Source organism: Flexivirga sp., assembly GCF_035551235.1.
In the GTDB taxonomy this organism is placed as follows: domain Bacteria; phylum Actinomycetota; class Actinomycetes; order Actinomycetales; family Dermatophilaceae; genus Flexivirga.
The window spans coordinates 1-56,603 of the sequence record NZ_DASZNO010000044.1; the positions used below are offsets into that span (position 1 = coordinate 1).

Consider the following 56,603-nt stretch of genomic DNA (forward strand, 5'->3'; position numbering starts at 1 on the left):
AGGTCGGGTCCTCCTGCGCCAGCTTCTGGATCGCGGTGCCCAGCTTCTCCTGGTCGCTCTTGGTCTTGGGCTCGATCGCCACGTGGATGACCGGCTCCGGGAAGCTCATCGACTCCAGAACGATCTGCTCGTTCGGGTCGCAGAGCGTGTCACCGGTCGTGGTGTCCTTCAGACCGATCGCCGCGTAGATGTGCCCGGCGACTGCTTCCTCGACCGGGTTCTCCTTGTTGGCGTGCATCTGGAACAGCTTGCCGACGCGCTCCTTCTTGCCCTTCGTGGAGTTGACGACGGCGCTGCCCGCGGCGATGCGGCCGGAGTAGACCCGGATGAAGGTCAGGGTGCCGAAGAACGGGTGGGCGGCGACCTTGAAGGCCAGCGCCGAGAACGGCTCGTCCTTGCTCGGTGCGCGCGTGACCTCGACGGACTCGTCACCCGGCTTGTGACCGATCATCGGGGGAACGTCCAGCGGCGACGGGAGGTAGTCGACGACCGCGTCGAGCATCGGCTGCACGCCACGGTTCTTGAACGCCGAGCCACACAGGATCGGGTAGAGCTCGGAGTTGACCGTCAGCTTGCGGATGCCGGCCTTGATCTCGTCGACCGTGAGCTCGCCACCCTCGAGGTACTTCTCCATCAGGGCGTCGTCGGCCTCGGCCACGCGCTCGACGAGTGCCTGGTGGTACTCGTCGGCCTTGGCCTTGAGGTCGTCCGGGATCTCGCGGGTCTCGTACTTCGCGCCCATGGTGACGTCACCCTTGGCGTCACCCGGCCACACCAGTGCGCGCATCTCGACCAGGTCGACGACGCCGAGGAAGTCGGCCTCGGCACCGATCGGCAGCTGCAGCACCAACGGCTCCGCGCCCAGGCGGTCCTTGACCGTCTGCACGGTGAAGTAGAAGTCGGCGCCCATCTTGTCCATCTTGTTGACGAACGCGATACGGGGGACGTCGTACTTGTCGGCCTGACGCCACACGGTCTCGGACTGGGGCTCCACGCCCTCCTTGCCGTCGAAGACAGCAACGGCGCCGTCGAGCACGCGCAGCGAACGCTCGACCTCGACGGTGAAGTCGACGTGACCCGGGGTGTCGATGATGTTGATCTGGGTGCCGTCCCAGAAGGAGGTGACGGCAGCGGAGGTGATGGTGATACCCCGCTCCTTCTCCTGCTCCATCCAGTCGGTCGTCGAGGCACCGTCGTGGGTCTCACCGATCTTGTGGTTCACACCGGTGTAGAACAGGATGCGCTCGGTCGTCGTGGTCTTCCCGGCATCGATGTGCGCCATGATGCCGATGTTGCGGACCTTTTTCAGGTCGGTCAGCACGTCGAGTGCCACGTTGTCTTCTTTCGTGAGTTCTTGAGTGGTTCAGACTCGGTTGTGATGGACGGCGTCGCCGTCCGGGTCCGTCGCCCGATGCCGTGGCATCGGGCGACGGCACGCATCACCAGCGGTAGTGCGCGAAGGCCCGGTTGGACTCGGCCATCTTGTGGGTGTCCTCGCGACGCTTGACCGCGGCACCCAGGCCGTTGCTCGCGTCGAGGATCTCGTTCATCAGGCGCTCGGTCATCGTCTTCTCACGACGCTGGCGGGCGTAGCCCACGAGCCAGCGCAGCGACAGCGTGGTCGCGCGGCCCGGCTTGACCTCGATCGGGACCTGGTAGGTCGCACCGCCGACGCGGCGGCTCTTGACCTCGAGGCTCGGCTTGATGTTGTCCAGCGCGCGCTTCAGCGTGACGACCGGGTCGGTGCCGGTCTTCTCGCGGCAGCCTTCGAGGGCGCCGTACACGATGCGCTCGGCGATGGACTTCTTGCCGTCGAGCAGGATCTTGTTGACCAGCTGGGTGACCAGCGGCGAACCGTAGACCGGGTCGACGACCAGGGGACGCTTCGGGGAGGGGCCCTTGCGAGGCATTACTTCTTCTCCTTCTTCGCGCCGTACCGGGAGCGGGACTGCTGGCGGCCCTTGACACCCTGGGTGTCGAGCGAACCGCGGATGATCTTGTACCGCACACCCGGCAGGTCCTTCACACGACCACCGCGCACCAGCACGATGGAGTGCTCCTGCAGGTTGTGGCCGACGCCCGGGATGTAGGCGGTCACCTCGATGCCCGAGGTGAGGCGAACACGCGCGACCTTGCGAAGCGCGGAGTTCGGCTTCTTCGGGGTCGTGGTGTAGACGCGGGTGCACACACCGCGTCGCTGGGGGCTGCCTTTAAGGGCCGGCGTCTTGACCTTGGCGATCTTGTCCTGCCGACCCTTGCGGACGAGCTGGTTGATTGTAGGCAACCTACTGTCTCCGTAACTGATCGAATCTTGTCTGCTGGCACGGGTTCTCACCCTGGCCAACTCCTTGGGTTTCCCGGGCCGTACGACCCCCGCGCTCGGGAGTGTCGGACCGGCGCCCTCCCCCGCACTTCCCGCAAGCGAACTGACCTGTCGAATCCGACCGGCCGACGCGCTCGATGAGCTGCCCGGCGAAAGCGTGTGGTGGTCTGGTGCCACGCCGCCCGGCATACCCTCGAAAGCAGGGCGGCGGACCAGCGGGCAGGGCAGAGCCCACGCACGGATACCAATCGTACCGTTCCGCCACATGACGGCAAAATCGGCGCATTGCCCCTCCGATTGCCCCCTGGCGCGGACATGCCCGGCCGCGATCTGGCAGATTTGCGGGTGCCACCGCCCGTCGTCCGACCTGGAAGTTGACTCACTCGTGCCGGGAACCCCGCCGCCCACACACCCCGTGCTCTCCGTCGTGGTGCCGATGTACAACGAGGAGGCGGTGCTGCCGCTGTTCGTCGAGCGGTTGCGCCCGGTCCTGGACGACCTGCCGGTGGCTTACGAGGTCGTCGCCGTGGACGACGGCTCCTCCGACAACACCGCCGTGCTGCTGCAACGCACCCTGCGCGACTGGCCGGCATTGCGGGTCGTCCGGCTGCGCGCGAACTCCGGGCACCAGGCGGCGATCTCGGCCGGCCTGCAACGCTCGCTCGGCGACTGGGTCGTGACGATCGACGCCGACCTGCAGGACCCGCCGGAGACGATCGCCCGCATGTATGACGCCGCGGTCAGCCAGCAGGTCGACGTGGTCTACGGCGTCCGCACCGACCGCACCGCCGACTCGGCCTTCAAGCGGCATACCGCCGGCGCCTTCTACCGAATGATGCGGCGACTGGCGAAGCTCGACCTCTCGCAGGACGCCGGCGACTTCCGGATGATGTCGCGGTCCACGGTCGACGCGATCACGGCCCTGCCCGAGCACAACCGGGTGCTGCGCCTGGTCGTGCCGACGCTCGGCTTCCCGTCGACCACGGTCGAATACCGACGGGACGCCCGCGCCGCAGGTGACTCGAAGTACCCCTTGTCCAAGATGATCCGCCTCACCCTCGACTCGATCACCGGCTTCTCACAGGCACCGCTGCGCTTCGCCACCTGGTTCAGCCTGCTCGGCTTCGTGGTCGCCGCGCTGGTCCTGGTCTACGTGGTGTGGAGCAAGATCTCCGGCGGCACGACCTCGGGGTGGGCCTCGACGGTCGTGATCCTGGCGATCTTCTCGGGCCTGCAGCTGCTCTGTCTGGGCATCCTCGGTGAGTATGTCGGGCGCACCTACAGCGCCCTGCAGCAACGACCCAGTTACTACGTCGCCTACGACTCGGAGCACACCGGGCCGCTGGGTTCCCCGGAGACCGACGAACCCGTCGACTGAGCAGGAACGGAAAGCCCCCGGCCACGTGGCCGGGGGCTTTCTCGTTGCTACGGAACGTCGATCAGCTGTCGAACCCGAGGGAAGCATCGTCCAGGCGGACGGCCTCTCCCGAACCCGGGCCGAAGACCGGGTAGTCGTACGGCTGGTAGTCCGGCAGCGCGTAGAGCGCAGCCTTGGCTTCCTCCGTCGGCTCGACCTTCACGTTGTTGTACCGCGGCAGGCCGGTGCCGGCCGGGATCAACTTACCGAGGATGACGTTCTCCTTGAGGCCGAGCAGCGGGTCGCTCTTGGCGTGCATGGCCGCCTCGGTGAGGACTCGCGTCGTCTCCTGGAAGCTCGCCGCCGACAGCCACGAGTCGGTCGCCAGCGACGCCTTGGTGATACCCATGAGCTCCGGGCGACCGGACGCCGGGCGTCCGCCCTCCGCAAGCGCACGACGCGACGCGTCCTCGAAGCGACCACGCTCGGCGAGCTCGCCGGGCAGCAGGTCGGTGTCGCCCGCCTCGATGATCGTCACGCGACGCAGCATCTGCCGCACGATGACCTCGATGTGCTTGTCGTGGATCGACACACCCTGCTGGCGGTAGACGTTCTGGACCTCGTCGACCAGGTGCTTCTGCACGTCGCGGGCGCCCTGGATGCGCAGCACCTGCTTCGGGTCGATCGCACCCTGCATCAGCAGTGTGCCGACCTCGACGTGGTCACCGTCCTGCACCAGGAGGCGGCCACGCTTGCTGATCGGGTAGGCGTGCTCGTCCGAGCCGTCGTCCGGGGTCAGCAGGATGCGGCGAACCTTGTCGGTCTCCTCGATCTGGATGCGACCGCTCGCCTCGGCGATCGGCGCGACACCCTTCGGGGTACGAGCCTCGAAGAGCTCGACGACGCGCGGCAGACCCTGGGTGATGTCGTCACCCGCGGCGCCACCGGTGTGGAAGGTACGCATCGTCAGCTGCGTGCCGGGCTCACCGATCGACTGGGCGGCGATGATGCCGACGGCCTCGCCGATGTCGACCAGCTTGCCGGTCGCGAGCGAACGGCCGTAGCACTTGGCGCAGGTGCCGACGCGGGACTCACAGGTGAGGACCGAGCGGACCTTGACCTCCTCGACACCCGCTGCGAGCAGCTTGTCGAGGTTGACGTCGCCGAGGTCGGCGCCGGCCTCCGCCAGCACCGAGCCATCGATCTCGACATCGGTCGCCAGCGTGCGGGCGTAGACCGAGGTCTCGACGTTCTCGTGCTCGACGAGCGCGCCGCCGTCCGCGCCACGCTGACCGATCGGCAGCGTCAGGCCGCGGTCGGTGCCACAGTCGTCCTCACGGATGATGACGTCCTGCGAGACGTCCACCAGACGTCGGGTCAGGTAACCCGAGTCGGCGGTACGCAGCGCGGTGTCGGCCAGACCCTTACGGGCACCGTGCGTGGAGATGAAGAACTCCAGCACCGACAGGCCCTCACGGAAGTTGGCCTTGATCGGGCGCGGGATGATCTCGCCCTTCGGGTTGGCCATCAGACCACGCGCACCGGCGATCTGCCGGACCTGGAACCAGTTACCGCCGGCGCCCGAGGACACCATGCGGAAGATCGGGTTCTTGCGGTCGAAGTTGTTCTGCATGTCCGTGGCGACCTCGTTGGTCGCCTGCGTCCAGATCTCCACGAGCTCCTGACGGCGCTCGTCATCGGTGATCAGACCACGGTCGAACTGCGTCTGGATCTTGGCGGCCTTCTCCTCGTAGCCGACCAGGATGCCCCACTTGTTCGACGACGTCTGCACGTCGCTGATCGCGACGGTGCAACCGGAACGCGTCGCCCAGTGGAAGCCGGCAGCCTTCAGTGCGTCCAGGGACGCGGCAACCTGCACCTTGGGGTAACGCTCGGCAAGGTCGTTGACGACGGCGGACAGCGCCTTCTTGTCGATGTCGTAGTTGAGGAAGGGGTAGTCCTCCGGCAGTGTCTCGTTGAAGAGCACGCGACCGAGGGTCGTGTCCAGCTCGAAGGACTTCAGGCGACCCAGCTCGTCGGGCTCGGCGCCCTCGGGCAGCGCGAATCCGGCCGGCGGGACCTGGTCGAAGAGTCGGATCTTGGCCAGTGCGCCCAGCTTGATCTCGCCGCGGTCGAACGCCATACGAGCCTCGGCTGCGGACGAGAACGCACGCAGGTGCTCGCCGTCCTCCAGCTTGGCCTCCCCGTCCTGGGCGGACAGGAAGTAGAGGCCGGTAATCATGTCCTGGCTGGGCATGGTGACCGGACGGCCGTCGGCCGGCTTCAGGACGTTGTTGCTCGACAGCATCAGGATGCGCGCCTCGGCCTGGGCCTCGGCGGACAGCGGCACGTGGACCGCCATCTGGTCACCATCGAAGTCGGCGTTGAACGCGGTGCAGACCAACGGGTGGATCTGGATGGCCTTGCCCTCGACCAGCTGCGGCTCGAACGCCTGGATGCCGAGCCGGTGCAGCGTGGGCGCGCGGTTCAGCAGCACCGGGTGCTCGGTGATGACCTCTTCGAGGACGTCCCACACCTCGGCGCGCTGGCGCTCGACCATGCGCTTGGCCGACTTGATGTTCTGGGCCAGGTCGAGGTCGACCAGGCGCTTCATCACGAACGGCTTGAACAGCTCCAGCGCCATCTGCTTGGGCAGGCCGCACTGGTGCAGCTTCAGCTGCGGACCGACGACGATGACCGAACGGCCGGAGTAGTCGACGCGCTTACCGAGCAGGTTCTGGCGGAAGCGGCCCTGCTTGCCCTTGAGCATGTCGGACAGCGACTTCAGCGGACGGTTGCCCGGTCCGGTGACCGGACGGCCACGACGGCCGTTGTCGAACAGCGAGTCGACAGCTTCCTGCAGCATGCGCTTCTCGTTGTTGACGATGATCTCCGGCGCACCGAGGTCGAGCAGTCGCTTCAACCGGTTGTTGCGGTTGATGACCCGGCGGTAGAGGTCGTTCAGGTCGGAGGTCGCGAAGCGGCCACCGTCCAGCTGCACCATCGGGCGCAGGTCCGGCGGGATGACCGGCACGCAGTCCAGGACCATCCCGGTGGGGTGGTTCTTGGTCTGCAGGAACGCGGTGACAACGCGCAGCCGCTTCAGGGCACGCGTCTTGCGCTGGCCCTTGCCGGTCGCGATGGTCTCGCGCAGCGACTCCGCCTCGGCCTCGAGGTCGAAGGTCTGCAGGCGCTTCTGCAGCGCCTCGGCGCCCATGCCGCCCTCGAAGTAGAGGCCGAACCGGTCGCGCATCTCGCGGTAGAGCACCTCGTCGCCCTCGAGGTCCTGGACCTTGAGGTTCTTGAAGCGGTCCCAGACCTGCTCCAGGCGCTCGATCTGCTGGTCGGAGCGCTTGCGGATCTGGTTCATCTCGCGCTCGGCCGACTCACGGACCTTGCGGCGGGCGTCCGCCTTGGCACCGTCCTTCTCCAGCTCGGCCAGGTCGGCCTCGAGCTTGGCGGCGCGGGTGTTGACGGCGTTGTCGCGAGCGTTCTCGAGTTCCTTCTTCTCGACCTCGATCTGCGCCTCGAGCGAGGGCATGTCCTTGTGACGCTGGTCGACGTCGACGGACGTGATCATGTATGCCGCGAAGTAGATGACCTTCTCCAGGTCCTTCGGGGCGAGGTCCAGCAGGTAACCGAGCCGGCTCGGAACACCCTTGAAGTACCAGATGTGCGTCACCGGAGCGGCGAGCTCGATGTGGCCCATGCGCTCACGACGGACCGCCGAACGGGTCACCTCGACGCCGCAGCGCTCACAGATGATGCCCTTGAAGCGGACTCGCTTGTACTTACCGCAGTAGCACTCCCAGTCGCGGGTCGGACCGAAGATCTTCTCGCAGAAGAGCCCGTCCTTCTCCGGCTTCAGGGTGCGGTAGTTGATGGTTTCGGGCTTCTTCACCTCACCGTGGCTCCACTGACGGATGGATTCAGCGGTGGCGAGGCCGATGCGGAGTTCGTCGAAGAAGTTGACGTCCAGCACGTTGTGCCTTCCTTCTCGTGTCTAGCGAAAGTCTGAAATAGCTGGTGTTCTAAGGGGTTTGGTGAGGTATGCCGAGCCGGGCCCGGCATACCTCGCCGGTTGTCTGTTTCAGACTTCCTCGACCGAGCTGGGCTCACGCCGGCTCAGGTCGATGCCGAGCTCCTCCGCTGCGCGGAAGACCTCTTGGTCGGAATCGCGAAGGTCGATCAGGGTGCCGTCGCTGGAGAGCACCTCGACATTGAGGCACAGCGACTGCATTTCCTTGATCAGGACCTTGAACGACTCCGGGATGCCGGGCTCGGGGATGTTCTCACCCTTGACGATGGCCTCGTAGACCTTCACGCGGCCGGTCACGTCATCCGACTTGATGGTCAGCAACTCCTGCAGGGCGTAGGCGGCGCCATACGCCTCCAGTGCCCAGACCTCCATCTCACCGAAGCGCTGGCCACCGAACTGGGCCTTACCGCCGAGCGGCTGCTGGGTGATCATCGAGTAGGGACCGGTGGAGCGTGCGTGGATCTTGTCGTCGACCAGGTGGTGGAGCTTCAGGATGTACATGTAGCCCACCGACACCGGCTCCGGGAACGGCTCGCCGGAGCGGCCGTCGAAGAGCTGGGTCTTACCGGTGTGGTCCACCAGTCGCACGCCGTCGCGCGTCGGCAACGTCGCGTCGAGCAGACCGGTGACGACGTCCTCGGACGCACCGTCGAAGACCGGCGATGCGACGCGGGAGTTCGGCGGGGCTTCCTGAGCGTCCGGTGCGATCTGCTTGGCGAACTCGGGGTCGCCCTCGATCTTCCAGCCGCGCGAGGCGGACCAGCCGAGGTGCAACTCCAGGATCTGGCCGAGGTTCATACGACGCGGCACACCGTGCGGGTTGAGCACGACGTCGACCGGGGTGCCGTCCTCCAGGAACGGCATGTCCTCGACCGGCAGGATCTTGGAGATGACGCCCTTGTTGCCGTGACGACCGGCGAGCTTGTCACCGTTGGTGATCTTGCGCTTGTTGGCGACGTAGACACGCACCAGCTGGTTGACGCCCGGAGGCAGCTCGTCGCCCTCCTCGCGGTCGAAGACCTTGACGCCGATGACCGTGCCGGTCTCGCCGTGCGGGACCTTCATGGAGGTGTCGCGCACCTCGCGCGCCTTCTCACCGAAGATCGCGCGGAGCAGGCGCTCCTCCGGGGTCAGCTCGGTCTCACCCTTCGGGGTGACCTTGCCGACCAGCAGGTCGCCGTCGCGGACCTCGGCACCGATGCGGATGATGCCGCGCTCGTCCAGGTCGGCCAGCACGTCCTCGCTGACGTTGGGGATGTCGCGAGTGATCTCCTCCGGACCCAGCTTGGTGTCGCGGGCGTCGATCTCGTGCTCTTCGATGTGGATCGAGCTGAGCGTGTCGTCCTGCACCAGACGCTGGGACAGGATGATGGCGTCCTCGAAGTTGTGACCCTCCCAGGACATGAACGCCACGAGGAGGTTCTTGCCGAGCGCCATCTCGCCGCCGTCGGTCGCGGGACCGTCGGCGATGACCGCACCGGCCTCCACGCGGGAGCCGTTCTCGACGACCACGCGGTGGTTGTAGCAGTTACCCGCGTTGGAGCGGATGAACTTGCTGATCCGGTAGGTCGTCTGCGTGCCGTCGTCGTTGAGGACGGTCACCAACTCGGCGGAGACCTCGGTCACGACGCCGGCCTTCTCGGCACGGACGACGTCACCGGAGTCGAGCGCCGCGCGGTGCTCCATGCCGGTGCCGACCAGCGGCGCCTCGGCGCGCACCAACGGCACGGCCTGACGCTGCATGTTGGCGCCCATCAGCGCACGTGAGGTGTCGTCGTGCTCCAGGAACGGGATCAACGCGGTGGCCGCGGAGACCATCTGGCGCGGCGACACGTCCATGTAGTCGACCTCGTCGGCCGGCACGTCCTCGGACTCGCCACCGCGGCGTCGGCTGAGCACCCGGTCCTCGGCGAACCGGCTGTCATCGGTCAGCGCCGCGTTGGCCTGCGCGATGACGAAGTTGTCCTCCTCGTCGGCGGACAGGTAGTGGATCTCGTCGGTCACCTTGCCGCCCTTGACCTTGCGGTAGGGGCTCTCGATGAAACCGAAGGTGTTGATCCGGCCGTAGGACGCCAGCGAACCGATCAGACCGATGTTCGGACCCTCAGGAGTTTCGATCGGGCACATGCGGCCGTAGTGGCTGGGGTGGACGTCACGGACCTCCATGCCGGCGCGGTCACGGGACAGACCACCGGGACCGAGCGCGTTCAGGCGACGCTTGTGCGTCAGCCCGGACAGCGGGTTGTTCTGGTCCATGAACTGCGACAGCTGGCTGGTGCCGAAGAACTCCTTGATGGAGGCGACGACCGGCCGGATGTTGATCAGGGTCTGCGGCGTGATCGCCTCGACGTCCTGGGTCGTCATCCGCTCACGCACCACGCGCTCCATCCGGGACAGGCCCGTGCGGACCTGGTTCTGGATGAGCTCGCCGACGTTGCGGATGCGGCGGTTGCCGAAGTGGTCGATGTCGTCGACCTCGACGCGCAGCTCGACCTCCTCGCCGTCGCGCTGACCCTTGATGGTCTCCTGGCCGGCGTGCAGTGCCACGAGGTACTTGATCGTGGCGACGATGTCGTCGACGGCCAGCGTGCTGTCGTTGATCGAGGCCTCGAGACCGAGCTTCTTGTCGATCTTGTAGCGGCCGACCTTGGCCAGGTCGTAGCGCTTGCCGTTGAAGTAGAGGTTGTCCAGGAGGTTCTGGGCGGCCTCACGGGTCGGCGGCTCGCCCGGGCGCAGCTTGCGGTAGATGTCCAGCAGCGCCTCGTCCTGCGTGGCGGTGTGGTCCTTCTCCAGCGTCTGGCGGATCGATTCGTACTCGCCGAACTCCTCGAGGATCTGCGCCTCGGTCCAGCCCAGGGCCTTCAGCAGCACGGTGACCGACTGCTTGCGCTTGCGGTCGACACGCACGCCCACCTGGTCGCGCTTGTCGATCTCGAACTCCAGCCAGGCACCGCGGCTGGGGATGATCTTGGCGGTGAAGATGTCCTTGTCGGACGTCTTGTCCAGCGCACGCTCGAAGTAGACGCCCGGGCTGCGGACGAGCTGCGAGACGACGACACGCTCGGTGCCGTTGATGATGAAGGTGCCGCGGTCGGTCATCAGCGGGAAGTCGCCCATGAAGACCGTCTGGCTCTTGATCTCACCGGTGGTGGAGTTCATGAACTCCGCGGTGACGAACAGCGGCGCGGCATACGTCATGTCGCGTTCCTTGCACTCCTCGATGGAGTACTTGACTTCCTCGAACCGGTGGTCGCGGAAGGACAGGCTCATCGAACCGGAGAAGTCCTCGATCGGGGAGATCTCCTCGAAGATGTCCTCCAGGCCGGAACGGTCGGGGACGTGCGTGTTGCCGGCGGCCTTGGCCTCGGCCACGCGGGCCTGCCAACGCTCGTTGCCGAGCAGCCAGTCGAAGCTGTCGGTCTGCAGGGCCAACAGGTCGGGAACTTCCAGGGGCTCGCGAATTTTCGCGAACGACAAGCGGCCCGAAGCCGTCTTTGCCGTAGAGAGGGATTGTGTCGCAGTGCGCGAGGCAGCCAAGGATGGATCCTTCCAAAGGCTTTCAAAGCGGGCGGTTCGAAGCGCGCATCCCCTGAACCTGCGGCACCACCGGCGACCTCGGCACACCGGCCGTGAAGCACGGCGGCATGGCCCTGGAGATTTCAACGTTTCCGATGCAAAATCGGGCACGAGGACAGAGCACGGTCAAAGGTGGGTTGGCTGGATACGGGCAGCGCAAAGCAACACACTACATGAAAAAGCCCCGCGTGTCCACACGCGGTAGCGCTCGAACCCCACAGCCCCCCAGGCTCGACATCCGATGCTGAAGAGGGTGCACCCTCTTGCGCCGTGGGTCAAGGCATCCGGGACCGAAGGGCGTGTCGCACCGGCCGTGCTCAGCTCATGCATGGCGCTCGGCGGGGCCACCGGACCGGTAGGCCGCCGGACTCACGCCATACGCCTTCTTGAAGGCTGTGCTCAGGCTGAACGCGCTGCCGTAGCCGACCTCGCGCGACACCGATGCCAGGGTCCGGTCGGTGTCGCGCAGCAGGTCGGCCGCCACGGAGAGTCGCCAGTGCGCCAGGTAGGCGATCGGCGGCATACCGACCACGGCCTGGAAACGCCGCGCGAGCACCGACCGCGAGACGCCCGCGTTCGCCGCGAGCTCGTCGACGGTCCACGGATGTGACGGTCTCGACCGGATGAGGCGCACCGCCTCGGCGACGGCCGGATCGGTGACCACGTGCAGCCCGGCCACACCGGCCGGCGTCCCGGCCACCCAGTCCCGCACCACCGAGATGAGCACGACGTCCAGGATCCGGTCGAGCACGGCTTCCTGGCCGAGCGCATCGCGTGCGGCTTCGGCCACGAGCACCGGCAGCAGGGGGCTGTCGGCGCCACTGACCAGCGCGATCTCGGGAAGCGCAGCGGCCAGCGCCGTGCCGAGTTGCACTTCGCTCGGGTAACTGGCCACGAGCATCGAGTCACGGCCCGCCGGATCGTTGCCCCACGCCCGGACACCGGCGGCCAGCTCGTCGGAGAGGTCCCGGCCGTCGCGCCCCGAGCAGGTCTGCCCCGGCCCGATGCGTATGTCGGGGGAACTCGTCGGATCGTCACCGAGGAGGTAACGCGCGGCGCCCCTGACGAGCAACACGTCGCCGCCGACGAGTCGCTGCGGGGGTTCGGCGGAGCGACGCAGCCAGAAGCCTCCGCTCAACACCGCGACCATCGTGAGCGGCGCGTCCTCGGTGATCTCCAGCGTCCACGGCGGCTCCATCAGCACCCGCAGCAGGAAAGCTCCCCGGGCACGGGGTCCGTCGAGAACGTCGGGTGCGCCGGCCAGCTCCGCCATGAAATCCGACCCTAGCGACTGGCCGTGACACCTGGCGAGCATCGCGAGGTCAGCGGGAGCCACGCACGGCCACCGGGTCCCCGAGGGACGACGGCGCGTCGACCGGGTTCGTCCGGGCGCGGGCGCCGACGACGAGACCGACGACGAGCCCGACGATGATCAGCCCGGCCGCGGCTGCGGACAGCACCGCGCGCACCGTATTGGCCGCCGTCCAGTTCTGCAGGTAGTCGCGCCACAGCTCGACCGTCGATGCCGCGTGCGGGTCCGCGGCCGCGAGCCGATTGTTGAGCGGCACGTTGTAGAGCATCGTCAGCAGCAGGCCCGCGAGGTATGCCGAACCCCCGGCCGCCAGCAACACATCCGACAGCGCCCGCTCACCGCGCAGCGCCCGGAAGACCAGGTATCCGCCGGCGAGACCGGCGCCGCAGAACGCGAGCATGAACGGTCCGTTCTCGATGGACCGGTTGATCGACTGCATCTTCGCGATGCCGGTGGCGTTCGCCATACGGCCGTACGACGGCATGATCCGCGCTGAGAAGTCGGCGTACACGCCTGCGGTGATCGCCGAGGTGATTGCGCCGAGAATCCCTGCGGCAGTGGTGATTCGAGATGTCATGGGCTGCTCCGTGGTGAGTGGCCCGCCCGATGCGGACCGTGCACCTTCAGTCCATCGCCGCCGCGGGCGCGTCACCATCGGCCAGACGCTCACGCACATGCGCATGCGTCCCGACATACGTCGAGCGCCGCCGGACCCGGGGAGAAAGCGGGTGCGGCGGCGCTCGTCATGCGTGGAACGCCGGGTGGCTCAGACGCCGGCCACGGACTTGATCCAGGAGCGGCTGGCCGTCAGGTTCGCGTAGTTGGACCCGGCGTGGATGTCGCTGCCCGGGTCGGCGACGTCGCCGGTGGAGCAGACGCCGACGACGACGCCGCCGACGAAGAGCGGGCCGCCGGAGTCACCGTGATTGGAGGCGCCGTCGACGCCCTTGACGTGGATCGCGTTGCCGCCATACGCGTCGGTGCTGGAGCCGACGACGTTGACCGTCGCCTTGTTGAGGTGGGTCGGCTGGGCGCCGCCGGCGGTGAGGCCGTAGCCCCAGATGGTGCCGGTGTCGCCGGACCGGGGCGTGTAGGACGAGGCGAGCGGGGCGTACCCGCTCAGCGACTTCGCGGACGACAGGTGGACCAGCGCGACATCGCGGTTGGCCGAGCCGGCCACCTGGTCGGCTGCGACCGGGGTGCCGGGGTTGGTCACCGAGTTGCTGTAGTAGACGTTCATCCACTGGGTGCCGTCGATGCAGTGCTGCGCGGTCAGCACCCACTGCGGCGCGATGGCCTCACCGGTGCAGCCGTAGGTGCCGCCGCTCTGCCCGAACACCAGCTGGACGATGTATGGCGAGCTGCCGCTCGTGCCGCCGATGATGTGGGGGCTGACGGTGTCGCCCGAGACGGCGGTGGCCGAGGCGGAGGTAGTGCCGGCTCCGGCGAGTGCCGCGGTGGCGACGGTCGCGAGGGCCAGGCGGGTGAGGCTGCGCATGTGTTGCCTTCTTCTGGGATCGAATCGACGGGTATGCCGCCAGGCGCGTGAAACCGCTTGCGGCCCAGCTACTTTCGCCGCCACGCCGGACGCACACAAGGGTGCGCGGACAACTCTTGCCAAAGCCGGAAGGGCGCTTGACCAAGTGTTTACATGCTCTTGGTCAAGCGCCCATCTCGCCGGATCCTGCGTTGTGTCAGGCGCCCCGGAGGACCTCCACGTGGTCGTGGCCCGCGACGTCCCGCGCCAGTGCCGCGAGGTGCCACCGGGTGTCGCCGAAGGTGTGCTCGATCGCGGTGATGCGGGCGGTGTGATGCCCGACGACATACTCGGCCGTCATCCCGATGCCGCCGTGCAGCTGGATCGCCTCCTGGCCGATGTGCCGGCCGGACTGCCCTGCGACGACCTTGGCGCGCGAGGCGCTGGCGGCGTCATACGGATCGATCGCGAGCGCCATACCCGCGTGCAGGACGCTGCTGCGTGCGAGCTCGAGCGAGACGTACATGTCCGCGGCCCGCTGGGTCAGGGTCTGGAACGCCGCGAGCGGAACACCGAACTGCTTGCGGGTCTGCAGGTATTCGACGGTCATCGGCAGCGCCGCGTCCATCGCACCGACCGCCTCGGCGGTCACCGTGAGGATGCCGAGGTTCACGCCGGCCTGTATGGCGCGGGCGGCGTCCTCGATCGTGCCGAGCGCCACCGCCGGGGTGTCGTCGAAACGCACCCGCATGCCGGACGCCTTCGCGCCGCTGACGAGGAAGAGACCGGTCCGGTCCCCCACCCGCGCGGTGACGACGAGGTGGTCGGCGGCGTCGGCGTACGGGACGGGTTCCTTGGTGCCGGTCAGCGTCACGTCGCCATCGGCACCGGACGCCGTGACGTCATACGCCTCCAGGGACCAGGCGCGACCGGGCTCGGCGAAGGCGGGCACGATCAGCGAGGTGCTCTCGAGCAGGTCGGGCAGGAACTTCGCTCGCTGCTCGTCGCTGCCGCCGAAGGCGATCAGGCCCGCGGCGGTCAGGGCTTCGGCGTATGCCGTCACGATGCGCGCCTTGCCGAGTTCCATTGCGGCGATGGCGACTTCGGCCGTGGTCGCACCGGCCCCGCCGAGGTCCTCGCCGAACGGGAGGGCGATGAGGCCCATCTCCGCGAGCGCGGACCACACGGCCGGGTCGTGCGAGCCCGGGCCGACGGGTACGTCCCCGTGTGCCTCGGCGGGCGCATGGCGCGAGGCCAACTCCCGGACCGCGCCCTGCAGTGCCTTCTGTTCGTCGTCGAAGGTGAAATCCATTGTCAGGTCAGCCTTTCAGTCCGAGGATGCCCGAGGCGATGATGCCGCGCTGCACTTCGTTCGACCCGCCGTAGATCGACGCCTTGCGGAAATTGAGATAGGTCGGGGTGGCGAGCGCCGTCCAGGCTCCGAGGTCGGTGTCGTCCGGTTGGGTCCACTGCAGGGAGGCCGGGCCGGCGATGTCGGCGCTGAACTCGAAGACGTCCTGCTGCAGTTGCGAGCCGCGCAGTTTCAGGATCGACGATGCGGGCTCCGGCTTCTCGCCGTGCGAGTTGGCCGCGACGCGCAGGACGGTCAGCTCCAGCGCCGCCAGCTGCGTCTCCAACTCCACGAATCGCAGCGCGATGAGCGGCTCGTCCAGCAGTGTGCCCTCGCCGGACCGGGTCGCGGCGGCGTGCTTCTTGGCATCGCCGAGCGCCCGCTTGATGGTGCCCACGGGTGCCACACCGACCCGCTCGTTGCCGAGCAGGAACTTGGCGATGGTCCAGCCCTTGCCGCGCTCGCCGATGAGCTGATCGGCCGGGACGCGCACGTTGTCGAAGAAGACCTCGTTGACCTCGTGGCCGCCGTCGATCAGCTGGATCGGCCGGACGGTGATGCCCGGCGTCTTCATGTCGATGACGAGGAACGAGATGCCCATCTGCTTCTTGGGCGCATCGGGTTCGGTGCGCACCAGCGCGAAGATCCAGTCGGCATACTGCCCGAGCGTGGTCCAGGTCTTCTGGCCGTTGACGACCCACTCGTCACCGTCGAGGACGGCCGAGGTGCGCAGGCTGGCCAGGTCGGAGCCGGCGTTGGGCTCGGAGAAGCCCTGGCACCACCAGATGTCGAGGTTCGCGGTGGCGGGCAGGAAGCGCTTCTTCTGCTCCTCGTTCCCGAACGTCGCGATGACCGGGCCGACCATGTTGGCGTTGAAGGCGAGCGGCGGCGGCACGCTCGCGGCCTGCATCTCCTGCAGGTAGAGGTGACGCTGCAGCTGCGTCCAGTCCTGACCGCCGGCCTCGACCGGCCAGTGCGGGACGGCGAGACCGGCCTTGTTGAGCAGGCGCTGTGACAGGCGCATGTCGTCGGGATCCGGCTCACCACCGGCGGCCCAGCGCTCGCGCACGTCGGCCGGGATCTCGGTGGTGAAGAAATCACGCATCCGCTGCTGGAAGGCAGCGTCCTCGTCGGACAGTTGCAGGCGCATGGCGAAGCGGCCCTTCCTGATCGTGGGTGTGCTACTTCACAGTAACTCAATCACTAAGCGCTTGCTTAGCAAATCCCGATCGGGTGGCTCCCCGTGCCCGAAGCGTGGCGAGCAGTAGATTTCCACCAGCACCGCCCAGGATGAAAAGCACCGACCGTCAACCGAATCGGAGACCCTGTGGAATCCATCGTGAGCACGTACGCATCCGATCCGATCCCGTCCGACCCGAGTGAGCTCGGGTTGGAGCGCCATCCGGAGGGCGGCTGGTTCCGGGAGACCTGGCGTCACCCGCAGACGGTCGAAACGCCATACGGCACACGGGCGTTGGCCACCTCGGTGCTCTTCCTGCTGCAGCCGGGAGACGTCTCCGCGTGGCACCGGGTCCGGTCCGCGGAGCTGTGGATCTGGCAGGGCGGCGGCCCGGTGCGCCTCACCGTCGGCGGCACCGCGGACACACCCGCGGAGACCGCAAGCGTCACCCTCGGACCGGGCGACCAGCATCTCGTCGAACCGGACGAGTGGCAGTCGGCGGCTCCCGCCGACCCGGAGCGGGCAACGCTCGTCGCCTGCGTCGTCTCCCCCGGTTTCGACTTCGCCGACTTCAGCCTGGCCGACTGACCGCGTCGCCGGCGTCCATCGCGGCCAGTGCGTCCGCCATACGCGACTGCCCGAACCACTGCGGTATGGCGCCACGGACTCCCGCGACTGCGTCGATGCGGACGGCCTGACTGCGCATCGCCTCGGACCAGGGGTGGTCGCCGCGCCATACCGACGTCAGCAACGGCAGCGGCACGCTGATCGTGGCGCACGGCTCCACTCCCGGATCGAAGTCACAGCAGTCCGGGACACCGTGCGTGACGACGACCCACCAGCGGCTTCGCCTGGGCTCGAGATCGGTGAAAACGACTGCGACACAGGTTGGTTCGGCCGGCCAGCGATCTACCGGCAGGGTGCGCTTGATGTCCCACATCAGCAGTTGCGGATCGAGGTCCTCACGACCGAGCTCCGTCACCCAGCGCAGCCCCCAGACCCCCAGCGACGTGACGGCGGCGTGCAGGTCGCGGCCGCACTCGGTCAGCTGATAGCCGTCCGCGGTGTGGGTGACGACGCCGTGCCGCTCGAGCGTGCGCAGCCGCTTGGCCAGCAACGCCGGGGACATCCGCGGCACGCCGCGGCGGATCTCGTTGAAGTGACTGCTGCCGAGCAGCAACTCGCGCACGACCAGGAGCGTCCAGCGCTCGTCGAGGATCTCCATCGCCTTGGCCAGCGGACAGAACTGGCCGTATGTCGCCGCCATTCCATCGCCTCCTACGCCGTCCTCCAACCATGGTGCGCCGGTGTGGTGGCCGGGACCAGTACAGATCCGTAACTGGAGACCGGCCCGGCGCCCGAGCACGCTGGATCGCAGCCGGCCGAAGCCTCGGCCACTGCTCCGAAGGAGGAACGCCATGTCCGCCATACCGTCCGCCATACCGGCCGACCTCGCCCTGAAGGAACGGCACCGCTCGATGTGGGCCAGCGGTGATTACCCGCTGATCGCAAGGGAACTCGTCGCGCCGCTCGGCCGAGAGCTGGTCGCCGCGCTCGGCATCGGTCCCGGGCAGCACGTGCTCGACGTCGCGTCCGGCACCGGCAATGCGAGTGTGCCCGCCGCCCGCGCGGGCGCCGCGGTCACGGCATCCGACCTCACGCCGGAGCTCCTGGACGCCGGGCAGCGCACCGCCCCGGATGCGGGTGTGCACTGGGAGGTCGCGGACGCCGAGGCGCTGCCGTATGCCGACCGGTCGTTCGACGTCGTCATGTCGTGCATCGGAGTGATGTTCGCGCCGCACCACCAGCGCGCCGCCGATGAGATGGCACGGGTATGCCGGCCGGGCGGGCGGGTCGGCGTGCTGTCGTGGACCCCCGACGGCACCATCGGCCGGCTCTTCGCGGCGATGCGGGACTTCATGCCGCCACCGCCGGAGGGCGCTTCACCACCTCCGTTGTGGGGCGACGAGCAGCACGTGCGGGAGTTGTTCGGCGGCACCCTGGAGTCGGTCGCCGTCGAGCGCCATACGCTTCCGGTCGCGCGGTTCGGCAGCGGCACGGAGTTCCGGGACTATTTCCGTGACAACTACGGGCCCTCCCTCGCGACCTACCGGCTGCACGCGAACGACCCGGGCAGGACCCGTGCGCTGGACGCGGCGGTCGAGGAGGTCGCCACCACACGCAACACCGCGACCGACGGCGGCTTCGCGATGGAGTGGGGATACGTCATCGTCACCGGCACCCGGGTATGACGCCGCACGACGCGAAGGAGCCCCGATCCGAAACGGATCGGGGCTCCTTCAGGAGTTCAGTGAAGCGTCAGCTCACTTGACCTCGACGGACGCACCGGCGCCCTCGAGCTGCTCCTTGGCCTTGTCGGCGGCAGCCTTGTCGACGTTCTCCAGGACGGGCTTGGGGGCGCCGTCCACGAGGTCCTTGGCTTCCTTCAGGCCGAGGGAGGTCAGCGCGCGGACCTCCTTGATGACCTGGATCTTCTTGTCGCCGGCGGCGGTGAGGATGACGTCGAACTCGGTCTTCTCCTCGGCGGCCTCGGCGGCGCCACCAGCGGCGCCACCAGCAGCGGCGACGGCGACCGGAGCGGCAGCGGTGACGTTGAAGGTGTCCTCGAACTCCTTGACGAACTCGCTGAGCTCGATCAGGGTCATCTCCTTGAACTGGTCAAGGAGCTCTGCGGTGCTGAGCTTTGCCATGGTTGGCAACCTTTCGTTGTTTCTACGACCTGAGTCGTATGCCGTGAGTGGCGTTGTCTTCTAAAAAGATTCGAGCGTGATGCGCCGTGCGGCGATCAGCTCTCGTCGCCACCCTCGGCGACGTCGGTGGCAGCCTCGGCCGGAGCCTCGGCAGTCTCTTCGGCGGCCGGGGTCTCGGCGGGGGCGTCGGTGGCAACCGGGCCCTCGGTCTCGACCTTGGCCCGCAGCGCGTCGACGACCCGAGCGGTCTGCGACAGCGGCGCGGCGAAGAGGTAGACCGCCTGGCTGAGCGACGCGTTCATGGCGCCGGCCAGCTTGGCGAGCAGGGTCTCGCGAGACTCGAGGCTCGCGAGCTTGGTGATCTCTTCCGATGACAGGGGCTTGCCGTCGAGGACGCCGCCCTTGATCACCAGCAGAGGGTTCGCCTTGGCGAAGTCACTCAGACCCTTGGCCGCCTCCACCGGGTCGCCGGTGATGAAGGCGATCGCCGACGGACCCTGCAGGTCCGCGTCGAATGCCGTCACACCAGCCGCCTCGGCGGCGCGCTTGGTCAGCGTGTTCTTCACCACGGTGTAGGTCGCGTGCTCACGGATGGAGTTGCGCAGCTCGGTGAGCTGGGCCACGGACAAGCCGCGGTACTCCGTCAGCACGGCCGCACCCGAGTCACGGAACTTGTCCGTGAGCTCGGCGATGGCTGCCGACTTGTCGGACTTGGCCATGCGGACCTCCTTCATTGGTGGATGTTCGTGCCGATGGGCCACCGCGGAGAGTCCGGCATACGAAAAAGAGCCCCGGCGCAGATGCCCGGGGCTCACAAGAGATCGTGCCGACATACAAGGGTGTATGACGTGGCGATCGTGCTGCCTGGTTCACCTGCGCTGGTCGCCCGCTCGTGTGCGGAACCTTCGGCCAGCCGCGTGAGCGACTGAACAACCGGCGGTCTTCGGTGGCTCCAGAGTACGGTTCCGGGCGACCGGCGAGCAAATCGACGGCACCGTGGCCGGCGAGGTCACGGGTCAGCAGCACCACACTCAGGCCACGACCGGCCAGCACACGACGGTCGTGTGGTCCAGCAGGTCGTCGTCGCCGCCGCGTGGCAGGTAGCGTTCGCGAACCGGTCCGTCCGCAGCGATCGCCCGGTCGATGACCGACCGGCCGAGCACGCCATACGCCTGATCGAGGTCGATGAACGGCCCGTCATACGAGATGACCGCGAGGGTGTCACCCGGCACCGGCTCGGCTCCCCGGGTGCCGGGCTCGACCGGCACGTAGGCGACCAGCTCGGCGGCACCCTCCGTGAAGAACTCGGTGGGGAAGATCACGCCGTCCGGTCCGGTGCGCGTGCCGTGGCTCAATCGCAGCTTGCGGTGCAACGCGGTGAAGGTGTCGACCCACCAGGCCATCGCCTCGTCGGCGCTCACCTGCGCGCGAACCAGCAGCGCCGAAATCTCCGGCTCCCGAACGGTTTCCACCTCGGGTGACGGCTGCTCGTCCTGCAGGATGCGCCGCAGCGAGTCGACGGTCTCCTGCGTCTGCCGCAGCTGTTCGGTCATCCGGTCCAGGTGGTCGGCGATGACCGCGTCGCGCGCGGCCGGGTCCGGTGCCGCGACGACCCGCCGGACCGCGTCGACCGGCATGTCCAGTTCGCGCAGCCGTCGGATCAGCTGCGCATCGCCCACCTGTTGCGGCCGGTAGTAGCGGTACCCCGAGTGCGGGTCGATGCGGGCCGGCTCCAGCAGGCCCACATCGTGGTAGTGCCGCAACGCCTTCACGCTGAGGAAGGTCATGCGGGAGAAGTCGCCGATGCTCAGTAGCTCTGTCATGCCCACGACGCTCAACCCTCCTCCAACAGGAGGGTCAATGTCAGCCCGTTTGGCAGCCCTTCGTCGCGCACTGTTGAGTCTCCCCCTGCGGGAGGCCGGAGAAAGGAGGCATGACAACAACGGAAAAGGCGCGACCCTCGAGTCGCCGCACACCCGAAACCCTTACGGATCAATCTCTTTCGCCGGCTGCCAGGCAATTGCCGCTGCTGGCGCTCCTCGCGGGCGTCTTCGTGGTCGTCCTCGACTTCTTCATCGTCAACGTTGCTCTCCCGGCGATGCAACAGGACCTGCGCACCGACGACACCGGCATCGAGTGGGTGATCGCCGGCTTCGGCCTGACGTATGGCGGGCTCCTGATGGCCGGCGCCCGGGCGGGCGACCGGTGGGGCAGGCGGCGTGTCTTCGCGTCCGGCGTGCTCCTCTTCACCGTCGCGTCCGCGGCGTGCGGGCTGGCGCCCTCGATCCTGACGCTGACCTGCGCCCGCATCGTGCAGGGAGTCGGCGGCGCGCTGATCACGCCCATGGTGCTCGCACTGATCGGCGATATCTACGCCGGGCCGGCGCGGGCACGCGCGATCGGCGCCTACTCCACGGCCATGGGCCTGGCCGCCGCCAGTGGCCAGCTCATCGGCGGAGCGCTGATCGAGCTGAACCTCTTCGGTCTCGGCTGGCGCTCCATCTTCCTGGTCAACGTCCCGATCGGTTGCGGCATACTCGCGCTCGTGCGGCGACTCCCGGGCACCCGCTCGGTCGACCCGCCGCGATTGGATGCTGCCGAGATCGCGCTGTCGACGGCCGCGCTCACGGCGCTCCTCCTGCCACTGCTCGAGGGCCGCCGGCTGGGCTGGCCGAGCTGGACCTGGGCGTGCCTGGGTGCGTCGGTCGTGCTCACCGCGCTGCTCGTCCTGCGTTGCCGGACGCTGCTGGCGCGCGGTGAGGAGCCGATGCTGGGCGCCGTGCTGCGCGGCTCGGCCACGTTGCGCACCGGGCTCGTCATGCAGGTCCTGCTCTTCCTGGGTATGGCGTCGTACTTCCTCGTCCTCGCGGTCTACCTGCAGGGCGGCCGCGGCCTCAGTGCCCTCGAATCCGGTGGGATGTTCACCTTCCTCGCGGTGTCCTACCTGGTCGGCACCGCGCAGGCGAAGAAGCTGACCAGCAGGCTCGGCGCACGCGCGGGAATGATCGGTGCCGGCCTGGGTCTGCTCGGCCATGTCGTGACCGCGGTCGTGGTGGTCGACGCGACGGACACCGGTGTGCCGTGGCTGGCGCCCGGACTCGTGCTCGCGGGACTCGGAATGGGGATCACGCTGACCAATCAGCTCGCCACGATCATGTCGTCCGTCGAACCGGCTCGCGCGGCGTCGTTGTCCGGCACCCTGTCGGCTGTGCAACAGGTCGGCAACACGGTCGGGGTGGCCCTCATCGGGATCGTTTTCTTCGGCGCGACATCGCACGGTCCGAGCGTGGCGTTCGAGCACGCCCTGCTCTACCTGATCGGCGTGACCGGCCTGCTGACGCTGGGCAGTGCGGTGCTGGGCGTGCGTCGCCGGGTATGACGGCGGACCGGTCGCGCCGATAGCCCACGCGCCATACGCCACCTGACTGCGAATCCGCACTAGTCTCAGGAAAGTTCACGCGCGCCGCGCACGCGTGACTTCCTGCGGCGCGCTGCCCGGCGTTAACGGTTGTCATAACGTTCACTTAGTATGTCGATAACTCCCCAGGTCCTTCGAAAGGTCGACATGTCTCGTCGTCGCGCTTCGCTCATCGCTGCCGCTGCTCTCACCGGAAGCCTCGTGCTGGCCTCCTGCAACGCCAACTCCCACGGCTCCTCGTCGACCGGCTCCACGAGTGGCGGCAACGGTGCCACCGCCGCGGCGACGAAGGGCGGCACGCTCTACGAATACTCCTCCACCAAGGAGATCCACTTCGATCCGGCCAAGAGCCAGAACCTCGGCACCAGCTCGATCCACCTGATCGTGCGCGGGCTGACAGCCTGGAAGACCTCACCCACGGGCGACACGCAGCTCGTCCCGGACCTGGCGACCACGACCGGGAAGTCGTCCGACGGCGGCAAGACCTGGACCTTCACCCTCAAGAAGGGACAGCAGTATGCCGACGGCACCACCATCACCGCGCAGGACATCAAGTTCGGCATCGAGCGCAGCTTCGACCCGCAGCTGCAGGGCGGCCTGAGCTACCACAAGGCGCTCCTCGTCGGCGGCGAGAAGTACCAGGGCCCGGCCAAGGGCAAGCACCTGGCCTCGATCGAGACGCCGAACTCCACCACGATCGTCTTCCACCTGGTGCGCCCGTTCGCCGACTGGGGCTGGGTGGCGTCGATGCCGGCGTTCGCGCCGATTCCGGTGAAGGCGGGCATGGGCATCCCGAAGTACGACCACACCCCACCCTCGTCCGGGCCCTACCAGGTCGCGTCATACAAGGTCGGCTCCAACGTCACGCTGAAGCGAAACCCGCACTGGCAGAAGGCTTCTGACGCCGTTCGCCCGGCGGCGCCGGACAAGGTCGTCTACGAGATGGGCCTGGACCCCGACACCCTCGCGCAGCGCATGGTCGACGACCAGGGCAACGACAAGAACGGCGCCGGTGTCCCGGTGACGGCGGCGATCGTGCCGAAGATCAACGCCGACCCGACCGTGAAGGCACGCACGACCGTGTCGCCGTCGGGCGCCGCCGAGTACCTCGTGCTCAACACCAGCCGGCCGGGCCTGAAGAACCTCAAGGTCCGCAAGGCGCTCGAATACGCGATCAACAAGAAGTCGCTGCAGACCATCGCCGGCGGCCCGACGTATGCCGGCTCCATCGCGAGCACGCTGATCCCACCGGGCGTCCAGGGCTACAAGAAGTACGACCTCTACAAGGCGCCCGACACCGGTGACGCCGCCCAGGCGAAGAAGCTGCTCGGCAACGCCAAGGTGCCCACCCTGAACCTCGTCTACGACTCGACCACCCCCGAGCAGGCCAAGCAGGCGGCGTCGGTCAAGGCGGACCTGAAGAAGATCGGCATCAACGTCAAGACCACCCCGCAGGACAGCGACACCTGGTACGCGACCGTCTCGCAGAGCAACAACTTCGACCTGGCCATCTCGGGCTGGCAGGCCGACTACCCCGGCGCCTACGCACAACTGCAGCCAGTCTTCGCGTCCAACCAGATCGGCGGCGGCAACTTCAACCTGTCGAAGTTCAAGGACCCGGCCGTCGACGCGGCCATCAACAAGGCCACCGCGATCACCGACCCGGCCAAGGCCGACGCCGCATGGGCCGCGCTCGACAAGCAGATCCTGCAGCAGGCACCGGTCGTGCCGCTCTACTACTCGCACCAGGCCTACCTCAACGGCAGCAACGTCACCGGCACCTACATCCCGACCTTCCCCACGTACCCCAACGTGTTGGTCCAGGGCTTGAAGAAGTGACGACGGCGGTTGCGCGCAGCCGCTCACCGATCGCCGTCGCCATCCGCCGGACCATGCGGTCCGGCGGTGGCCGGCTCGGAGCGCTCGCCCTGCTCCTGGTGATCGTCGCCGGGTTCTGCGCTCCGCTGCTGACCGCGCTCGAGGGGCAGAACCCCAGCGACTTCAACGGGGACCTGGTCGACGGCAACAACGGCGGCAACCCCTACGGCAGCTTCGGCGGGGTGAGCGGCAGCCACTGGTTCGGCGTCGAGCCGGGCACCGGCCGCGACCTGTTCGCGCTCGTCGCCTACGGGCTGCGCACGACCATCCTGATCGCGCTGGCCGCGACCATCGTCTCGGTGATCATCGGCGCCGCCGTCGGTATGGCGATGGGTTACCTCGGCGGCTGGTTCGAGGCGGTGCTGGGCAGGTTCGTCGACTTCATGTTCGGCTTCCCGAGCCTGCTCTTCCTGATCGCCCTGCAACTGATCGTGCCTGCCGACATCCCCAAACCGGTGGTGCTCGCGGTCGTGCTCGCGGCCTTCGGCTGGGTCGGCACCGCGCGGCTGATCCACACCCAGACAAAGCAATTGGCGGCCCGCGAATTCATCGACGCCGCAAAGGCTTCCGGGACTCCCCTGCGACGCGTCTTCGGCGGGGAACTGCTGCCCAACCTGGTCGGCACGCTCGCCGTCGTCGTCGCGCTCAGCTTCCCCGCAACGGTGGCGGTGTCGGCAGGGCTGAGCTTCCTCGGCGTCGGCATCGGGGCCGACACCCCGGACCTCGGCGTCCTCATCGGCTCGTCGATCACCTGGACCTACACCGGCGCCGACGCCGGTTATCTGATCTTCCCGTCGATCGTGCTGCTGCTCATCGTGCTGGGCGCCACCCTGCTCGGCGACGCGCTACGCGATGCCTTCGACGTTCGCACCGAGGAGAACGCGCGGTGACCACTACATGACCTCCTACATCGCCCGTCGTCTGGGCGTCTCCCTCCTGGTGCTGGTCGCGATCTCCTTCTGCGTCTTCATGCTCTTCTACAGCGGGCCCTCCGATCCAGCGCGTGTCATGTGCGGCAAGCCATGCCAACCCGAACGGCTCGCGCAGGTCAAGCAGTTCATGGGCACCGACCACAACGCCTTCGTGCAGTGGCTGGACTTCCTCAAGGGGCTGTTCGTCGGCCGCACCTACGGCACCGGCGCCGAGGCCGCACACTGCTCCGCGCCGTGCTTCGGCTTCTCCTTCGACCAGCGCCAGTCGGTCACCAGCCTGATCTGGTCGCGCCTGCCGGTCACCGCATCGATCGCCCTCGGTGGTGCCGCGGTCTCCCTGCTCGTCGGTATGACGCTGGGTCCGCTCGCCGCGATCTTCCGCGGCCGCTGGCCGGACGCGACGGTCCGCGGCGGGTCGTTGTTCCTGGTCGCGACCCCGGCATACCTGTTGGGACTGTTGGCGATCCTGCTCTTCGGCTTCCAGCTGAACGTCGTGCCGGTGTCCGGCTACGTCCCGCTGACCGAGAGCCCGGTGGACTGGGCGTGGCACCTGGTCCTGCCGTGGTGCGTCATCGGATTCATCAACGCCGCGGGCTACGCACGCTTCGCGCGCAACCAGATGCTCGACGAACTCGGCTCCGACCATCTGCTCGCCCAGCGCGCGACCGGTGCACCCAGGCGCACCGTGCGCCGAGCCGCGCGACGCGGGGTGTGGGTGCCGATCACGACCCTCTTCGGACTGGACCTGGCGATGTTGCTCAGCGGCTCGATCTTCACCGAACGCGTCTTCAGCATGCACGGCCTGGGCGATCTGCTGATCGGTGGCGTCTCCTCGCACGACCTCGGAATCGTCGTGGGCACAGCGCTTTTCGGCGCCGCTCTGATCATCGTCGGCAACCTCATCGTCGACGTCGTGCAGGGCTCGATCGATCCGAGGGTTCGTCGTGGTTGATCCCGCTCTCCGTCTGCGTGACCTGCGGGTCACCTTCCGCGGCACCTCCGGACCGGTCCCCGCGGTCAATGGCATCTCGCTCGACGCTCGGGCCGGAGAGGTGCTGGCCATCGTCGGCGAGTCCGGCTCGGGCAAGTCCGCGACGGCCCTCGCGTCGATCGGGCTGCTGCCCGACTCAGCGACCGTCGAGGGAAGTGTCCTGGTCAACGGGACCGACCTCAACGCCATACCCGAGAAGCAGCGGGTTCCGTTGCGCGGCAGCAGTATTGCGATGGTCTTCCAGGACGCGCTGGCCGCGCTGAACCCCTATCGCACGATCGGCCGGCAGATCATGGATGCCTACCGGCTGCACCACGACGTCGACAAGCGGGCCGCCCGCAAGCGCGCCGTCGAGGTGCTCGACCGAGTGGGCATCCGCGAGCCCGAACGCCGCGTCGACGACTACCCGCACGAGTTCAGCGGCGGCATGCGGCAACGGGCCATGATCGCCATGGCGATCGTCAACGACCCGACGATCCTCATCGCCGATGAACCCACGACCGCACTCGACGTCACCGTGCAACGGCAGGTGCTCGACCTGCTCACCGGCCTCACCGACGACCTGGGTATGGCGCTGATCCTCATCACGCACGATCTCGGCGTCGTCGCCGAGACCGCCGATCGGATCGCCGTCATGTATGCCGGCCGGATCGTCGAATCCAGTGGAGTGCTCGACGTTTTCGACCACCCATCGCATCCCTACACGCAGGCTCTCCTGCGCGCGACGCCGAACCTGGACTCCCCCGGCAGGCTCGCCGCCATACCCGGTGTTCCTGCGTCGGGCACGAACCTGCCGCCCGGCTGCCCCTTCCACCCGCGGTGCGAGTTCGCCGCACAGCTGGGAGACGTATGCCGCACGACGCGACCCGTACTCGAGCTGCGCCCCGGGTCACCGGCACATCGCGCGGCGTGCCACTTCACCGCCGACCGGGAGCTACCCGATGACTGAACCCCTGCTGAGCATGGAGCACGTCACCAAGACGTTCACCGGTCGCTCGTCACCGTTCGGATCGGCGAGCGTGACCCACGCCGTGCAGGACGTCACGCTCGACGTCGCGCCCGGTGAAACCGTCGCTCTCGTCGGCGAATCCGGCTCCGGGAAGTCCACGCTCTCCCGGCTCGCGCTGCGCCTGACCGATGTCACCTCCGGTCGTGTCATGTTCGACGGCACGGACGTGACCCGACTGCACGGCCGGGGCCTGCGCACCCTGCGGCGTGAGCTGAGCGTCGTCTTCCAGGACCCCTACACCTCGCTCAACCCACGACAGACGGTGGCGCGCATCATCAGCGGTCCGCTGCGCAACCACGGGCTGCCGCGGGACGAGAAGGTGCTGGTCGACCTGATCACGTCGGTCGGCCTGGATCCGGAGCACCTGAACCGCTACCCGCACCAGTTCTCCGGCGGGCAACGCCAGCGCATCGGCATCGCGCGGGCGCTTGCCACCCAGCCGCGGATGATCATTGCCGACGAACCGGTGTCGGCACTCGACGTGTCGATCCGGGCACAGATCCTGAACCTGCTCGGCGACCTACGCGATGAGCGCGGCCTAGCGCTGCTCGTGGTCTCGCACGACCTCACGGTGGTGCGCGGCATCGCCGACCGGGTCGCGGTCATGCAGAGCGGACGACTGGTCGAGTCGGGACCTGTGGAGCAGATCTACTCCGACCCCCAGGACCCCTACACACGTTCGCTGCTCGCGGCCGTGCCCATCCCGGACCCGCACCGCCGGACCCGCCCGTTGCCCACCACCTGACGCGCCACCCCATGCCGAATGACGGCTTCTTCGGCGAATGACGGTCGGATCGGGCCGTCATTCGCCGAAGAAGCCGTCATTCGCGGAGTTGTGCCGCCAGTCTGACGTGGGTGTTGGCGGCGCCATACCCGTCGTATCCGCCTCTGCGCTCGAGGATCTCGATGAAATGGCCGCCCTCGCGGGGCATCGTGTAGGCGTGCAACAGCTCGCCGCCCGCGTCGTCCCGGTCGTAGAGCAGCCGATGTTCACGCACCGTCCGAAGGAGGCCCGGGTCCACCTCCAGGCGCGCATCGAGGTCGTCGTAATAGTTGTCCGGCACCGGCATCAGCTCGACGCCGGCCGCGCGCAACCGGTCGACCTCGGCCACCGCGTCCCGGCACGCGAACGCGAGCTGGGTGATGCCGCTCGGCCGGTCCGTCGCGGCACCGACCTGGGAGACGTTGAGCACGACGCGGAGTCCGCCGCGCTCCGGCCGCAGGGCTCTGCTCTGCAACCGTCCATGCGGCTGGATGAACTCCTGCAGGGACCCGGGCTCCAGGCCGAGCAGCACGCGGCGGAAGGCCGTCTCCTCGTCGAGCCGGTCGGGCGTGACCGTCACACCTACGTGGTCCACCCCGAGCCAGCCGCCGCCATCGGCGTCGGCGTCGCCGGACCCGAAGTCGCCGGACCCGAAGTCGAGGTGCCAGTCGTCCGGCTCGCCGGGCGGCGCACTGATGAATACATGGATCCCGCTCGGTGCGGTGATGCCCGGCAGGGCGGTCTCGTCGGCGCCACGCGTGCGGCGTAGCTCCGGCCAGTCCAGCGCGCGAGCCCGATCCTGTATGGCGCAGACCGACGGCGCCACCAGACCCAGCGCCTGCGGCCGCCCGTGGCTCGCACCCTCCTGCTCGTTGAGCACGATCGATGCCCCGCCGTTGCGCCACCACGTGACCGGCTTGGTGCGGTGAACGCCAACCTGCCGAAAACCCAGTGCTGCCAGGGTGTTTCCGACCTGCGAATCGCCCGGTGGGGCCGCCAGCTCGACGAACGCCACATCGTGCGCGGCCACGGTGGGCAGCTCACGGGTCACCTGGTCCTGCAGGAAGAGCAGCGATCGCATCGCGTCGCGGGCGGTCACCGCGGGCGGGGCCTCGCGTACGACGTCGCTGAAGACCTCCAGCGACACCGGCCCGGCATACCCCGCCTCGAGCGTCGCCGAGACAACCCCCGCGACGTCGAGTGTGCCCTGGCCCGGGAAGCACCTGAAGTGCCGCGACCACTCCAGCACGTTCATGTCGAGCATCGGTGCGTCGGCGACCTGCAGGAACCCGATGCGATCGCCGGGTATGCCGTCGAGGGCCGCTCCGTCGTCGCGGCGCGCGAGCATGTGGAAGGTGTCCACGGCCAGCGTGATCGCCGGGTGACCGGCGTCCTGCACGGCTCGCCAGGACTGTCGGACGCGGTTGACGTGCCGGCCCCAGGCGAGTGCTTCGTACGCGACGACGATGCCGTATGCCGCGGCCAACTCGCCGATCCGGTGCAGTTGCTCGGCCCGCAGCCCCGGGTCATCGATCGCAGTCGGCGAGACGTTCGAGCAGGCCAGCACCACGGGCGCGCCGAGTTGCTGCGCGGTCTCGAACTTCCGGCGCAACCGGTGCAGCACCCTGCCGAACTCCTCCGGTCGCACGCCCTCCACGTCCCGCACCGGCTGGAACAGGTCCACGGAGAGGCCCAGGTCGGCGCATCGGGTCGCCACCTCCGCGGGATGCATCGGTGCGGCGATCAGATCGTTGTCGAAGATCTCGACGCCGTCGAATCCGGCGTCGGCGATCGCGGTCAGCTTGTCGGAGAGCACCCCGCTGAGCGAAACGGTCGCGATCCCCTTGTGGAATGCGGCGCTCATGATGCAGTCAACTCGTCGAAGTGCCGGATCATCCGATCGGCGTCCGGGGTCCGACCGGTGAAGTGCGCGAACGCGTCGGCCGCCTGGAAGACCGCCATACCCCCGCCCGGTAGCACTCGGCAACCGAGCTCACGCGCTCGTTCGATCAGTTCCGTCTCCAAGGGGAAATAGACGACGTCCGACACCCAGAGGTCCGGGCGCAGCAGGTCGGCGGCGATCGGCATACCCTCCTTGCCCAGCATCCCGATCGGCGTTGCGTTGACCAGGCCGTGCGCGTCGGCCAGCGCCGCGGCGACGTCAGTCGCGACTTCGACCCGCTCGTCACCGAACACCTTGGCCAGCCGGGTCACACAGCTGTCGGCCCGCTCGCGCTCCACGTCCACCACGCTCACGTGCGCGGCGCCCTGCTGCAGCAGCGCGTAGCCGACCGCAGACCCGGCGCCACCTGCGCCGACCAGCACGGCCCGGTCATGAACGGCCTCGGGCAGCACCCGCCGGAAGGCCTGCCCGTAGCCCGACCAGTCGGTGTTGGTGCCGATGAGCGCCCCGTCCCGCAGCAGGACGGTGTTCACGGCGCCCAGGTCGTGCGCATCGTCGGTGAGTTCGTCGAGAAGCGGTATGACGGCCTGCTTGAACGGGTGCGTGATGTTGAGCCCGTCGAAGCCGAGCCGCGCGGCCCAGTCCAGCACCTCCGGCAGGTCGACGCTGGTGAACCGCTGAATACCGGCGTCGATGCGGCGATAGGTGAGGTTCAGCCCGCACGCCGAACCCTCGCGCTCCTGCATCGCCGGTGTGAGCGAGGCACTGATGCCGGCGCCGATCAGGCCCAGCACGAAAGAGGTCTGTTGCGTCATCGTGTGCTCCTGCACCGGGTCAGTTGGCGGGTACGGCGGGCACGAGCTTGCGGCCGCACTCGCGCTTGGCGCCGAGCTCCGCGGTCGGCATCGTGTGCGTCCGGCTCGGACCACTCAGGACCGCGATCGCGGAAGCAGCACACGCGAGCAGTGCGAAGGCCGCGACCTTATACCAGTTGCCCGCGTCGCCGCCCATCAGCGCTCCGGCGATCGACGGGGTGAAGCCGGCCAGCGCGAAGCCGCACTGGGTGCCGACCGCCATGCCCGACAGCCGCACGCTCGTCGGGAAGTACTCGGCATACGTCACCGGCCACACGGAGTTGGGCATCGAGTAGACGACGCCGGCCAGCACGATCCCGGTGATCATGACCAGCGGGAGGCTGCCGGTGGAGATGGCCCAGAGGAACACGACGACCATCACGCCGGTGCCGATCAGCCCGCCGACGAAGACCGGCTTGCGGCCGATCCGGTCCGACAGCGCTGCCCAGGCCGGGATCGTGCCGAGCGCAACGACATTCGCGATGATCGCGAGCCACAGCATCGCCGTCTTGCTGATCCCGATGCCGTAAGCGTCCGAGGTGGCGAACGTCAGCGCGAAGACTGCGAACACGGTGTTGACCATGGCGACGAACGCCGCGAAGAAGACCCGGAGCACACCGCGCCAGTGCTCGCGGAACAGCACGCCGAGTGGCGCCTGCGGCACCTCGGCCTTCGCGGTCTCGGCGCGGAACTCGGGCGTCTCCTCGAGGCGGGCCCGGATGAAGTAGCTGATCACGACCACGACGGCGCTGAGCAGGAACGGGATGCGCCATCCCCAGGTCAGCAACTGGTGCTCGGGAAGCGCGGCGATCGGCAGGAACACCAGCGGCGCGAGCACCTGGCCGCCCTGTGTGCCGTTCAGCGTGAAGCTGGTGAAGAACCCACGGCGGTGCTGTGGGGCATGCTCGAAGGTCATCGAGTTGGACCCCGCCTGCTCGCCGGCCGCCGAGAGCCCCTGCAACAGCCGCAGGATGACGAGCAGGGCCGGCGCCAGCAGGCCGACCTGGTCGTATGTCGGCAGGCAGCCGACGAGGAAGGTCGACAGCCCCATCAGGATGATGGTGCCGATCAACACCCGCTTGCGGCCCAGCTTGTCGCCGATGTGGCCCATGAAGAACGAGCCGATCGGGCGGGCGACATACCCGACACCGAACGTCGCGAGGGATGCGATCGTCGCCGTCGACGCATCCGCCTCCGGGAAGAAGATCTTCGGGAACACGAGTGCTGCGGCAGTGCCGTAGATGGCCATGTCGTAGTACTCGAGCGCGCTGCCGGTCCACGCGGCGATCGCCGCGCGGCGCGGTGTGCGCTGCTGCTCGCTGGTGTGTGACATCTCTTCGTCCTCCATCGTCCTGCATCGGTGCGTGGACGAGACGCTATGAGTGACCCAGATCACCTGGCAATCGTTTGCCATAATTTGCCATACTGTTTCTCATGAGCCCCGGATCGCCTCGAAAGCGCGCCACGATCACCGATGTGGCCAGAGAGGCCGGTGTGGTGGCCTCGACGGTGTCCCGCTCGTTCACCAACCCGGGCCGGGTCAACCAGGTGACGCGTGACCACGTGCTCGAAGTCGCGAAAAGGCTTGGCTACACACCGAATCCGATGGCGCGCGCCCTCGAGAGCGGCCGCACCGAGACGCTCGCATTGCTCGTTCCCGACATCACGAATCCCTGCTTCGCAGGCATCATCAAGGGCGCCGAAGGTGCCGCCGCACGATCCGGTCGCACCCTGGTGCTCGGCGACACGCAGGAATCGGCGGCCACTGAGGCGGAGTTGCTGCGCCGGCTCGGACCCGCCGTCGACGGCTTCGTCCTGAGCGCGTCGCGCCTCCCGGACAGCGAGCTGCGCCGGGCGGCCGAGCTCAACAACCTGGTGCTGCTCAACCGCGCGATCCCCGGCATCACCGGAGTGGTCGCAGATTTCGCCTCCGGCACCAGGCAGATCATCGATCACCTGGCATCGCACGGGCACCGATCCGCGGTCTTCCTGGCCGGGCCTCCGGAGTCCTGGTCCGGCCGCCGCCGGTGGGCCGGCCTCGAGGACGCCGCACACGCCACGGGTATGACGGTCAGTCGCCTCGGCCCGTACGCGCCGACCCGGGAGGCAGGCGCCGCAGCCGCTGACGCGGTGATCACCTCTGGGACGACTGCCGCGGTGTGTCACAACGACATGCTCGCGCTGGGGGTCATCCGGCGGCTGCTCGAGCGTGGTGTGCGGGTGCCGGAGGACGTGAGCATCGTCGGCTTCGACAACATCTTCGGTGCCGACCTGTGCACTCCGACCCTCACCACCCTGGCGGAGCACACCCAGGATGCCGGAGCGCGGGCAGTGGACACGTTGATCCAGCTGGGGCTTCAGCGAACTCGCACCGAGCAGTCCTGGCAGCTGCCCACGCATCTGGTCGTGCGCGGGTCAACGGGACCGTGTCGCATACGCTGACCGTCAGAGCCGACCAGTCGAGCCCACCAAGGAGTGCCATGCCGACGACCCAGTCCGTGACCGTGATCAACGGACCCAATCTCAACCTGCTCGGCACCCGCGAGCCGGAGATCTACGGTCACGAGACCCTGGCCGACATCGAGGCCCAATGTGCAGCAACCGCAAGGGAGTTCGGACTGACCGTCGACTGCTTCCAGAGCAACAGCGAGGGCGCCATCGTCGACAAGCTGCACAGCGTCCGCGAGAGCACGGCCGGCATCGTCCTCAACGCCGGCGCCTACACCCACACCTCCGTCGCGATCCGTGATGCCCTGGCCAACGTCCGGGCGCCGTTCATCGAGGTGCACATCTCCAATGTGCACGCACGAGAGGCGTTCCGGCACCACTCCTACCTATCCGACGTCGCTGCCGCAGTCATCGTCGGATGCGGTTCTCAGGGTTACGAATTCGCCATCCGCCGATTGGCCACCCTCATCGGCGTGGGCACCGCGCAGTAGTCGCAGCACCGCTCCACGTAGGCTCCGATCGTGGAGCCGTTGATCCGTGAACTGACCGATGCCGACCGCGACGCCAACCACCGGCTCGGCGCGGACGCGTTCGGCTACGCGGCGGACCGGCAACCGAGTGCACTACCGCCGGTCGGCGGCGCCGTCCTGGGCGCGTTCGTCGGCGACGAACTCACCGCCAAGATCCGTGCACGCGACGACCGGATCCACCTGCCCGGCAACCGGACGATGGAGATGTTCGGCGTGGAGGGCGTGGCGGTGCATCCCGAAGCCCGTGGCGGCGGACTGCTGTCGCCGCTCTTCCGTGCCGGCTTCGACCGGGCACGGCGACTCGGTCAGCCGATCAGCATCCTCTTCCCGACCGCGGCCGGCATCTATCGCCGCTTCGGCTACGAACTGGTCGGCAGCCTCGAACAGCGCGAGATTGCCGTCTCGGCATTGGCGAAAGTCAAAGCACCGCAGGGCATTTCGCTGCGTCGGGCGACGAACGACGACCTCGGCGAGCTCCGCCGCCTGTATGCCGCCTGGGCCGCCGAGCGGCTGGGACCCCTCACCCGCGTTCGGCCATCGGCACCGATCCTGTCCGGCGACTACCTCGCATCGCCTGCGTCGGTGACCTTGGCGATCGACACCACCGGCGAGATCGTCGGCAGTGTGCGCTGGACGCGCGGGACCGGCTATGACCCCGCGACGTCGATCATCGAGGTCGAGGACCTGATCGGCCGCACGTCCGACGCCACCCGTGCACTGTGGCGCTTCCTGGGCACGTTCGACTCCGTGAGCGGTCGGGTGAATGTCGAACTCCCCTCCGGCGACGAGTCGCTCACCGCTCTGCCCGCCGAGCCGGCACCGGCTGTCAAGGAACACCGCTACATGCTCGCGCTGGTCGACATACCTGCTGCCCTCGCTGCTCGGCGCGGCCTGCCGGGGTTGACCGCGCAGTTGCCGTTCGGCGTCACCGGCGGGTTCGCCGAGGACGTCGACGGGCACTACGTCCTGGAGGTGTCCGGTGACGAATTGCGTTGCAGCAGGGGAAGTTCCGGCGTCGGCCCGACGTTCCACGCCCGTGGACTCGCTGCCCTGTATGGCGGAGCGCAGCGCTGCGCCGGGCTACGCGCCGGCGGCCTGCTCGACGGTCCTGCGGACCACGACGCCTTGTGGGACGCGCTGTTCAACGTGCCCGCGCAGGTCCGTGATTACTTCTGAACCGCACCGCCATACACACAAGCAAGCGGCCGCCGCCCCGTGAGGGACGACGGCCGCTTGGCTGTGGGACGACGGATCAGGCGTCGGCGTCCTCACCCAGCAGGTTGCGCGTGACGGACGCATCGAGCGGGATGCCCGGGCCCATCGTGGTCGACATCGTCGCCTTGGAGATGTAGCGACCCTTCGAAGCCGACGGCTTCAGACGCAGGATCTCGTCCAGCGCCGCACCGTAGTTCTCGACCAGGGCCTTCTCGTCGAAGGAGACCTTGCCGATGATGAAGTGCAGGTTGGAGTGCTTGTCGACGCGGAACTCGATCTTGCCGCCCTTGATGTCGGACACGGCCTTGGCAACATCCATCGTCACGGTGCCGGTCTTCGGGTTCGGCATCAGGCCGCGGGGACCCAGGACCTTACCGAGACGACCGACCTTGCCCATCAGGTCCGGGGTGGCGACAACGGCGTCGAAGTCGGTCCAGCCGCCGGCCACCTTGGCCAGCAGGTCGTCCGAACCGACGAAGTCCGCACCCGCGGCCTCAGCGGCAGCGGCCTTGTCACCGTTGGCGAAGACCAGCACGCGGGCGGTCTTACCGGTGCCGTGGGGCAGGTTGACGGTGCCGCGCACCATCTGGTCGGCCTTGCGCGGGTCGACACCGAGGCGGAAAGCAACCTCGACGGTCGAGTCGTACTTCGTCTTCGCGCCGGACTTGGCCAGCCGGACCGCCTCGAGCGGTGCGTAGAGCGTGTCCTTGTTGATCTGCTCCGCTGCTGCGCGGTAGCCCTTGCTGTGCTTCATATTGGATTCCCTTCCGGAATTGTGGTTGTGCGGGCCGAAGCAGGCCCAACCACGGTTGGTGAGGTGTTGCTCAGGCCTCGGTCTCGATACCCATCGAGCGAGCGGTGCCGGCGATGATGCGCGACGCCTGGTCCAGGTCGTTGGCGTTGAGGTCGGCCATCTTCTCGGTGGCGATCTCGCGGACCTGGTCCTTGGTCAGCTTGCCGACCTTGGTCTTGTGCGGCTCGCCGGAACCCTTGGCAACACCGGCAGCCTTCTTGATCAGTTCGGCGGCCGGCGGGGTCTTGGTGATGAAGGTGAAGGAGCGGTCCTCGTAGACCGTGATCTCCACCGGGATGACGTTGCCGCGCTTGTCCGCCGTGGCGTCGTTGTACGCCTTGACGAACTCCATGATGTTGACGCCGTGCTGACCGAGCGCGGGGCCCACGGGCGGGGCGGGGGTGGCCTGACCGGCCTGGATCTGCAGCTTGATGAAGCCGGAGACCTTCTTCTTCGGGGGCATGCTGTATTCCTCTTCGTGGGCCTACGCCGTGGGCGATGACCCGGTTGCAATTCCTGAACCGGCAGTCCCGGTCAGGGTGGCGTCCAGCTAGATCTTCGCGACCTGGTTGAACGCCAGCTCGACCGGAGTCTCCCGGCCGAAGATGGACACGAGCACCTTGAGCTTCTGGGTGTCGGTGTTGATCTCGGAGATCGAGGCGGGCAGCGTCTCGAACGGACCCTCCATGACGGTGACGGACTCGCCGACCTCGAAGTCGACATCCGTGCTGCCGGTGGTCTTCGGCTTGCTGGCCCCGGAGGACGCAGCCGCACCGGTTCCGGTCTCGCCGGCCGGCTCCTCGAAGACGGGGTTCAGCATCGTGACGACCTCGTCGATGGACAGCGGCGACGGCTGGTGGGCGTTGCCCACGAAACCGGTCACACCAGGGGTATGGCGCACCGCGCCCCAGCTCTCGTCCGTCAGGTCCATGCGCACCAGCACGTAACCGGGCATCCGCACGCGGGTGCCGGTCTTGCGCTGGGAGTTCTTGATCTCGGTGAACTCCTCCATGGGGACCTCGACCTGGAAGATGTAGTCCTCCATGTTGAGGCTCGTCATACGGGTCTCGAGGTTGGCCTTCACGCGCTTCTCGTAGCCGGCGTAGGAGTGCACGACGTACCACTCGCCGAACTGCATCTTCAGATCGGCGACGAACGCCGCGCGCTGCTCCTCCGCGCTGAGCGCGGGAGCCTCATCCTCGGATTCGTCCGCGGAGTCGTCCGCATCATTGGCAGTCTCGTCGCCCGCGACGTCCTCACCCAGGTCGGCGGCCTCACCGGCAACCTCGGCCTCCGCCTCTTCGTAGCCCTCCGCGCCGTCGACGATCTCCTCGTCGCGCTCCGCGTCGGCTTCGGCGGCGGCGTCACCATCGGCCTCGGCGATCTCGGCGTCGATCTGCGGGTCGTCGGCGACCTCGTCGGCATCGGCGTCGAAGTCGTCGCCGTCGTCCTCGATGTCGGACTCGGTCCGGTGGATCGCATCCAGCTCGGCCGGGTCGTCCGGGTCAGCGCCCTCGCCGGCCGCGGCGAGCGCCTGGTCGGTGTCACTGTCGCCGTCGGCGACATCGAGGTCGTCCTCGATCGTCTCGCGCATGTCGTCGGCGGGGGCGTCGCTGTCCGCGTCGCGCTCGATGTCGAGCGCTTCGGCGTCCTGGGAGTCCTCGGCGCGCAGGTCGGAGTTCCACGCCTCGTCCTCGGCGCGGGTTGCGTCCACCGCCGCAGCGTTCTGCGGGTCCAGCTCGCCAGTCATTGCCCTGCTTTCCTTCGTGTTCCGATGTCGTACCGGACGCCGTGTGTATGACGCCGTCGGCGTCATACCTATCCGGCGAAGACCCAGTCGACGAGGTGCACCAGCAGCTGGTCCAAGCCGACGACATACGCCATCAGGATCGCCAGGAAGACGACCAGCGCGATGGTGTAGCTGGTCAACTCGTCACGAGTCGGCCGCACCACCTTGCGCAACTCATCGATGACCTGGCGGATGAACAGCACGATCTGGCCGAAGAAACCACCCTTGGACTTCTCGTCCGCGGAGCCGCGGGTCGAGGCGGTGCTCGTGCTCACGGTGACTCCTGACTTGTCGTTACTGCTGGATCTGTCCTGCAGGGCACGAGGGACTTGAACCCCCAACCCCCGGTTTTGGAGACCGGTGCTCTGCCAATTGAGCTAGTGCCCTCCGAGCGTTCAGGCCGCGTTGCACGCCCTGTTTCGGGCATGCCACATCAGCTTGAGATTGATCGGTGGGTCAAGCATACGGGTTGTGGCCCGCTCCTCACAAAACGGCGGCCGGTCGCTTTCCGTTCCCGGCCGTCAGTGGGCCAGCGCCCCGCCGGCGGCGCGATAGGCAGTCGGCGTGAGTTCCACCTGCACATCGCATCCCAGGTTCGTGCACTCGCACGCGTAGGGGAAGTCGCCCTCCGGCGGAGCCGTGTCGCCGAGCGATGCCCGGAACGCCCCGATCTGACGGTTCGCGGCGGCGTTCTCCTCCCGTCGGATGGCGCGACGCTCCTCGCCGTCGTGTGCTCGCGGTCCGGCTTCCAGGAGGGAGCCGAACAGTTCCGCGAGCGCCCCATCGCTCTCGTCCTCGTTCTGCTTGCCGTCCATGTCCACGACGGCCAGGCCGCGCTGTTCGGCGTCGCGCCGGATCCGGTCGGTCAGCAGCGCGTCCCGCTCCAGCCTGCGGCGGCGGGCGCGGTCCTTGTCGGTCTCCCGAGCCAGCGGTGTCGGACTGTTGCGGATGCCGAGGCTGCGCGCGGTGAAGTCGGTGGTGGGCAGCAGCCAGACGCCGTGACCCGAAGTAGCCATCACCGGACCGACCAGCTCGGGAAGCAGTTGCGGGCCCTCAGCGACCACCATCGGCCCACTCCCGCGCGCGACGATGTCGTCGACGATCATCCCGAATCGCTCCGCGGCGTAGGCGACGAAGTTCGCCGCCTGCTCCTCGGGGCTCGGCTCGACATGCAACTGCTGATAACCCATCGCGTGGGTGCGAGCCATCACCGGATGCGTCGCCGGATCCGTCCGCTCGATGTGCGCGAAGGTGTAGGCGTCAACGGGATGGAGCCGCAGGTCGTGACGGTAGGCCAGTCGCCGCGCCAGAGTCGATTTCCCCGCCCCGCTGCCACCGCCGATCCACAGCACCCGGGCGAGATCCATGGTCAGCAGCCTAGCTGCCCGACAGGTTCACACAGCAGCCGATGTTGATCTTTGCTGAATCTTTTCGCTTTGAACGCTCATCTAACGTCACACGCTGGCTAGCCTCGAATTCATCGGACCGCAGTCCCCTACTGCACCCGTCCAGAGAAAGAGGTCGACCACATGCACCGGACCACCACCCTCCGCACCGTCGGCGTGACTGCCATCGCACTGGCCACCGTCGCCGCCGCACCGGGAGCGCACGCCGCCGCGACAGCGCCGTCATACACGATCGATGTCGGCGCGATCGGCACGTACCACCACCCGACCGACACGCCCGCGGCGCCGTTCATCGACGCCGACGGCACCTTCCACTTCCAGCAGTCCGCGTCGCTCTACAGCGCGGACAGCGTCCACGAGTGGGAGTTCTACACGGGCAAGGACATGGACACCGCGACCAAGGACGAGGCGCTGTCGACCGCCGCGGACCCGAAGAACCCGCAGGACCGCAACGACGACACCGTATGGCGCTGCCTCAACGGACCGACCGGACGCGAGGCGACCGCAACGCCGACGCCCACCGGCTACTCCTTCGCCAACTACTGCGACCTGGTCGGCACCTGGGTCGACCCCGACACCGGCAACTGGATCGGCCTGGTGCACAACGAATTCACCCCGAAGCCGTTCGGCGACGGCCTGCACTACGACGCGATCGACTACGCCGTGTCGACCGACCACGGCAGGACCTGGCAGATCAAGGGCCACGCGCTCACCTCGCCATACAGCACGAAGCGCGGTGACACGACGGCATTCCCGGAGCAGACCTACTACTACGGCGACGGCGACCCGCGGCTGTTCGTCGACATGGCGTCGGGCTACTTCTACGTCTATTACGGCTCGCGGATCGTCGACAAGGGCGGCAGTTGGGGCGGCTTCACCGAGCACGTCGCGCGAGCGCCGATCAGCGGGAAGATGGCGACCGGCACGTGGCAGAAGTACTACGACGGTGCGTGGCAGCAGCCCGGCGTCGGCGGCAAGGAGAGCGGCGTCGTCTCGACCGACAGCTCGCCGACCGGGTATGTCGCGCCGGACAAGGAGTACGACCCGACGAACAAGGGCACCTGGCGGCAGCAGCAGGCGGCGGGCACCTTGCCGGGGAATTCGGACCTGTTCATCCTGAACATCGCGTATGACGCCTACCTCGGCAAGTACATCGGCACTCCGGAACGTATGGCGGACAACACTCCCCAGCGCATCTACGCCACGGACGACCTGGCGCACCCGAAGTGGACGCTCGTCGGTGACACCGGCTCGGCATACGCCAACAGCAGTTGGTATCGCTGGCTGCTGGATCCGGTGAGCAAGACGCAGGGCACGACGGTCGGGAAGACGTTCGACAGCTATTGCTCGATCGCCTGCGCGAACGGCTCGGACGGCGACTTCGCGACGATCACCATCGACAGCGACCAGCCGGCGACGGCACCGGTGCAGCTCGGCAAGGACTACCTGCTGACCGCGGGCGGCGGGTTCCTGGTCCAGGACGGGTCGAAAACGTCTGTCACCCAACAGATCTCAGCATCCGCGCACTGGAGGTTCCGGTCCAACGGGGACGGCTCGTTCACCGTCGTCAACTCCGTCTCCGATCTCGCTCTCGGAGTGAACGACAGCAACAACGCCGGTCGGGCCTGGGGCGCGGCGACCGAGGTTTCCGCCGTTGCGAAGGACGGCCCATCGGCCGGACAGCAGTGGTTCATCCAGGCGACGAAGGGCAGGGGCGGCAACGCGTTCCGCCTGGTCAACCGCTACAGCGGGCTGGTGCTCGACCTCGGCGGCGGCTCCGCGGCGACCCGGCCCTACCGCAACTGGGTCGGCGGTTCGCCGGACCAGAAGCCGGCGACACAGGCGCTGCGCTTCGTGCCGTTGGGCTGACCGACAGGAGCACCAAGGCACCGAGGGGAGCACGAAATCCGCCGGATTTCGTGCTCCCCTCGGTCGGTATGTGGTCCTCTCGGTCGTCTCCAGTAGGTTCGGGACATGCCGGAACCCACGGGCGCCCGCTCGGTCGCCGCGCTTCCGAAGGCGCACCTGCACCTGCACTTCACCGGGTCGCTGCGGATCACGTCGCTGCGCGAGCTGGCCACCAAGCACGGCGTGCGACTGCCCGAGGCGTTGCTCGCGCAATGGCCGCCGAAACTGTCGGCCCGGGACGAGCGCGGCTGGTTCCGCTTCCAGCGCCTGTATGACGCAGCCCGCGCGTGCGTCAAGGACGAGTCCGACCTGCGCCGCCTGGTCCGCGAGGCCGCCGAGGACGACGTCGCGGAAGGGTCGCGCTGGCTGGAGATCCAGGTCGACCCCACGTCATACGCTGCGGGGCTGGGTGGGATCACGCCCGCGCTGGAGATCGTGCTCGACGAGGCGCGTTCCGCGAGCGCCGAGCTGCCGATCGGGGTGGGTGTGATCGTCGCGGCGTCCCGGTTGAAACACCCGATGGACGCCCGCGCACTCGCCCGGCTGGCCGCACGGTATGCCGGGGACCAGCCCGGTGACGTCGTCGGTTTCGGCTTGTCCAACGACGAACGACGCGGTGTGACAACCGATTTCGCGCATGCCTTCGCGATCGCCCGGAGGGCGGGCCTGGCGGCGATGCCGCACTCGGGCGAGTTGCTCGGACCCGACGCCGTCAACGAGACGCTCGCGTCGTTGCGACCGACTCGGCTCGGCCACGGGGTCCGCTCCGTCGAATCACGATCGGTGCTCAACCGCGTCGTGGACTCCGGCATCGCCCTCGAGGTGTGCCCGGGCTCGAACGTCGCGCTCGGCGTCTACCGGTCCTCCGACGAGGTGCCGCTGCGCACGCTGGTCGACGCCGGGGCGACGATCGCACTGGGCGCGGACGACCCGCTGCTCTTCGGCAATCGCCTTGCGGATCAATACCGTTCGGCCCGCGAGGACCACGAGTTCACCGACCAGGAGCTGGCCGGGCTGGCGCGTTCGTCGATCGATGCGTCGCTGGCTCCGGCGGACGTCCGCAAGGCGGCGTACGCCGACATCGACGCCTGGCTCGCGTCAGCGCCGGGCGATCAGCTGCAGCGCGATGTCCACGATGCGTGATCGATAGCCCATCTCGCCGGTCAGCGCGAGCGGCATCCAGCGGGCGAAGTCGGTCGATCCGTCGACCTCGGTCGTGCCGATGTCGCCACCCTCGATCGTGGCGTCGAAGAGGATCCTGACCGACTTGAAGGCACGGCCTCCGAGACGTCCATCGGCGGTGGTGAAGGAGTCCGTGGTGAGCGGCGCACCCAACGTGATGTGATAGCCGGTCTCCTCGAAAACCTCTCGTACGACGGCGTCCTCGACCGACTCGTCGTACTCGACTCCCCCGCCCGGCAGCGTCCAGCCCGCCTTGCCGTTGCCCTTGCCGTTGTACCAGGTCAGCAGGATGTGCCCGTCCCGGACGATGACGGCGTATGCCGCGAGGCGCATGTCGTAATCGGTGAAGTGCATGCGCGCGATCCTCGCATGGTGGGTCACCATCGCAGGCCCGCATCCTCGAGCGCTGCCTCCACCTCCAGGCGCTCCACCGACGACCACTCCCGTGGTGGCAAGCCCTCGCGCACCTGCAGTGCGGTGCAACAGGATTCGAGCACGTCGTCATACGCCAGGGTGGTGGCCCGCAGGCGATGCACCCGTGCCGCCGCCTGTGACGAGCGCAGGACATCGAGCTCGGCATACAGGCGGGTCAGGTCCGAGGACAGGCGGGCGATGTCGCGCGTGGCCGGGGCCGGTTCACCGGTGCACTTGGTATGCGGCTGGGTCCAGGCATGCACCGCCTTGTCGGCGGCGAGCAGCAGCCCCGCCGGTGCCACACACGCCGCCGCGTATTCGACCAGTCGCCACATCGCGACCTCCCACTTGCCACTTCCATGGTGGCACCGTCGGGCCGAAGATACGAGAGGCAATCGGCCGGCTACCTCGCCTGCGGTGCGGGCACGCTGCACGGACACGGAGGCACGTCAGCGGACGGTTCGGGCCGGCGTCCGCGGTGCACGACGGCGGACCCGACGACCGCGATACCCGCGAGCAGCGCCACCGCACAGGCATATCCGAGACTCGTCGACCGCAGCCCGAGGTGCGTCGTGATAATGCCGGCGATCACTGCCGGGATGCTGAAGGCGAGGTAGGAAGCCGTGTAGACGCTCGCGATGAGTGCCGCCCGATCAGCGGGGGGCGCCGACGCGGTCACGGTCCGGAACGCCCCCATGAAGGACAGCCCGAAGCCGACGCCCGCGATCGCCGAGCCGACCATCAGCAGCCAGACCCAGAGCTGTCCGATGGCGAGCGCCGTCACCGCCAGCCCGCCGATGAGGGTCAGGCAACCCGCCGTCATCGCGGTGCGCGCGGCCAGCCCGCGGCCCGCGACGGGAGCGGCGGCACCCGTCGCCATGAGCAGGAAGATCAGCAGGCCGCCCCAGAGGTGGTTCGCCGAGCCCGCGAGTTGTGCCGCGAGCGCCGGACCCAGCGAGAGGTAGAGGCCGCCGAGCGACCAGGTCGCGATCAGGCACGGGAGCGCCGCCAGGAAAGCACCGCGGGAACTCGCCGGCACGCTGACCGTCGGCCGCAGGGACGCGAGCGCACCCGGCGACCGTCGCCCGGGCTCCGGCATCCGGACCACCGCCGCCAGACCGATCAGGGTCGTCACCAGCATGATCCAGTAGATGAGGCGCGTGGGACTGGGCCCGTACTGCACGAGCACACTGGTCGCCAGCGCGCCCAGCGCGAGGCCGAAGGATGGCGCACAACTGTTGACCAGGGATGCAGTCGCCGCCCGGCCGGGCGGCTGCAGCTCGAGCAGCGCCGCGCTCAGCGCACTCGTCGCGGCACCGGTCGCCAGGCCCTGTATGCCGCGGGCGGCATACAACGCGGTCAGACCGTGTGCGCTGAGGAAGACCACCATCGCCAGGGCCTCCGCGACCAGGGCACCGACGATCACGGGCCGCCGCCCGATGTGGTCGGACAGCGCACCGAGGACGAGCAGTGCGACCAGCAGCGTCACGGCGTAGACGGCGAACACCGCGGTCACGGTGATCGGCGACAAGTGCCATCGGGCCGCGTAGGTCGGATAGAGCGGCGAGGGCGCGCTCGCGGCGAACATGAGCAGCGCGAGCAGCCCGGCGCTCAACCAGAACGACCCGGCCCGTCGTCGCTGCGCCGCCTGGGCGCCCGCGCTTCCCACTGCACTGATTTCGACATTCATACGAACCCTCACGAGAACTAGTTTGGATTCAAACTTTGTGCCCATGCACGTTACGCTTCCTCGATGGGACCGCCCAGCGAATTTCGCCACCCCGAAGCTGCCGACCCCATCGCCCGCGTTCTGGCGGGTTGGCGCGTCGAGCGCCCGGACCTCGACGTCGCGCCCATCGCCGTCACCGCTCGGCTGTCGCGGCTCCGTCAGGTCTTGGGCACCCGGCTTGAGGCAGTCTTCGTCGCCCACGGGCTCAGCGGCGCCGACTTCGCCGTACTCGCCACGATCGTGCGAACGGGTGGCGATCCCCTGTCGCAGCGCCGACTCGGCGAGGAGCTCAACCTGACCCCGGGCACGATCAGTGTCCGCGTCAACCGGCTCGTCCGTGACGGCCTGGTGGCGCGAGTGCCCGACCCGGCGGACGGCCGTGGCCAGCTCGTCGGACTCACCGATGCCGGTCGTCAGCGTTTCGAGACCTGCGCCCCGGAGCACCTCGCGAACGCCCGCCGGTTGACCGCCGGACTCAGCCGCAGCGAGTTCGACGAACTCGGGCGGCTGCTCGGAAAGCTGTTGACCTCACTCGATGCCCACGGAGTCGAGGACGGTGCCGTGCCGGCTGCTCCCGGCGCAGTCGCTATAAGTCGTGGCCGACGAAGATCGGCTCGTTGACGAGCGTCACCCCGAACGCGTCGCGCACGCCGTCACGGACCTCGCGCGCCAGGTCGGCGACGTCAGCGGCCTTCGCGTCACCGCGGTTGGTGATCGCCAGCGGGTGCTTGGTCGACAGCGCTGCCGGGCCCGGCATGCCGTGGCCCTTGTCGAAGCCGGCGTGCTGGATCAGCCAGGCCGCACTGGTCTTCACGCCAGTGCCGTCCGTCGGCCACTGGGGCGGAGCCGGGGCGTCCGCGCCGAAACGGTCCGCGGCGACGCGCGCCAGTTCGTCATACGCGCTGGAGCTGATGATCGGGTTGGTGAAGAACGACCCGCACGACCACGTGTCGTGGTCCTCGGCGTCGAGCACCATGCCGCGGCGCCGACGCTGCTCGAGCACCGCGGCGCGCGCGTCGTCGAGCGGCACACGGTCACCGATCGTCACATCGAGGCCCTTGGCGAGCGCCTCGTAACCGACCGGCTGCGACAGCTCGGTCGGACGCAGCGCGAAGAGCACGTCGAGGACGACGTAGCGGCCGCCACCGCGGTATGGCGAACCCTTGAAAAGCGAGTGCCGATAAGCAAACTCGCAGTCCGCGTTGGCGAAGGTCCGCACGGTCTGATCCTGCCGGTCCCAGGTCCGCACCGAGGCGATCGTCTGCGCGACCTCCTGGCCGTAGGCGCCGACGTTCTGCACCGGCGTCGCACCGGTCAGCCCCGGTATGCCGGACAGCGCCTCGACACCCGACCACCCATCGGTGCAGCACCGCGCGACGAAGTCGTCCCACTCCTCGCCGGCCGCGACCCGGACGTGCACTCCCCCGCAGTCGTCCGCCGACTCCACGTCGATGCCGGTGTTGGCGATGCGCAGCACCGTGCCCGGGAATCCGTCGTCGGCGACGACCATGTTGGACCCGCCGGACAGCACCAGCAACGGCTCGTCGGCGTCGTCGACCTCACGCACCACGTCGACGATCTCGTCGGTCGTCTCGGCCACGACCAAGCGGGCGGCGGGCCCGCCGACGCGCATCGTGGTGAGCGGTGCCAGCTCGACGCCGTTCGCTTCCTGCATCAGGCGGACTTCAGCGCGACGGTCGCCCGTGCACGCACCAGCACCTTCTGCTCACCGGAGGTGGCGGTGATGTCGAGAGTGGCAGTGTCGCCGTCCACGGACTTGACCGTCGCACCGACCTCGATGTCGGCCCCGCCGTCGTGCGGCACCGGCACCGGCGCGCTGAAGCGCACGCTGTATGACGTCACGCGACCGGCATCGCCCAGCCAGTCGACGACCGGCTGGATCGCGGCGCCCATGGTCCACATGCCGTGCGCGATCACGTCCGGCAGGCCCACGGATTTCGCGAACTGCTCGTCCCAGTGGATGGTGTTGAAGTCGCCACTCGCCCCGGCATACCGGATCAGCGTGGCGCGGTCGACGTGGATGGTGCGGCCGGGGATGGTCGTGCCGGCTTCGATCTGGCTCATGCCTCGTCCCCTCGAATGACAACCACGGAGGTCGCGCTCGTCACGACCTCGCCGTCGGCGGTCGTGATGTCGGTGGTCATGGTGACCATCGAGTGCCCGCCCGCCTGACGGACCTTGGCGATGGTGGTGGTCGCCCGGACCTCGTCGCCGGCGACCAGCGGCCGGTGGTGCTCGAAGCCCTGCTCACCGTGCACGAGGCGGCTGTAGTCGATGCCGGCGTCCGGATCGGTCATCACGTTGGCGTCGCCCTGCTGGGAGATCATCACCGCCATGGTCGGCGGCGCGATGACATCGGTGTAGCCGCGCTGCCGCGCGACCTCGGGGTCGAAGTGCGCTTCATCGGTCGCACCGACCGCCTTGGCGAACTCGGCGATCTTCGCGCGTGACACGACATACGGCGCAGACGGCGGATAACTCCGCCCGGCCACTTCGGGGTTCACAGCCATGGCGTCAGACTAGTCGGCGCGCGGTCTCTCCCCGCGACCCAGACCCCCACACCTGCCCAATGACGGCTTCCTCGACGAGTGACGACGAGATCAGGCCGTCAGTCGGCGAAGAAGCCGTCACTCGGCATAGGGGTGGTGGGGACGTAGAAATGCCCCGCACCGTTTCCGGTTCGGGGCACTTCGTGATGCGTTGGTGCGAGAGACCTCAGCCGCAGGCTGTCCGATCAAACACCGGTCGATACGAGGATGAGGAACGAATCCTCGCTATCAACGAGTCTCGCGGTGCACGGTGTGCTTCTTGTCGCGCGGGCAGTACTTCTTGAACTCCACGCGGTCGGGGTTGTTGCGACGGTTCTTCTTCGTCACGTAGTTGCGCTCTTTGCACTCAGTGCACGCCAAGGTGATCTTGGGGCGAATGTCTGCGCTCTTGCTGGCCACGGCAACCTGCTCTCGGAGTTACTTTGTCTGTGAAGCGAATATGTCTGTCGTTGTAGCGGGGGCGGGGCACGATCCCGCGACCTCACGATTATGAGTCGTGCGCTCTAACCAGCTGAGCTACCCCGCCTCGGGCGGATGGATGATGGTCCATCAGAGCCCCCAAACGGAATCGAACCGTTGACCTTCTCCTTACCATGGAGACGCTCTACCGACTGAGCTATAGGGGCCTGCCTGTCCGAGCGCGACGAGTCGTCGCTCTGCTCGGGCAGCGCAGCGAAAAGGCTACCGTAGGCCTCTTCGATCACGAAATCGGCGCAACCTCCCCGCGGGCCAGCACGGTCCCCTTGCGGTTGTTGCGCAGCGCCAGATCCCATGATTCCGCGGTTTGGTGCGCCACGAGACGCGTGGTCCCGGGGATGAGCACCGGCTTGCGGAAGGACATCCGGGCGACATACGCATCGGGCAGGCGGTTCTCGATGGCGGCGAGCATCGCCGCTTGGCTCCACATACCGTGCACGATCGTGCTCGGGAAACCCATCGCCTTGGCGGTGACGGAGTTCATGTGGATCGGGTTGACGTCGCCGCTGACGGCCGCGAAGCGGCGCCCGAGGCTGCTGGGCAGGCGCCAGATCATCCCCGCGCCGTCCGGAGCCTCCGACTCCTCCGGGCGCTCCGGCACGTCCCCGTCGATCTTCTGGCCGCGATAGAGGTATGTCGCGAGGCCCTCCCACACCAGCTCGTCACCGACGTGGGCCTGTGAGACCACGTCGACCTGCACGCCGCTCTTGTGCGGGCGGGCGTTGGTCGCCCAGGTCGACAGGTCCAACGGCTCGCCGAGTCGGATCGGCCGGCGCACCGTGAGGGTGTTGTCGAGATGCACACTCCCCATCAGTGGATAGGGGTAGCTCTTGTCCGCGAAAAGCGTTACCTGCAAAGGGAATACGAGGTTGTGCAGGTATGTCGCGGGCAGTTGCTCGCGAAGCGTGAAACCACACACGTGGTCATAGTCCGCGAGCGCGTCCGGGTCGACCTGCACCCCGCGTCGGACCACCTGGATGTCGGGCAGCCCACCCTTCCCGTTGTGCGCCTTGGAGGTCGCTACGGCGCGGGCGAAGATCTTCGGCAGGCTCGGGGCCGACTTGAGCTCGATGACTTTCGTCATACTCGCCTCAAGCGCCCAGTTGGCTCTGGCCGCAGACACGCAGCACCTGGCCGGTCACGCCGGCCGCGCCGGGCTCGGCGAAGAAGGCGATCGCCTCACCGACGTCGGTCGGGCTGCCGCCCTGCAGCAGGGAGTTGAGCCGGCGGCCCACCTCGCGGGTGGCGAACGGGATCTTGGCGGTCATCTCCGTCTCGATGAAACCGGGCGCGACCGCGTTGACGGTGATCTCCCGATCGGCGAGGTTCTGCGACAGCTGACGGACCATGCCGATGACGCCGGCCTTGGACGCCGCGTAGTTCGACTGGCCGCGGTTGCCACCGATGCCGCTGATCGAGGCGACGCCGATGATCCGGCCACCCTGGGCCAGGCCGCCCTGGACCGACGGGTCGAGGAGCGTCTTGTTGATGCGGAACTGCGAACGCAGGTTGACGTCGAGCACACTGCCCCAACGGCTTTCGTCGGTGTTGACGAAGAGCTTGTCGCGCGTGATGCCGGCGTTGTGCACCATCACGTGCAGCTTGTCGCCCTTGCGTGCGACAGCCTCGGCGATGCGGGCACCGGCATCCTCGGCGGTGACATCGAGCTGCAGCGCGGTCGCGCCAAGCTGGTTGGCCACCTTGCTGAGCGAGTCACCGGCGGCAGGGATGTCCACGAGGATCAGCGTCGCACCGGCGCGGGCGAAGACCTTGGCGATCTCGGCGCCGATGCCACGAGCGGCTCCGGTGATGACGGCGATCCGGCCGGCCAGCGGGTGCCGCCAGTCGGTCGCATCCGGGACATCGGCGGCGCGCACGCGCACTGGCTGGCCCGAGACGTATGCCGAGCGGGAGGACAGGAAGAAGCGCAGCGGCGCCGCGAGTACGGACGGGTCGTGCTGCGCGTCCTGGTCGACCCACAGCAGGTTGGCCGTGCTGCCGCGCAGCATCTCCTTGCCGATGGAGCGGGTGATGCCCTCGAGCGCCTGCTGGGTGGCGGCGGCCTCGGCGTCCTCGAGTTCGGCCGGCGGGGTGCCGATGATGACCAGGCGCGCGGACGAGCCGAGCTTCTTGATCGCCGGGGCGACGGTGGTGCGCAGCTCGTCCAGCTGGTCGAGGGTGCGCGCGGCGCTGGCGTCGAAGACGATCGCGCCGAGCTTGCTGTCGTATGACGCCTCGGGCGACGCCTCCACCACGTCGGCACCGGACGCCTTGATGATGCCGGTCGCAGCGGCGGCAACCGGCGCGTCACCGATGCCCGCGACGGCGGCGGGCCCACCGAGCAGGTCCTGGCCCTCTTCGTAGCGGCGCAGCCGCGCCGGCCGGGGCAGACCCAGCTGTCCGGCGATCTTCTTGCCGACCGGGTTGGTGTTGACGAGGTTCGAATAGGTGTCGGTCATGCTTTCTGTCGCTCCTCTTTCCTTGCCTGCTGGCCTCGCAAGCTCGTGTCCTTGGCTCGGTCGGAGCTCATCGGCAAGCCTCCAAAATTGCCACGACGCCGAGTCCACCGGCGGCGCAGATGGAAATGAGTGCACGGCCGGAGCCCTTCTCGTGCAACATCTTTGCGGCGGATGCGACGATCCGGCCGCCGGTTGCGGCGAAGGGGTGCCCCGCTGCGAGCGAGGAGCCGTTGACGTTGAGCTTGGTCCGGTCGATCGCGCCGAGGGGCGCGTCCAGACCGAGCTTCTCCTTGCAGAACTCCGGGCTCTCCATCGCGGCCAGGTGGCACAGCACGGTGGAGGCGAACGCCTCGTGGATCTCGTAGAAGTCGAAGTCCTGCAGGGTCAGATTGTTGCGCTGCAGCAGCCGGGCGATGGCGTACGGCGGGGCCATCAGCAGGCCCTCGTTGCCGGTCACGTAGTCGACACCGGCGGTCTCGCCGTCGACGAAGCGGGCCAGCGGGGTGATCCGGTGCTCGTCGGCCCACTCACGCGAACCGAGCAGCACCGCGGAGGCGCCGTCGGTGAGCGGCGTGGAGTTGCCGGCGGTCATCGTGGCACCCTCGCCCTTACCGAAGACCGGCTTCAGCTTGGCCAGCTTCTCCGGGGTGCTGTCGGGGCGCAGGTTGTTGTCCTTGGTGACGCCCAGGTAGGGCGTCAGCAGGTCGTCGAAGAAGCCGCGGTCGTAGGCGGCGGCGAGGTTCTGGTGGCTGCGCGCGGTCAGCTCGTCCTGCGCCTCACGGGTGATGCCCCACTCCTTGGCGGTGATCGCCTGGTGCTCGCCCATCGACAGGCCGGTGCGCGGCTCGCCGTTGGTCGGCTGGTCCGGCGCGAGCTGGCCGGGGCGGATCTTGGTCAGTGCCGAGATGCGCTGCTGCGGCGTCTTGGCGTAGTTGACCTTCATCAGGGTCCGGCGCAGTGAATCGTTAACTGCCAGAGGCGCATCCGAGGTCGTGTCGGAGCCGCCTGCGATGGCGGAGTCGATCTGGCCGAGTGCGATCTTGTTCGCGGTCAGGATGGTCGCCTCGAGCCCCGTGCCGCACGCCTGCTGCACGTCATACGCCGGGGTCGTGGGCGACAGATGCGAGCCGAGCACCGACTCGCGGGTCAGATTGAAGTCACGCGAGTGCTTCAGCACCGCGCCGGCGGCGACCTCACCGAGACGTTCGCCGACCAGGCCATAGCGCGAGACGAGGCCGTCGATGGCCGCGGTCAGCATGTCCTGGTTGGAGGCCTTGAGGTACTTGCCCCCGGACCGGACGAACGGGATGCGGTTGCCACCGAGGACGTAGACGTCGCGAACACTCATTGAGGATCTCCCATTGATTCTCTGAAACTTACCGATACCGAGAGTAGCAGGTACAGCGCGTTTCGGATACTCTCGCTGGTATGACGCCTCCGCAGGACCCCCGAGTCGCTGCTCGTGTGGACGGCCGTGATGCCCGCTGGACCGAGCATCGCGAGCAGCGCCGACGCGAGCTGACCGACGCGGCATTGCGCGCCATCCGCAAGCACGGCGCCACGGTCGGGATGGACGAGATCGCCGCCGAGGCCGGCACCAGCAAGACGGTGATCTACCGCCATTTCGGTGACCGGCTCGGGCTCTACCTCGCCGTGTGCGCCAGCGTCGACAGCAATGTGCTCGGCGATCTGCAGCAGGCACTCACACACGCCGGCGACGGATCCGGCACCACTGCGCTCGCCGGCGATTCGCGAGCGGTGGTCGAGGCTGTCATCGACAGCTATTTCGTTCAGGTCGAACGCGATCCGGAGGTCTACCGGTTCGTGGTCCGCCGGCCCGCGCTGAACGTCTCCCCCGAGGACGACCCGGTCATCGGGATCAGCGACACCATCGCCGACGTGCTGCAACCGATCTTCGCCGAGGCACTGCGCACTGCCGGCCGGCCGACCAGTGCGGCGCGTATCTGGGCCCATGGCCTGATCGGCTTCGTTCGGGAGTCCGCCGACCGCTGGCTGGCCGATCCCGACCGTCCGCCACGACCCGTCGTCGTCCGGCACATGGCGGATTTCGCCACTTATGGGTTGACTGGGGCCCTCGGCCTCGACAAGAACTCTCCCCGCTGAACAAGCCTGAAGGAGTACGACATGACCGACAGCACTGCCGATCAGTTGCGCGACGTCCTCGATGGTCGCTGGATCGAGCTGCGCCGGCGCGCCCGCACCGAACTGCCTGCCGAGCTGATGCTCGCGCCGGCCGGCCTGTCCGTCGAGGAGCACCGCGAACACACGACCTCCTCCCTGCTGAAGCTCGCCGAGCTCGGCTACGGGCGCGCCGGATTCCCCGCGGCATACGGCGGTGAGCTCGACTACGCCTCGTCGTGCGTGCTGTTCGAGATGGAGGCCTTCGGTGATCTGTCGCTGTTGGTGAAGACCGGCGTCCAGTTCGGGCTCTTCGGCGGGGCCGTCGCCCGACTCGGCACGCACCGCCACCACGCGGCATACCTCGAGGACATCATGTCCGCGCGACTGCTCGGATCGTTCGCGATGACCGAGGTCGGCCACGGCAGCAATGTGCAGGCCCTGGAAACCACTGCGACGTATGACGATTCGACCAAAGAGATCGTCATCAACACACCGACCGACAGTGGTGTGAAGACTTATATCGGCAACGCCGCGCGAGACGCCCGGATGGCCGTCGTCTTCGCGCAGCTGCTGACCGGCGACGAGAACCACGGCGTGCACGCGGTCCTCGTGCCCGTGCGCGACGACGCCCGAAATCCGATGCCCGGCGTCACCATCGGCGACAACGGCCCCAAGGGCGGCCTCCCGGGCGTGGACAACGGGACGTTCTCCTTCGACCACGTGCGCGTGCCGAAAGCCAACCTGCTCAACGCATTCGGCGACATCGACGACGACGGGCACTACGTCTCCGACATCGACAACGCGAACCGCCGGTTCTTCACCATGCTGGGCACGCTCGTGCGCGGACGTGTCTGCGTCGGCGGCGGGTCGGGTGCCGCGGCGAAGAAGGCCCTGGCGATCGCGCTGCGCTACGGCACGACCCGTCGGCAATTCGCCGCCAGCGATGACCAGGACGAGATCGTCGTGCTGGATTACCTTGCGCACCAACGGAAATTGCTGCCCCGACTGGCCAAGTCCATCGCACTCAGCTTCGCCCAGAACGCCGTGACCGAGCGCCTGCAGGAGTTGCAGGGTGGGGCGCCGGATGCCGAGCGCGACCCGGAGGGCCAGCGCGAGTTGGAGTCACGCGTCGCCGGGTTGAAGGCCGTGACCACCTGGCACGCGCTCGACACGATCCAGGCGTGCCGCGAGGCCTGCGGCGGCGCCGGTTACATCGGCGAGAACCAACTCACCCAGATGCGCGCCGACGTCGACGTCTTCACCACCTTCGAGGGCGACAACACCGTCCTGCTGCAGCTGGCCGCCAAGGGGCTGCTCACCGATTACAAGGCCATGTGGGGTGACCTCGACGTGCCGGGCATGGTCGGCAAGATCGCCGGTCAGGTGGGCGAGCGCATCGTGGAGCGCACGACGGGCCGGGCCGGCATACAGCGGCTGATCGACGCCGCCACCGGCCGGGACGACGAGACCGCCACCGACAGCCTCGCGTGGGCCGGCTCGATGTTCGAGCAGCGTGCCGATCACGCGCTGGAGACGCTCGGCAACAGGTTGCGAAAAGCGACCAAGGAGAACGCTTTCGAGCTGTTCAACAATGCGCAGGACCACGTGCTGTTCGCCGCCCGAACCCACATCGACCGGTGTGTGCTCGAGGCCGCAGTCGCTGCGCTCGAGCCGATGGCGGACGGCCCGGCCAGGGACCTACTGGAACGTGTGCTGATCCTCTACGCACTCAGCTCGATCGAGGAGGACAAGGGCTGGTTCATCGAGCACGGGCGCATCACCACGACCCGCAGTCGCGCGGTCACCGCATCCGTCAACTCGCTGTGCCGGGAACTGCGGGCCCACGTGCCGACGCTGGTTGATGCGCTCGGCGTGCCCGACGACCTGATCACCGCACCGATCGTGCAGTGACGCCCGGCAACACTCGGGTGCCCTCGACCCGAACTGCGCTGAGCTGCTTGGGGTTGAGGCCGAGCAGTTCGAGGATGGTCGGAGCGACCTGCGTGGTCTCGACGGGCGCGGACTCGACGCCGGCCCGCGCGCCGGCGCCGCTGATCAGCAGGAGCACGTGCCGGTCACCGGAATTCATGCCGCCGTGCTCGGCCAGTTTGGAGGAGCCGCCGTAGACGATCCCCTCCTGAACCTTGCCGAACACGTCGGGGTAGTGACCGTTGTCGACCGGCACACCGAAGAAGTGGGCTGCACCGGCACCAGCCCACACCCGGGCCAGACCCGAATGCTGGACCGTGACCGGCCGCTTGTTGACGTCATACCCCTGGGCGGTGTGGCTCCACAGGTAGCCCTCGACGAATTCGTCTGCGACCACTGAGTTGTCGGAGAGGTAGGACTGCCAGAGGTCGTCGTTCGTCCCGGCAACGATGAGCTTGGCATTGCCCGGATGCGTCTTGTGCCAGGCGGCATTGATCGCGTCGACAATGGGGCCGTCCGGCACGGTGGTGAGCTTGTTCGGGTCCTGGGGGGACTGGCCGTGCTTGGCGGTGACAATGATCGTGGTCGAACTCGCCAGACCGTCCTGGTGGACCCGCGAGACCAGCAGGCCGAGTTGCGCGTCGACGTAGTCCAGGGCGCTCGAGACGACCGGACCGGGCACCAGTTGTCCGCCGACCCACTGGTAGCCGCCGGGCTGCAGAGCGCTCGTCGTATACGTGCCATCGGCACGCTTGATCAGCGTCGTCGAGGTCGAGCGGCTCTTCTGCGCGACAGAGAGCGCCTGGAAATTCATGCCGAAGATCGCCGGAGCACCCACCACTTTCCTGCCCGAGTGGTCGCGACCGTTGATCTCGTTGAGAACGGCGTTCACCTTGTAGCCGTCGTACTGCTTGGTGGCGGCGTCGATGTGAGCCCAATCATCGTCCTGCGGATACGGCACACCATTCGGCTCGACGGCCTGCGAGTCGATCTCCGGCCCGAAGTAGTCGTCGATGCTCCTGCCGTTCGAGCCCGGACCGTTGAAGGACAGATAGACGGCGTGCTTGTCCGACCAGGCCGTTCTCAGTCCGGCCCGGTGGACGACCTGGAAGATCGTGTTGTCGCCCAGGTAGTCCCACGGCGCGATGCTCTTGCAGGTCGCCGGATCGACGGGGAACGTCGAGCTGTTGAACGACGAGGCATTGTTCTGCAGGTCCATGATCGCAGCGGGGTTCTTGTCGACACCGTGCGCGTAGATCGAACCGTTCTCGTCGAATGACGGAAATGTCCCGTTCGCCGGGTTGATCAAGTCCTTCACGGTGGCCAGGGCATCGTCCGGGGAGTCATAGACGACGTCGCCGCCCGTGGCAGGCTTGCCCGGGGTACAGGCGACGCCCGGCTGGTCGGTCGTGTGGCTGTATTCGACGTCGTAGTAGACGCCCGTCGTCCGGGGGTTGCCGCCTGTCATCAACGCGGTGCCGCCCGGATCGGAGTCGGACGGGTTCGAGGTCGCGGCGTGCGTGTATTGGAGCCCGGTGTGGGTCAACTTGGCGAGCGTCGAACCGGGGTGGTGGGCGACATACCAGTCCAGGTCGCTCTGATGCATACCGTCGACCGAGATCAGCAGGACGTGCTGCGGCTGTGCGGTCCGGTGGTGGCTCGGCGCCGCGTGTGCTGTTGCGGCCGTGGCGGCGCCAACGCTGACGGCGGCAGCGGCGGCCAGTGTCATGGCCGTGGTGCGGTGACGATGCATCAACAATCTCTCTTCCGGTGATGACCCCGAGTGCTCGCCAACACCATCGGCCCAAGCTGGGACGCTGCTTCAAGCACGGCCAACGGCGTGTGAACCCCAGCCGAATGCTCCGGGTTCACGCCGCACCGGTCGATGCGCTCGGCGTGCCGGACGACCTGATCACGGCGCCGATCGTGCACTGACCGTGATCTCGTGAACCGGTGTACGCCTCAGCTTCCGATACCTCGCTCACGGCTAGGGTTGCCTGGTGACTGCCTCGTCCCCACTGTCAGAGCCGACCGGCGACAGCGCTGTTCGCCTCGTCCGGCTGACCGAAGCCGACACCCGGTGGCGCGACATCCTGATGACCCACGAACTGCCGGCCGAACAAAGTCGATTCGCCGCAACGGCATCGACCTCGCTCCCCCTCGGCGATGCCGACCCGAATCGTGTCTCCGTCGCGATCGTCGTGGGGGACGTGCCCGTCGGCATGTTCGCCCTGGATCGCGACGGCTATCTGCGCGAGTTCGACCCTGATCCGAAGGCCATCCTGCTGCGGGCCTTCTACGTGGCTCCCGCGCACCAGGGTCGTGGCTACGCGCGTGCCGCCGTTGCCCAGGTCGCCGACTTCGTGCGTGCCCACGCGCCCGAGATCAATCGCGTGGTGCTGACGGTCAATCAGGCGAATCCGGCAGCGATCCGCAGCTACCTCGCCAGCGGGTTCTCCGATACCGGCGAGATGTACCTGGGCGGGGACGCCGGACCGCAGCACGTTTTCGAGACCCTCGTCTGATCGACTCCGCGCT

51 protein-coding genes and 3 tRNA genes are annotated in these 56,603 nt (G+C 68.0%); 18 read left to right on the top strand and 36 right to left on the bottom strand.

The genetic code is table 11. From position 1 onward, the window contains the following. From fusA to rpsL, 3 genes are all read right to left on the bottom strand, one after another. On the bottom strand, nucleotides 1-1,333 hold a 1,333-nt coding region (fusA, locus tag VG502_RS15015), incomplete at its 3' end, for an elongation factor G (protein WP_325550881.1). 106 nt (nucleotides 1,334-1,439) lie between these two features. After that, nucleotides 1,440-1,910, bottom strand: coding sequence for a 30S ribosomal protein S7 (rpsG, locus tag VG502_RS15020; protein WP_325550882.1), 471 nt, complete (start codon nucleotides 1,908-1,910; stop codon nucleotides 1,440-1,442). Beyond that, nucleotides 1,910-2,284, bottom strand: coding sequence for a 30S ribosomal protein S12 (rpsL, locus tag VG502_RS15025; protein WP_325550883.1), 375 nt, complete (start codon nucleotides 2,282-2,284; stop codon nucleotides 1,910-1,912). Before rpsL ends, rpsG begins: the two co-directional genes overlap by 1 nt. Nucleotides 2,285-2,738: 454 nt before the next feature. On the opposite strand from rpsL, the gene VG502_RS15030 reads away from it, so the two are divergent. Next, a complete protein-coding gene (locus tag VG502_RS15030) occupies nucleotides 2,739-3,701 on the top strand; it encodes a glycosyltransferase family 2 protein (RefSeq protein ID WP_325550884.1) in 963 nt (320 codons plus the stop codon). A gap of 61 nt (nucleotides 3,702-3,762) precedes the next feature. Here the strand turns inward: VG502_RS15030 and VG502_RS15035 are convergent, their stop codons facing one another. From VG502_RS15035 to VG502_RS15065, 7 genes are all read right to left on the bottom strand, one after another. Then, nucleotides 3,763-7,662, bottom strand: coding sequence for a DNA-directed RNA polymerase subunit beta' (locus tag VG502_RS15035; protein ID WP_325550885.1), 3,900 nt, complete (start codon nucleotides 7,660-7,662; stop codon nucleotides 3,763-3,765). 108 nt (nucleotides 7,663-7,770) lie between these two features. Next, nucleotides 7,771-11,256: a DNA-directed RNA polymerase subunit beta gene (rpoB, locus tag VG502_RS15040; protein ID WP_325550886.1), complete on the bottom strand. Its 3,486-nt coding sequence runs from the start codon at nucleotides 11,254-11,256 to the stop codon at nucleotides 7,771-7,773. A gap of 361 nt (nucleotides 11,257-11,617) precedes the next feature. Beyond that, nucleotides 11,618-12,568, bottom strand: a complete 951-nt coding sequence (locus VG502_RS15045; protein WP_325550887.1) for an AraC family transcriptional regulator — start codon at nucleotides 12,566-12,568, stop codon at nucleotides 11,618-11,620. Between the two features lie 49 nt (nucleotides 12,569-12,617). Further along, nucleotides 12,618-13,184 carry an anthrone oxygenase family protein gene (locus VG502_RS15050; RefSeq protein WP_325550888.1) on the bottom strand — a complete coding sequence of 189 codons (567 nt, stop codon included), beginning with the start codon at nucleotides 13,182-13,184 and terminating at the stop codon, nucleotides 12,618-12,620. Between the two features lie 189 nt (nucleotides 13,185-13,373). Continuing rightward, nucleotides 13,374-14,105, bottom strand: a complete 732-nt coding sequence (locus VG502_RS15055) for a S1 family peptidase (RefSeq protein WP_325550889.1) — start codon at nucleotides 14,103-14,105, stop codon at nucleotides 13,374-13,376. Between the two features lie 196 nt (nucleotides 14,106-14,301). Further along, nucleotides 14,302-15,396, bottom strand: a complete 1,095-nt coding sequence (locus VG502_RS15060) for an acyl-CoA dehydrogenase family protein (protein ID WP_325550890.1) — start codon at nucleotides 15,394-15,396, stop codon at nucleotides 14,302-14,304. A 7-nt stretch (nucleotides 15,397-15,403) separates the two neighbouring features. Next, nucleotides 15,404-16,585, bottom strand: a complete 1,182-nt coding sequence (locus tag VG502_RS15065) for an acyl-CoA dehydrogenase family protein (protein WP_325550891.1) — start codon at nucleotides 16,583-16,585, stop codon at nucleotides 15,404-15,406. 189 nt (nucleotides 16,586-16,774) lie between these two features. On the opposite strand from VG502_RS15065, the gene VG502_RS15070 reads away from it, so the two are divergent. Further along, nucleotides 16,775-17,203 (top strand): cupin domain-containing protein, encoded by a 429-nt coding sequence (locus VG502_RS15070; protein WP_325550892.1) that lies wholly within the window; start codon nucleotides 16,775-16,777, stop codon nucleotides 17,201-17,203. Here VG502_RS15070 and VG502_RS15075 read toward each other — a convergent pair. Then, nucleotides 17,187-17,882, bottom strand: a complete 696-nt coding sequence (locus VG502_RS15075; protein WP_325550893.1) for a winged helix-turn-helix transcriptional regulator — start codon at nucleotides 17,880-17,882, stop codon at nucleotides 17,187-17,189. The genes VG502_RS15070 and VG502_RS15075 overlap by 17 nt on opposite strands. Before the next feature lie 151 nt (nucleotides 17,883-18,033). Between VG502_RS15075 and VG502_RS15080 the strand changes: the two genes are divergently transcribed. Next, entirely contained in the window at nucleotides 18,034-18,867 is an 834-nt protein-coding gene (locus tag VG502_RS15080) for a class I SAM-dependent methyltransferase (protein WP_325550894.1), read from the top strand. Nucleotides 18,868-18,939: 72 nt separating this feature from the next. On the opposite strand, the gene rplL is transcribed toward VG502_RS15080, so the two are convergent. The 3 genes from rplL to VG502_RS15095 form a co-directional block, all read right to left on the bottom strand. Next, nucleotides 18,940-19,326: a 50S ribosomal protein L7/L12 gene (gene rplL, locus VG502_RS15085; protein ID WP_188836641.1), complete on the bottom strand. Its 387-nt coding sequence runs from the start codon at nucleotides 19,324-19,326 to the stop codon at nucleotides 18,940-18,942. Nucleotides 19,327-19,421: 95 nt separating this feature from the next. After that, nucleotides 19,422-20,045, bottom strand: a complete 624-nt coding sequence (rplJ, locus tag VG502_RS15090) for a 50S ribosomal protein L10 (protein WP_325550895.1) — start codon at nucleotides 20,043-20,045, stop codon at nucleotides 19,422-19,424. A gap of 312 nt (nucleotides 20,046-20,357) precedes the next feature. Continuing rightward, nucleotides 20,358-21,149, bottom strand: a complete 792-nt coding sequence (locus VG502_RS15095) for a MerR family transcriptional regulator (RefSeq protein ID WP_325550896.1) — start codon at nucleotides 21,147-21,149, stop codon at nucleotides 20,358-20,360. 110 nt (nucleotides 21,150-21,259) lie between these two features. On the opposite strand from VG502_RS15095, the gene VG502_RS15100 reads away from it, so the two are divergent. The 6 genes from VG502_RS15100 (at nucleotide 21,260) to VG502_RS15125 (ending at nucleotide 28,299) form a co-directional block, all read left to right on the top strand. Then, entirely contained in the window at nucleotides 21,260-22,705 is a 1,446-nt protein-coding gene (locus tag VG502_RS15100) for an MFS transporter (protein WP_325550897.1), read from the top strand. 186 nt (nucleotides 22,706-22,891) lie between these two features. Beyond that, nucleotides 22,892-24,583: an ABC transporter substrate-binding protein gene (locus VG502_RS15105; RefSeq protein ID WP_325550898.1), complete on the top strand. Its 1,692-nt coding sequence runs from the start codon at nucleotides 22,892-22,894 to the stop codon at nucleotides 24,581-24,583. Next, nucleotides 24,580-25,512: an ABC transporter permease gene (locus VG502_RS15110; protein ID WP_325550899.1), complete on the top strand. Its 933-nt coding sequence runs from the start codon at nucleotides 24,580-24,582 to the stop codon at nucleotides 25,510-25,512. Before VG502_RS15105 ends, VG502_RS15110 begins: the two co-directional genes overlap by 4 nt. A 7-nt stretch (nucleotides 25,513-25,519) precedes the next feature. Continuing rightward, on the top strand, nucleotides 25,520-26,506 hold the full coding sequence (locus VG502_RS15115; protein WP_325550900.1) for an ABC transporter permease: 987 nt from the start codon (nucleotides 25,520-25,522) through the stop codon (nucleotides 26,504-26,506). Further along, nucleotides 26,499-27,494, top strand: a complete 996-nt coding sequence (locus VG502_RS15120; protein ID WP_325550901.1) for an ABC transporter ATP-binding protein — start codon at nucleotides 26,499-26,501, stop codon at nucleotides 27,492-27,494. Before VG502_RS15115 ends, VG502_RS15120 begins: the two co-directional genes overlap by 8 nt. Further along, nucleotides 27,487-28,299 (top strand): ATP-binding cassette domain-containing protein, encoded by an 813-nt coding sequence (locus tag VG502_RS15125; RefSeq protein ID WP_325550902.1) that lies wholly within the window; start codon nucleotides 27,487-27,489, stop codon nucleotides 28,297-28,299. The genes VG502_RS15120 and VG502_RS15125 overlap by 8 nt, the downstream gene beginning before the upstream one ends. Nucleotides 28,300-28,375: 76 nt before the next feature. On the opposite strand, the gene VG502_RS15130 is transcribed toward VG502_RS15125, so the two are convergent. Genes VG502_RS15130 through VG502_RS15140 form a run of 3 tightly spaced genes read right to left on the bottom strand, consistent with a single transcriptional unit; the run spans nucleotide 28,376 to nucleotide 32,407 of the window. After that, nucleotides 28,376-30,181 (bottom strand): sugar phosphate isomerase/epimerase and 4-hydroxyphenylpyruvate domain-containing protein, encoded by a 1,806-nt coding sequence (locus tag VG502_RS15130; protein ID WP_325550903.1) that lies wholly within the window; start codon nucleotides 30,179-30,181, stop codon nucleotides 28,376-28,378. After that, nucleotides 30,178-31,035 carry a shikimate dehydrogenase gene (locus tag VG502_RS15135; protein WP_325550904.1) on the bottom strand — a complete coding sequence of 286 codons (858 nt, stop codon included), beginning with the start codon at nucleotides 31,033-31,035 and terminating at the stop codon, nucleotides 30,178-30,180. Before VG502_RS15135 ends, VG502_RS15130 begins: the two co-directional genes overlap by 4 nt. Nucleotides 31,036-31,054: 19 nt before the next feature. Further along, nucleotides 31,055-32,407, bottom strand: coding sequence for an MFS transporter (locus VG502_RS15140; protein WP_325550905.1), 1,353 nt, complete (start codon nucleotides 32,405-32,407; stop codon nucleotides 31,055-31,057). A gap of 101 nt (nucleotides 32,408-32,508) precedes the next feature. Here VG502_RS15140 and VG502_RS15145 point away from each other — a divergent pair, with 101 nt between their 5' ends. Genes VG502_RS15145 through VG502_RS15155 form a run of 3 tightly spaced genes read left to right on the top strand, consistent with a single transcriptional unit; the run spans nucleotide 32,509 to nucleotide 35,228 of the window. After that, on the top strand, nucleotides 32,509-33,516 hold the full coding sequence (locus tag VG502_RS15145; RefSeq protein WP_325550906.1) for a LacI family DNA-binding transcriptional regulator: 1,008 nt from the start codon (nucleotides 32,509-32,511) through the stop codon (nucleotides 33,514-33,516). Nucleotides 33,517-33,554: 38 nt separating this feature from the next. Continuing rightward, entirely contained in the window at nucleotides 33,555-34,013 is a 459-nt protein-coding gene (gene aroQ, locus VG502_RS15150) for a type II 3-dehydroquinate dehydratase (protein ID WP_325550907.1), read from the top strand. A gap of 30 nt (nucleotides 34,014-34,043) precedes the next feature. Continuing rightward, entirely contained in the window at nucleotides 34,044-35,228 is a 1,185-nt protein-coding gene (locus VG502_RS15155; RefSeq protein ID WP_325550908.1) for a GNAT family N-acetyltransferase, read from the top strand. Between the two features lie 76 nt (nucleotides 35,229-35,304). On the opposite strand, the gene rplA is transcribed toward VG502_RS15155, so the two are convergent. The 6 genes from rplA to VG502_RS15185 form a co-directional block, all read right to left on the bottom strand. Then, the gene (gene rplA, locus VG502_RS15160) at nucleotides 35,305-36,021 is read right to left on the bottom strand and encodes a 50S ribosomal protein L1 (RefSeq protein ID WP_325550909.1); all 717 of its coding nucleotides are present in this window, start codon (nucleotides 36,019-36,021) and stop codon (nucleotides 35,305-35,307) included. A gap of 70 nt (nucleotides 36,022-36,091) precedes the next feature. Beyond that, the gene (gene rplK, locus VG502_RS15165) at nucleotides 36,092-36,523 is read right to left on the bottom strand and encodes a 50S ribosomal protein L11 (protein WP_325550910.1); all 432 of its coding nucleotides are present in this window, start codon (nucleotides 36,521-36,523) and stop codon (nucleotides 36,092-36,094) included. 87 nt (nucleotides 36,524-36,610) lie between these two features. Beyond that, nucleotides 36,611-37,516 carry a transcription termination/antitermination protein NusG gene (gene nusG, locus VG502_RS15170; protein ID WP_414655750.1) on the bottom strand — a complete coding sequence of 302 codons (906 nt, stop codon included), beginning with the start codon at nucleotides 37,514-37,516 and terminating at the stop codon, nucleotides 36,611-36,613. 362 nt (nucleotides 37,517-37,878) lie between these two features. Next, nucleotides 37,879-38,124, bottom strand: a complete 246-nt coding sequence (secE, locus tag VG502_RS15175) for a preprotein translocase subunit SecE (protein ID WP_325550911.1) — start codon at nucleotides 38,122-38,124, stop codon at nucleotides 37,879-37,881. Nucleotides 38,125-38,163: 39 nt separating this feature from the next. After that, nucleotides 38,164-38,236, bottom strand: a tRNA-Trp gene (locus VG502_RS15180). Between the two features lie 134 nt (nucleotides 38,237-38,370). Next, nucleotides 38,371-39,216, bottom strand: a complete 846-nt coding sequence (locus VG502_RS15185) for a hypothetical protein (protein WP_325550912.1) — start codon at nucleotides 39,214-39,216, stop codon at nucleotides 38,371-38,373. Between the two features lie 162 nt (nucleotides 39,217-39,378). On the opposite strand from VG502_RS15185, the gene VG502_RS15190 reads away from it, so the two are divergent. Beyond that, the gene (locus tag VG502_RS15190) at nucleotides 39,379-41,124 is read left to right on the top strand and encodes an RICIN domain-containing protein (protein WP_325550913.1); all 1,746 of its coding nucleotides are present in this window, start codon (nucleotides 39,379-39,381) and stop codon (nucleotides 41,122-41,124) included. A gap of 105 nt (nucleotides 41,125-41,229) precedes the next feature. Next, a complete protein-coding gene (locus VG502_RS15195; RefSeq protein ID WP_325550914.1) occupies nucleotides 41,230-42,306 on the top strand; it encodes an adenosine deaminase in 1,077 nt (358 codons plus the stop codon). Here VG502_RS15195 and VG502_RS15200 read toward each other — a convergent pair. The 3 genes from VG502_RS15200 to VG502_RS15210 form a co-directional block, all read right to left on the bottom strand. Further along, nucleotides 42,262-42,699 carry an NUDIX hydrolase gene (locus tag VG502_RS15200; protein WP_325550915.1) on the bottom strand — a complete coding sequence of 146 codons (438 nt, stop codon included), beginning with the start codon at nucleotides 42,697-42,699 and terminating at the stop codon, nucleotides 42,262-42,264. The two genes, VG502_RS15195 and VG502_RS15200, sit on opposite strands and share 45 nt — an antisense overlap. A 23-nt stretch (nucleotides 42,700-42,722) precedes the next feature. Further along, nucleotides 42,723-43,094 (bottom strand): hypothetical protein, encoded by a 372-nt coding sequence (locus VG502_RS15205; RefSeq protein WP_325550916.1) that lies wholly within the window; start codon nucleotides 43,092-43,094, stop codon nucleotides 42,723-42,725. Nucleotides 43,095-43,162: 68 nt separating this feature from the next. Beyond that, nucleotides 43,163-44,449 (bottom strand): MFS transporter, encoded by a 1,287-nt coding sequence (locus VG502_RS15210; protein ID WP_325550917.1) that lies wholly within the window; start codon nucleotides 44,447-44,449, stop codon nucleotides 43,163-43,165. A gap of 63 nt (nucleotides 44,450-44,512) precedes the next feature. Between VG502_RS15210 and VG502_RS15215 the strand changes: the two genes are divergently transcribed. Then, a complete protein-coding gene (locus VG502_RS15215) occupies nucleotides 44,513-45,109 on the top strand; it encodes a MarR family winged helix-turn-helix transcriptional regulator (protein ID WP_325550918.1) in 597 nt (198 codons plus the stop codon). On the opposite strand, the gene VG502_RS15220 is transcribed toward VG502_RS15215, so the two are convergent. From VG502_RS15220 to VG502_RS15260, 9 genes are all read right to left on the bottom strand, one after another. Continuing rightward, the gene (locus tag VG502_RS15220) at nucleotides 45,075-46,163 is read right to left on the bottom strand and encodes a UDP-N-acetylmuramate dehydrogenase (protein ID WP_325550919.1); all 1,089 of its coding nucleotides are present in this window, start codon (nucleotides 46,161-46,163) and stop codon (nucleotides 45,075-45,077) included. The two genes, VG502_RS15215 and VG502_RS15220, sit on opposite strands and share 35 nt — an antisense overlap. Next, nucleotides 46,163-46,573, bottom strand: coding sequence for a MaoC family dehydratase (locus tag VG502_RS15225; protein ID WP_325550920.1), 411 nt, complete (start codon nucleotides 46,571-46,573; stop codon nucleotides 46,163-46,165). The genes VG502_RS15220 and VG502_RS15225 overlap by 1 nt, the downstream gene beginning before the upstream one ends. Next, entirely contained in the window at nucleotides 46,570-47,019 is a 450-nt protein-coding gene (locus VG502_RS15230) for an FAS1-like dehydratase domain-containing protein (RefSeq protein WP_325550921.1), read from the bottom strand. The genes VG502_RS15225 and VG502_RS15230 overlap by 4 nt, the downstream gene beginning before the upstream one ends. A 267-nt stretch (nucleotides 47,020-47,286) precedes the next feature. Then, nucleotides 47,287-47,457 carry a 50S ribosomal protein L33 gene (gene rpmG, locus VG502_RS15235; RefSeq protein ID WP_325550922.1) on the bottom strand — a complete coding sequence of 57 codons (171 nt, stop codon included), beginning with the start codon at nucleotides 47,455-47,457 and terminating at the stop codon, nucleotides 47,287-47,289. A gap of 53 nt (nucleotides 47,458-47,510) precedes the next feature. Beyond that, nucleotides 47,511-47,584, bottom strand: a tRNA-Met gene (locus tag VG502_RS15240). A gap of 27 nt (nucleotides 47,585-47,611) precedes the next feature. Further along, a tRNA-Thr gene (locus VG502_RS15245) sits at nucleotides 47,612-47,684 on the bottom strand. Nucleotides 47,685-47,758: 74 nt separating this feature from the next. Beyond that, on the bottom strand, nucleotides 47,759-48,619 hold the full coding sequence (locus VG502_RS15250) for a MaoC family dehydratase (protein WP_325550923.1): 861 nt from the start codon (nucleotides 48,617-48,619) through the stop codon (nucleotides 47,759-47,761). Between the two features lie 7 nt (nucleotides 48,620-48,626). Further along, on the bottom strand, nucleotides 48,627-49,994 hold the full coding sequence (locus VG502_RS15255; RefSeq protein ID WP_325550924.1) for a 3-oxoacyl-ACP reductase: 1,368 nt from the start codon (nucleotides 49,992-49,994) through the stop codon (nucleotides 48,627-48,629). Between the two features lie 67 nt (nucleotides 49,995-50,061). After that, nucleotides 50,062-51,342: an acetyl-CoA C-acetyltransferase gene (locus tag VG502_RS15260; RefSeq protein ID WP_325550925.1), complete on the bottom strand. Its 1,281-nt coding sequence runs from the start codon at nucleotides 51,340-51,342 to the stop codon at nucleotides 50,062-50,064. An 80-nt stretch (nucleotides 51,343-51,422) separates the two neighbouring features. Here VG502_RS15260 and VG502_RS15265 point away from each other — a divergent pair, with 80 nt between their 5' ends. Together VG502_RS15265 and VG502_RS15270 are read left to right on the top strand one after the other, a co-directional pair. Continuing rightward, the gene (locus VG502_RS15265) at nucleotides 51,423-52,118 is read left to right on the top strand and encodes a TetR/AcrR family transcriptional regulator (protein WP_325550926.1); all 696 of its coding nucleotides are present in this window, start codon (nucleotides 51,423-51,425) and stop codon (nucleotides 52,116-52,118) included. Nucleotides 52,119-52,139: 21 nt separating this feature from the next. After that, entirely contained in the window at nucleotides 52,140-54,047 is a 1,908-nt protein-coding gene (locus tag VG502_RS15270; RefSeq protein ID WP_325550927.1) for an acyl-CoA dehydrogenase family protein, read from the top strand. Here VG502_RS15270 and VG502_RS15275 read toward each other — a convergent pair. Next, a complete protein-coding gene (locus VG502_RS15275) occupies nucleotides 54,025-55,818 on the bottom strand; it encodes an alkaline phosphatase family protein (protein WP_325550928.1) in 1,794 nt (597 codons plus the stop codon). The genes VG502_RS15270 and VG502_RS15275 overlap by 23 nt on opposite strands. A gap of 247 nt (nucleotides 55,819-56,065) precedes the next feature. On the opposite strand from VG502_RS15275, the gene VG502_RS15280 reads away from it, so the two are divergent. After that, nucleotides 56,066-56,590, top strand: a complete 525-nt coding sequence (locus VG502_RS15280; RefSeq protein ID WP_325550929.1) for a GNAT family N-acetyltransferase — start codon at nucleotides 56,066-56,068, stop codon at nucleotides 56,588-56,590. Nucleotides 56,591-56,603: the final 13 nt, after the last annotated feature.

Bases quoted from the DNA above. Each gene is read 5' to 3' on its own strand.
- rpsG (WP_325550882.1), bottom strand. From the start codon at position 1,910: ATGCCTCGCAAGGGCCCCTCCCCGAAGCGTCCCCTGGTCGTCGACCCG.
- VG502_RS15045 (WP_325550887.1), bottom strand. From the start codon at position 12,568: ATGGCGGAGCTGGCCGGCGCACCCGACGTTCTCGACGGACCCCGTGCC.
- VG502_RS15050 (WP_325550888.1), bottom strand. From the start codon at position 13,184: ATGACATCTCGAATCACCACTGCCGCAGGGATTCTCGGCGCAATCACC.
- VG502_RS15055 (WP_325550889.1), bottom strand. From the start codon at position 14,105: ATGCGCAGCCTCACCCGCCTGGCCCTCGCGACCGTCGCCACCGCGGCA.
- VG502_RS15060 (WP_325550890.1), bottom strand. From the start codon at position 15,396: ATGGATTTCACCTTCGACGACGAACAGAAGGCACTGCAGGGCGCGGTC.
- VG502_RS15065 (WP_325550891.1), bottom strand. From the start codon at position 16,585: ATGCGCCTGCAACTGTCCGACGAGGACGCTGCCTTCCAGCAGCGGATG.
- VG502_RS15075 (WP_325550893.1), bottom strand. From the start codon at position 17,882: ATGGCGGCGACATACGGCCAGTTCTGTCCGCTGGCCAAGGCGATGGAG.
- VG502_RS15080 (WP_325550894.1), top strand. From the start codon at position 18,034: ATGTCCGCCATACCGTCCGCCATACCGGCCGACCTCGCCCTGAAGGAA.
- rplL (WP_188836641.1), bottom strand. From the start codon at position 19,326: ATGGCAAAGCTCAGCACCGCAGAGCTCCTTGACCAGTTCAAGGAGATG.
- rplJ (WP_325550895.1), bottom strand. From the start codon at position 20,045: ATGGCCAAGTCCGACAAGTCGGCAGCCATCGCCGAGCTCACGGACAAG.
- VG502_RS15095 (WP_325550896.1), bottom strand. From the start codon at position 21,149: ATGACAGAGCTACTGAGCATCGGCGACTTCTCCCGCATGACCTTCCTC.
- VG502_RS15100 (WP_325550897.1), top strand. From the start codon at position 21,260: ATGACAACAACGGAAAAGGCGCGACCCTCGAGTCGCCGCACACCCGAA.
- VG502_RS15105 (WP_325550898.1), top strand. From the start codon at position 22,892: ATGTCTCGTCGTCGCGCTTCGCTCATCGCTGCCGCTGCTCTCACCGGA.
- VG502_RS15115 (WP_325550900.1), top strand. From the start codon at position 25,520: ATGACCTCCTACATCGCCCGTCGTCTGGGCGTCTCCCTCCTGGTGCTG.
- VG502_RS15125 (WP_325550902.1), top strand. From the start codon at position 27,487: ATGACTGAACCCCTGCTGAGCATGGAGCACGTCACCAAGACGTTCACC.
- VG502_RS15130 (WP_325550903.1), bottom strand. From the start codon at position 30,181: ATGAGCGCCGCATTCCACAAGGGGATCGCGACCGTTTCGCTCAGCGGG.
- VG502_RS15135 (WP_325550904.1), bottom strand. From the start codon at position 31,035: ATGACGCAACAGACCTCTTTCGTGCTGGGCCTGATCGGCGCCGGCATC.
- VG502_RS15140 (WP_325550905.1), bottom strand. From the start codon at position 32,407: ATGTCACACACCAGCGAGCAGCAGCGCACACCGCGCCGCGCGGCGATC.
- VG502_RS15145 (WP_325550906.1), top strand. From the start codon at position 32,509: ATGAGCCCCGGATCGCCTCGAAAGCGCGCCACGATCACCGATGTGGCC.
- aroQ (WP_325550907.1), top strand. From the start codon at position 33,555: ATGCCGACGACCCAGTCCGTGACCGTGATCAACGGACCCAATCTCAAC.
- rplA (WP_325550909.1), bottom strand. From the start codon at position 36,021: ATGAAGCACAGCAAGGGCTACCGCGCAGCAGCGGAGCAGATCAACAAG.
- rplK (WP_325550910.1), bottom strand. From the start codon at position 36,523: ATGCCCCCGAAGAAGAAGGTCTCCGGCTTCATCAAGCTGCAGATCCAG.
- VG502_RS15185 (WP_325550912.1), bottom strand. From the start codon at position 39,216: ATGGATCTCGCCCGGGTGCTGTGGATCGGCGGTGGCAGCGGGGCGGGG.
- VG502_RS15190 (WP_325550913.1), top strand. From the start codon at position 39,379: ATGCACCGGACCACCACCCTCCGCACCGTCGGCGTGACTGCCATCGCA.
- VG502_RS15195 (WP_325550914.1), top strand. From the start codon at position 41,230: ATGCCGGAACCCACGGGCGCCCGCTCGGTCGCCGCGCTTCCGAAGGCG.
- VG502_RS15200 (WP_325550915.1), bottom strand. From the start codon at position 42,699: ATGCACTTCACCGATTACGACATGCGCCTCGCGGCATACGCCGTCATC.
- VG502_RS15205 (WP_325550916.1), bottom strand. From the start codon at position 43,094: ATGTGGCGACTGGTCGAATACGCGGCGGCGTGTGTGGCACCGGCGGGG.
- VG502_RS15210 (WP_325550917.1), bottom strand. From the start codon at position 44,449: ATGAATGTCGAAATCAGTGCAGTGGGAAGCGCGGGCGCCCAGGCGGCG.
- VG502_RS15215 (WP_325550918.1), top strand. From the start codon at position 44,513: ATGGGACCGCCCAGCGAATTTCGCCACCCCGAAGCTGCCGACCCCATC.
- VG502_RS15220 (WP_325550919.1), bottom strand. From the start codon at position 46,163: ATGCAGGAAGCGAACGGCGTCGAGCTGGCACCGCTCACCACGATGCGC.
- VG502_RS15225 (WP_325550920.1), bottom strand. From the start codon at position 46,573: ATGAGCCAGATCGAAGCCGGCACGACCATCCCCGGCCGCACCATCCAC.
- VG502_RS15230 (WP_325550921.1), bottom strand. From the start codon at position 47,019: ATGGCTGTGAACCCCGAAGTGGCCGGGCGGAGTTATCCGCCGTCTGCG.
- VG502_RS15250 (WP_325550923.1), bottom strand. From the start codon at position 48,619: ATGACGAAAGTCATCGAGCTCAAGTCGGCCCCGAGCCTGCCGAAGATC.
- VG502_RS15255 (WP_325550924.1), bottom strand. From the start codon at position 49,994: ATGACCGACACCTATTCGAACCTCGTCAACACCAACCCGGTCGGCAAG.
- VG502_RS15260 (WP_325550925.1), bottom strand. From the start codon at position 51,342: ATGAGTGTTCGCGACGTCTACGTCCTCGGTGGCAACCGCATCCCGTTC.
- VG502_RS15265 (WP_325550926.1), top strand. From the start codon at position 51,423: ATGACGCCTCCGCAGGACCCCCGAGTCGCTGCTCGTGTGGACGGCCGT.
- VG502_RS15270 (WP_325550927.1), top strand. From the start codon at position 52,140: ATGACCGACAGCACTGCCGATCAGTTGCGCGACGTCCTCGATGGTCGC.
- VG502_RS15275 (WP_325550928.1), bottom strand. From the start codon at position 55,818: ATGCATCGTCACCGCACCACGGCCATGACACTGGCCGCCGCTGCCGCC.